Raw genomic sequence first — 56,596 nt, forward strand, 5'->3', positions numbered from 1 at the left:
GCTGGAGGCCGGCGGCGAACGGGTCGGACGCATCCGCGAGCGGCTGCAGGCGCTGACCGAGGGCGGCGACATCACCGTGTCGCGGCTGTCGGTGGCGTCCGGCCTGATGAGCGATCTGACGGGGCTGTGAGACGTCTTCCATATCGCGCGGGATTGCCGGGAAGAACTGCGCAATAGAGCGAACGGCGCGCTGCTTTGGGGAGCGCCGGAGCATGATGCCGAACCTAACGATCGGCTTTTGGACAAGATCGTGCTCAACAACAAGGTGGAGCGTCATTCCGATTCGATCGGCATTGAGCAAGCTCCAGCGGAGGGGACATGGCTGAGATGGCAGTGCAGCGGGCGTCGGGACGCGGCATCTGGGGATGGATGCTGTTCGACTGGGCGGCACAGCCGTTTTTCACGGTCGTCACTACCTTCATCTTCGGTCCTTATTTCGTCTCGCGCATGGCCAGCAATCCCGAGACCGGGCAAGCGGCCTGGGGCTACGGCATTGCCGCCGCCGGCCTCGTCATCGCCGTTTTGTCGCCGGTCCTCGGTTCGATCGCCGACCAGACAGGACCGCGAAAGCCGTGGATAGCCTTCTTCGCCGCGGTCAAGATCACCTGCCTCACCCTGCTGTGGTTCGCCGCGCCCGGCTCTGATCTTTTTCTGGTCGTGGCGTTGTTCTCGCTGGCGTCGGTCGCGGCGGAATTCTCGACCGTGTTCAATGATTCGATGATGCCCCGCCTGGTGCCGAAGAGCGACATCGGCAGGATCTCGAACATGGCCTGGGGGCTCGGCTATCTCGGCGGCATGATCGCACTGATCTTCGTCGTTACCGTTATGGCCGGCTCGCCCGAAACCGGCAAGACCGTTGTTGGGCTGGACCCGATCTTCGGCCTCGATCCTAGGCTCGGCGAGGACGCGCGCGCCACCGGACCGTTGTCGGCGGCCTGGTATTTCCTGTTCATCCTGCCGATGTTCTTCTTCACGCCGGATGCAATCAAAGGCATTCCAATCGGGCCAGCGGTGCGCGAGGGACTGTCGGAACTGAAGTCGACGCTGGCCGAGGTGCGCAAGCGCAGCGGCATTTTTCGCTTTCTCGTCGCCCGCATGATCTATCAGGACGGCGTCAACGCGCTGCTGGCGTTGGGCGGAACGTTTGCGGCGGCAATGTTCCATTGGTCGATTACCGAGATCGGCCTGTTCGGCATCATCCTCAACGTCGTCGCCATAGTCGGATGCCTGGTCGCCGCACGCCTCGACACGGCGCTGGGTTCCAAGTCCATAGTGATGATTTCGCTGGTCATGCTGAGCATCGCCACGCTGGGCATCGTCTCGACCGGCCCGGGCTATACGCTGTTCGGCGCCTGGGTGATGCCCGGACTGGACGGCGGCGGATTGTTCGGCACGGCGGCGGAAAAAGCCTACATTTTCTACGGCCTGCTGATCGGGCTTGCTTTCGGGCCGGTGCAGGCTTCGTCGCGCTCCTACATGGCGCGCAGCGTCTCCGCGGCCGAATCGGGCCGCTATTTCGGCATCTATGCGCTGGCCGGCCGAGCGACCAGTTTTGCCGCACCTTTCATGGTGGCCACGATCACCCTGGCCAGCGGCTCGGCGCGGCTCGGCATGGCGGCGATCGTGCTGTTCCTCGGCGCGGGCATGGCGATCCTGATCGGCACGCCCTATCCGGCGGATCGGCCGGCGGAGTGATCTGCTCGTCCCTTCTCCCACAGAGGGAAGGGAGGGAGTTCAATGCCTGAAATGCCTCACGCCGGTAAACACCATGGCGATGCCGTGAGCATCGGCGGCGGCGATGACATTGTCGTCGCGCATCGAGCCGCCGGGCTGAATGACGGCGGTGGCGCCGGCTTCGATTGCCGACAAAAGCCCATCCGCGAACGGGAAAAAGGCATCCGAGGCGACGACCGAGCCCTTGGTCAAAGGCTCCGTCAGACCGGCAGCCTCGGCCGCGTCGAGCGCCTTGCGCGCGGCGATGCGCGAGGAATCGACCCGGCTCATCTGGCCGGCGCCGATGCCGACTGTAGCGCTATCCCTGGCATAGACTATGGCGTTCGACTTGACGTGCTTTGCCACGCGAAAGGCGAATTTCAGATCGGCCAATTCGGCCGGCGTCGGAGCGCGGCTGGTCACCACTTTCAGGTCGAGGTCATCGACCACCGCATTGTCGCGGCCCTGGACCAGCAAGCCGCCGGCAACCGATTTCAAGCCAAGGCCCGCCGCGCGCGGGTCGGGCAGGCCGCCGGTAACCAGCAGGCGTAGATTCTTCTTGGCGGCAATGATGCGGACTGCTTCCTCGGACGCCTCCGGTGCGATGATCACTTCGGTAAAGGTCTTGACGATCTCTTCGGCGGTTCCGGCGTCGAGGATGCGGTTCATGGCGACGATGCCGCCGAAGGCAGAGACCGGATCGCAGGCCAGCGCCTTGGCATAGGCCGCGTGCAGCGAAGCGGCTTCGGCGACGCCGCACGGGTTGGCGTGCTTGATGATGGCAATTGCGGCGGAGCGGGTCGGATCGAATTCGCCGACCAGCTCGAAGGCGGCGTCGGTGTCGTTGATGTTGTTGTAGGAAAGCTGCTTGCCCTGAAGCTGGCGCGCCGTAGCGACGCCCGGCCGCCTGTCGCCATTGACATAGAAGCCGGCGCCCTGATGCGGGTTTTCGCCATAGCGCATCACCGATTGCAGCTTGCCGCCGAAGGCGCGCCATGTCGGATGCTCGATCTCGAGCGCCTCGGCGAACCACCCCGAGATCGCCGCATCGTAGGTGGCAGTACGGGCAAAGGCCTTGGCCGCCAGCTTCTTGCGGAAATCCAGCGACAGCGAGCCGAAATTCATCTCCAGCGCGTTGAGCACCGAGGCATAGTCGTCAGGGTCGGTGACGGTACCGACATAGGCGTGGTTCTTGGCCGAGGCACGGATCATCGCCGGGCCGCCAATATCGATGTTCTCGACGATCGCCGCGTAGTCGGCGCCGGAGCGGCGCACCTCTTCGAATGGATAGAGATTGGAGACGACGAGGTCTATAGGCTCGATGCCGTGGTCGCGCATCGCAGCGACGTGCTCGGGATCGTCGCGCACGCCGAGCAGTGCGCCATGCACCGACGGGTGCAGCGTCTTGACGCGGCCGTCCATGATCTCGGGAAAGCCGGTGAGCTCGGATACGTCGCGCACGGCCATGCCGGCCTCGGCGATCGCCTTTGCGGTGCCGCCGGTCGAAACCAGCTCGACGCCGGCCGAAGCCAGCGCCTTGGCGAAGTCGATCAGGCCGGTCTTGTCGAAGACGGAGAGCAGCGCGCGACGGATCGGAACAAGGTCGGGCGCGGGAATGTTCTTGGCGGCGACGGCCATGGGCTGGCGGCCTTTCCAGTTCTGGTTGGAGAGCGTCCGCGGGCCGTAGCACATGAGGCCCGGAAATCAAGCAGCAAGGCTTGATCAGTGTTTGCCGTTGCCACTGGCTTCAGCTTTTTCCGGATGACCACCGAGAGTAGTCCGCGTCAATTGCCAGTGGACCTCGGAAATCTCCGAGGCTTTGAACGCAAGCACGATCTGCCGGCTGCGGCGCGGGCCGCCGAGCCCGGCGAAATAGATCGATTCCTCGACCTCGGGTACCACTTCGGTGGAGGTAAACACCCAGGTGTCGGCATGGTCGGCGGCCAGCACCAGACGGTCATGCTCATCCTGGAGCAGGTTTATGTCGGGATGGACATGGAAACGCACCGTGACGAAATCACGGCCATTGTTGCGGATAGAGGCGCCGCCCGGCCGCAGGAAGCGGTCCCTGCCGGCAAGCACATTGCCTTCGGTCGATAATTTCAGCTCGCGCTCATGCAGGAAGCCGAAGCGCGCGACATAGCCGTCATGGCGGGCGATGAAGCCCTGGCTGCCCTTCTGGTCGGTGCGCTTGCAAGGCACATGCTGCGGCCCGCCGATCAAAGGCGTGCCGAGCAGGTCGTTGACGCGCAGGGAGTGGTTGAAGCGCGCCGACGACGTGTCGTTGATGGTGGCGGTCGAGTGGGCGGCGGTGGCGCGGGCAAGCGGCCGGAACTCGGCGGCGCCATAGGTGTCTATGCCGGCGTTGACGATATAGTGCTGGCGGCCCGACGACAATTCGAAGGCGAGGCACCCGGCGTGAGCGGCATTGGACACGTCGACGGGCGGCGGCGGCCCGGTATCGGCGATCACGGTGACACCCCCCATCGACAGGCGCTCATAACCCGAATGTGGCGCGTGCAGCAATGGTGCGCCGGCGGTGTCGTCGTGATGCAGGATGCTGGCGATACGGTCGTGGATGGTGGCGCCCATGCCGTTGAAGCGGGCAAGGCTGCCATCCTGATGGCGAAAGAAGCGCAGCGCCGGCAGCATCCGGTCGATGGCGCCGATCAGGGCGGACGGCGGTGTCTCGGCCTGATTGGCGTATGTCTGGCGCAACGGCAGAAGGTCGGCGAGGATTTCAAGCACGGCCATCGGATTGCGCGAGATATGGCCGCCGTCAGGCAGGATCTGGCGGTCGATCTCGTCGCCGAGACTGCGGGTGGCACCGCGCAGCGCCGAGGCCGGCGCCGGCAGCGACAAAGCGGCAAAGGCCAGCGCAGTGCGCGCGCGCAGCCTGTCCTTGCCGTCCGGCATCTCGCGCGCCATGGCGCGCAGATAGCGGATCTGGACGGCAAGCGATTTCAGGAAGGCGCGGTAGAACGGAAATTCGGCGCCCTGCAACACGATCGAGGAATGCTGCAGCCAGGCAATGACGCGCTTGGCCGTCGTGCCGGGCTCCCAGGCGACCCCGGAAATATGGCTGCCATGGATTGCAATCCAGTCGGAAACCAACGCCCGCGCGTTGGCGGCGGCGAGTTCGGTACCCGCGGCACGCATGTGGCGCAGCCAGCGAAAGCCATGCAGCGTCTTTTGCCAGCCGGGATTGGGCACGTCGATCTGGAAGGGCGATTTGCCGCCGGTCTCGACCAGATGCCCCGAAAGCGGATAGCGGCCGTAATAGATCTCGAGCGCGATCTGAGGATCGGCGAGGCGCAGGTCCGGCGGGGCGATCAGGACGCGCTCCGGCGTGCGGCCTGAGTAGCGCCAGCGATAGAGTGGCCCGGCACGCAAGCGCCGGCGCGCCTTGCGCCAGAACTCCCTCGCGACAAGCGTCCACAGACGCGTCGTGTTACCGGCAGCGATTGCCAAAATCTCTCCTGATCGTCCTCACCCAGGCACAAGTTTATATGATTCAAGAACTTGTGCGAAGGCGAATTCCGCGGCAGCGTGGCCGTTCAGCCTGTTTTCCGTGCCTCCTCGCTCCAAGAAGCCCGACGGCGCCTCGAGATCGGTCCTTAGCCGGCTCTGCGCATGCGGGCGGCGAAGAAGCCGTCCAGCCCGGAACGGGCAGGGGAGCCAAGCTCCAGGTCGGCAGGCGTGGTGCGCAACGTGCCTCGCGGTGTCAGGAACGGGTCGATGCCGGCGATCTCACCCGGCCGAAGCGGGTCGTCGACGATTTCCGCATTGCCGGCGAGAAAGCCGCGATAAAGCTCTTCGCCTTCGAGCGGATCGAGCGAGCAGTTGGAGAAGACGATGCGACCGCCAGGCTTGACCAGGGTGACGGCCCGGACAAGCAGCCGGCGTTGCAGGTCGGCCAGTTTTTCGACGTCGGGCGCCGTCTTCGTCCAGGGGACGTCGGGATGCCGGCGCACCGTGCCGGTCGAAGAGCAAGGTGCGTCGAGGAGGACGGCGTCGAAGCGGTCCTTCGGCTCGTATTTGAGCAGATCGGCCTGCACCATCTCCGCGGCCAGGCCGAGCCGTTCGAGGTTCTGCGTCAGCCGTGCCAGCCGCGTTTTGGACATGTCGAGGGCGGTGACGTGGGCGCCGGCGAGGATCAACTGGGCGGTCTTGCCGCCCGGCGCGGCACAGAGGTCGGCGATTCGCAAACCATTGATGTCGCCGAACAGCCGGGCCGGCAGGCTGGCCGCCGCGTCCTGAACCCACCAGGCGCCTTCCCCAAAGCCGGGCAGTTCGGTCACGGAAGCGCTGAGCTTTTCCACCCGCACCGTGTCGGTCGGCAAGACGAAGCCACCGAGCCGTTCGGCCCACAGCGCCGGGTCCGACTTGACGGTGAAATCGACCGGCGCCTCGTGGCGATGGGCGAGCAGTATGTGCCTGGTCTTGTCGAGGCCGTAGACCGTTTTCAAACGGTCGGAAAACCATTTTGGCGCCTCGTCGGTGGCCGCAACCGCCGCCGCGAGCTCATCCTGCTTGGCCCGCGCCAACGTACGCAGTACGCCGTTGACGAGGCCGGAAAAGCGCGCCGTGCGCGGATCGGACTTGGCATGCGTCACGGCGAGGTCGACGGCGGCGCTGTCGGGAACATCGAGGAACAGGATCTGCGCCGCCGCCACATGCAAGATGTGCGAAAGCGCCGTGGCGTTGGGCGGCAGCGGCTTTTCCAGGCGGCGGGCCAACAGGCCTGATATGGTCATGCGGTAGCGCAGCGCGGTGACCAGAATGGCGCGCACCAGGGCGCGGTCGCGCAGGTCGAGCGCCTTGTATTGCGGATGCCCGTTTTCATGGTCGGTCAGCCCGTCGAGCGGCGTTCTCGCGTCGATGACGGCGGCAAGCAGCCGCGCGGCTGCCTTGCGCGCGGCGAGACCGCGAGCTTCTGAAGCCTCACTGTGAGTTGGCCTCATTGTGCCGGCGATCGGTTGACTAGTTTAAATATGGCGCTGACAAAATCTTCTTTGCTTCCTAGGGGTGAGGTCACCTGAATGTAGTCTTTCTCAACCCTGTCAACATAGTCCGCGACTTGCTTTGGAGATGCACCATCCCCGACAAGCCGGACGATGTGGTGGAGATAGGTGTCATATTCGTTTTCAGGAAGCGGACGAAATTCCAGTTCACTTGATGTTTCCATGTTCGCCATCGGTATGCCGATAGGGTTCCAGTGCCTTGCACAAAGATCGCGTATTTCCGCCAGCGAGATCCCGCCTTTTTTGTCTGTCGCGCTCGTCACGACCACGGACCTTTAGGCCCGGTCGGATTGCGTCCCCAGGGATTGGGTTTCGGCCTGGCCGGCTCGGCCGGCCTTTCGGGCCGGGCGGCCCTTTCCCACGGACCCGACGGCTGCTGCCCGATCCCGTCCGGCGCCGGGCTTGGCCTCGCGGCCGCTTCGGGTGCGCCGGCCATCTGTTGCGCCATCCGCTGCAGGGCGGCGATGCGGTTTTCGGTGCTCGGGTGGGTGGAGAACAAATTGTCCATGCGCTCGCCGGAAAGAGGATTGATGATGAAGAGATGGGCGGTTGCCGGATTGCGCTCGGCATCCGGGTTGCGGATGCGTTCGGCGCCACGGGCGATCTTGTCAAGCGCCGAGGCGAGCCACAGCGGGTGTCCACAGATTTCGGCACCGCGCCGGTCGGCCTCGTATTCGCGAGTGCGGCTCACCGCCATCTGCACGATCATGGCGGCCAAAGGCGCGACGATCATCGCCACCAGCACGCCGACGATGCCGAAGGAATTGTTGTTGTCGCGGTTACCGCCGAAGAAGAAGGCGAAATTGCCGAGCATCGAAATTGCGCCGGCGAAGGTGGCGACGATCGTCATGGTCAGCGTATCGCGGTGCTGCACATGGGCGAGCTCGTGCGCCATCACCGCCGCGACTTCTTCATGCGATAGCCGCTCGAGCAGGCCAGTGCTGGCGGCGACAGCGGCATTTTGCGGATTGCGGCCGGTGGCGAAGGCATTCGGCTGCGGATTGTCGATGAGATAGGTCCTCGGCATCGGCAGACCGGCGCGTCGGGCGAGGCCCTGCACGATGGCGTAATATTCAGGCGCGTTGCTTTCGTCGACCTCGATCGCTCGGTGCATCGCCAGCACCATCTTGTCGGCGTTCCAATAGCTGAACAGATTGGTGCCGGCAGCGATCAGCAAGGCGATCATCATGCCGCCGGATCCGCCGACCAGATAACCGACGCCCATGAACAGGGCCGTCATTGCGGCCAAAAGCATGGCGGTGCGAAGGGTGTTCATTGTCTGCTCCGTTCTGCCCAACAAAGGGGTCGATCCCTTGTGGACCCATCGCTATATGATGGGAAACAGCGGTTCTCGTTTCAATCGGGGGCCTTTTCAATCTACCGGAAGATCGCATGATCGACGAATCCAACCAAACACAGGCTCACCACGCGCCGCAAAAGGCGCTGACGCCGGCAGCCCGGCGCGCTTTGGCGGAGGCCGAGGCCCGGCGGCAAAGATATCGCGAGACGGAGGCCACGCTGCCGCGCGAGATCGGCGGGCGCGGCGGCAAGGAGCCTGGCCGCTACGGCGACTGGGAGGTCAAGGGCCTGACCAGCGACTTTTAGCCCAAGCAGGGGCGCCAAACTATACAGGCTGCGCCGTCCGCTCCGCTTCGATGGCAATCCAGCCGCTGGCATCGACGGCGATGCCGATCGCGTCATAGCCGGCGATAGCGGCATGCGGCGTCTGCAAAGAATGCCGGTGCGTGGCGCTGATCACCACGATTGCGGCGCCCGCGGCTTCGGCTGCCGCTATGCCGGCCGGCGCGTCCTCGAAGACGAGGCAGTCGCGCACATCGACGCCGAGCCGTTCGGCCGCCAGCCGGAAGCAGTCGGGCGCCGGCTTGCCGCGGGCCACGTCCTCCGCCGCAACGATCACGGCGGGAGCCGGAATGCCGGCGGCCTGCAGGCGCAGCAAGGCAAGTTCGCGTGGCGCGGAGGTGGCGATCGCCCAACTCCCAGGCGGCAGCGATGCGAGGAACGCCGTGGCGCCGGCGATCGGGCGAATGCCCTCGACGTCGGCTGCCTCGGCCTGCAAAAGCGCATCGGCTTCGCGGGCAGGATCGACGCCTGGCAGCGCCAGCCGGCCGATGGTCTCGATCGCCCGCACGCCGTGGATGGTCGGCAGGAATGCGGCGACGTCAAGACCTTGCCGATGCGCCCAAGCTGCCCAGACCCTTTCCGCCGCGGCAATCGAGTTGAGAATCGTGCCGTCCATATCGAACAGGAAGGCCGCAAATTTTCTGCCTGCAAACATCGGTTTTCCCGGGTCATCCTGGAGGGATTATTTCGAAAGACGCGTGTCGATCGACCGTAACGTTGCCGCGTCCGTATGGGAAGCCGCGAGGCGTCGTTTTCGACGTTCGCAAGGAACCGCCGCGCACTCTCCCGCGTTGACCAGCACTATCTTCCATGACGATCGTAGGGGGACGGCGATGCTGATCAGGCTCGGCTATGAAATTGGCATTGAATGCGCTGCAGCCACGCCGATTGTTTCGCTGCTCGAGATCCACAGGGATCGCCAGGTCGACATCAAGCGGCAGACGCGCGTGCTGACCTCGCCGTCGGTCCCGACCAGGGTCTACCACGATCTTTTCGGCAATAGCTGCCGCCGCTTCACGGCGCCGGCCGGAAGCTTTCGCATCCTCTATGACGCGGTGGTCGAGGACAGCGGTGAGGCGGACGAAGTCAACACGCTGGCCAGGGAAGTTCCGGTCGCCGAATTGCCGGACGAGGTGCTCGGCTATCTGCTCGGCAGCCGTTACTGCGAGACCGACCATCTCGGCGACCTGGCCTGGCAACTGTTCGGCCAGCTTCCGCCGGGCTGGGCGCGGGTGCAGGCGATCGTCGACTATGTCCACAACCGCCTGTCCTTCGGCTACGGTTATGCGCGCTCGACCCGCACGGCGGCGCAGGCGCATGAGGAACGCGTCGGCGTCTGCCGCGACTTTGCCCATCTGGCGATCACGCTCTGCCGCTGCATGAATATCCCGGCCCGCTACGTGAACGGCTATCTCGGCGATATCGGCGTGCCCGCCGATCCGGCGCCGATGGACTTCTCGGCCTGGATGGAAGTGTTCCTCGACAGCAAGTGGTACACGTTCGATCCTCGCCACAACGTGCCGAGAATCGGCCGTGTCGTCATTGCGCGTGGCCGCGACGCCACCGACGTGCCGCTGTTGCACAGTTTCGGCCCGCACCGGCTCAGCCTGTTCAAGGTCTGGACCTACGAGCAGGAAGGCAACCTGTTCAAGCCGCCCTATCGCGGCCTCGACAGGACCGTCACCGCACGGGTGCTGGCCTAATCCTCCCGGAGACGTTCACAGCCCATGTTTCCACGTCCCGCCATCGCGGTCGTGCTGATCCGGTTCGAGACATCTCGTCTGTACCGGATCGGGACGCCATCCGGCCGTTCCGAATTGCCAGCCGGATCGTGGTAAGCGCTTTGTGAACAAAGCTGCGCCGACGCGGCTTTCGTTTACCCGCTGTTTACCTTGTCGCCGCTCGAAACCGTTTGGAAACAATGGCCTGAGCGGGGGCCGCTCGCTTTCCCGCGCCCGGCGGCGCGATCCGGCCGGATTCCTGCAATGCGCGTTCGGACAGCTGCAGGCTGTGGCGAATGGAGGCGGAAGGAATGCGGCGTTTCGGGGGTCCTGTTCAGGCGATCGGCGGCTTTACCGAGGATCGCAGCGGAAATTTCGCGGTGCTGTTTGGTATAATCGGCTCAGTGCTGGCGCTGAGCGTCGGCTTTGCCGTCAATGTCTCCCAACTCTACAATGTGAAATCGAGCCTGCAAGGCGTCGTCGATGCTGCGGTCACCTCGACGGCCCGCGACCTGACGACCAGCGTCATCAGCGAGGCTGACGCCAGCAAATCGGTGCAGGCCTTTCTCGATGCCAACAGCACGGCGGGTATCCTGCAGGACAATCAGATCGTTCTCGACAAACTGACTGTCGACCGAATCGCCAAGACCGTTCAGGCGGACGTTCATGTCAATGTCAGCTATTATTTCCCGCTTTTCAGCACGGGTAGCATGCAGCGCGTTCCCGCATCGACGACGGCTCTCTATTCGGACAAGCAGATCGAAGTCGCGATGATGCTCGATGTTACCGGCTCGATGGCAGGCCAGAAAATCATCGATCTGCGGACGGCTGCGGCGAATGCTGTCGACAGCTTCCTGGGCGGTCAGGACCCGTCCAAACCGCGCGTGCGGGTTGCCATCGTGCCTTATGCCAATTCGGTGAATGCCGGTACACTTGCCGCCGGCAGCGTCTATGTGGAAACCACCGCCAGCCAACGCAAACAGGCGCCGGCCAATGACGCCGTGCAGTATGTCTCGGGCTTCATCCGTCCCGATAATTGCGCCACCGAACGCAAGGGGACCTACCAGTATTCGGACGCAGGCCCCGACGCCAGCATGGTCAACCGCGACTACCTGCTGTCGTCCTTCGCCTGGCAAACCGGCACCGCCGCCTGCCCGGCCGCCACGCTGATGCCGCTGACGGCCGATGCGACGGCGCTCAAGACGGTCATCAAGAATTTCGTCGCCTCCGGCGGCACTGCCGGCCATATCGGCGTGCAGTGGACCTGGTACGTGCTCTCGGAGAGCTGGGGGAGCATAATGAGGACTTCGCAGCGGCCGGCCAAGATGGATCCAAAAAAGGTCGCCAAAATCGCGATCCTGATGACCGACGGCGAATTCAACCTGTCCTACTTCGATGCGAGCACGGTGAGCGACGTTTACAATGACGCCGGCAAGGAGCCGACCCGCACGGCAGCCAAGAAACTTTGCGCTGCCATGCGCGACAGGGGCATCGAGATCTTCACTATTGGATTTGACCTAAACGAAACAAATGCCAAGGCGACGCTCCAGGATTGCGCGAGCCCGGACACCACCAAGATCAAGCACTTCTACCAAGCTGCCAATGGAACCGAACTCAACCAGGCTTTCCAGGACATAGCGCGCAACGTCGAGATGTTGAGCGTAACCAAATAAGGGACAACAGCCCAAAAAGGAAAAGGCCGCCGCTTCTTGCGAAGTCGGCGGCCTTCCGTGTTTCCGTCCATGGCGCGGCTCCTGGCTGCGACGGTTGGTCGCCAGCCGCGCATCTCGCGCCTTAACGGGAAGACTGCTTCCCGAAAGTGCGATCCGCTGAGGCCACGTTCTGGAAAACGAAATCACTCGACATCGGATCACCTCCTTTCGATTTGTTGAACACTTGCTCATGATGGGGTGTCATCCGGCAAATGGCAAGGCGCGGCACTCGAAAATCCTGAACAAGCGTGCTTGTGCACTCGGGCGGCTTGCGGCCGGCCGATCCGGCAGGCAAGATCGAGCCGCGATTGTTCCGGGCCGCTTTTTGCCGGGTAAGGGAGGATGGGGATGGAGGCAGCCGAAAGAGCGGCCCGGATTGTTCGGACGGTCATCGAAACGCTGAAACCGGGTTTCGCGGTGAGGCTGTGGACAGGCGAGCGGATCGGCCCGGCTACCGGCCCGGTGCTCACTATCAACGACCAGGACATCGTCTGGCAGATCGTACGTCGGCCCTCGTTATCGACGCTGATCGAGATGTGGATTGCCAAGGCGGTCGACGTCGAAGACGGATCGCTGTTCGATTTCTACGCCTTGCCCACGCACGGCAAGCTCAGGACGAAGCTCAAGACGTTGCCGAAGCTGGCGATCCTGCGCGACCTGCCGGCGGTGCTGTTTTCGCGAAAACAGATGACGGCGCGAACCGATCTTTCCGGCCGCAATCCTTACGTCAGCGGGTCGAGCAAGGAGGCGATCCAGCATCACTACGACATTTCCAACGCATTCTACCGGCTCTTCCTCGACGAGCGCATGGTCTATAGCTGCGGCTATTTCAAGGATTTCGCCAACGATATCGATCAGGCCCAAAGAGACAAGCTCGACCATATCTGCCGCAAGCTTCGGCTGAAGCCCGGCGAAAAACTGCTCGACATCGGCTGCGGCTGGGGAGCGATGCTCATCCATGCGGTGAAGAATTATGGCGTCGTCGGCCACGGCGTTTCGCTGTCGGAGGCACAGACCGAGCTCGCCCGCGAACGCATCCGCGCCGCGGGGCTGGAGGACCGCATCACCATCGAGATCAAGTCCTATGCCGAGCTGTCCGGCTCCTTCGACAAGATCTCGTCGATCGGCATGTTCGAGCATCTGGGACTTGCCAACCATGCGGCCTATTTCTCGAGGATCCATCGCCTGCTCAAGCCCGGCGGCATCTATCTGCACCACGCCATCACCCGGCGCGACAAGGGCAACATGAAGAAGACGCTGCGCAAGGGGCCGGAATTCAAGGCGCTGATCAAATACATTTTTCCGGGCGGCGAACTCGATACGATCGGCATGACGCTCGGCAATCTCGAGGCGCACGGCTTCCTCGTCTACGACGTCGAAAACTTGCGCGAGCACTATGCGCGCACCTGCAGGCTATGGGCAGAGCGTCTCCACGCACGCTTTGACGAAGCCATCGCTGAGGTCGGCGAAGCCAAGGCGCGGCTCTGGCTGCTTTATCTCACCGGCTGCTCGATTACTTTCGAACGTGCATCGGCGCAGGTTTTCCAGACCGTCGCCACAAGGCGCGCGCGTGGGCCGAGCGGCCTGCCGCCGACGCGGGCGGATTTGTACCGATAGCTACAGGAGGCGCATCGTGGCGCCGATCTCGACGCGCGCCGGTCGATCGACGGTGCAGTAGACGCCGAGATTATGGGCGTTGTGGCGGACCAGGCTGCGCAGGATTGCCGGGTCGTGGTCGAACCCGTCCTGGCCAATGATGGTGAAGCCGCAGCGGCGGCACGGCTCGGAGATGGTCAGGAGCAGGTCGCCGATTGCCAGCTTGCGCCCGATCCATTCCGTCTCGGGGAACGACCCCTCGACCTCCGGCATATCGACGACGATGTTGGGGCGGAAGCGGCGCGCGTCGGCGGTGCCCTCTGGATGCAGCACTTTCAAACGCGCCAGTGAGGCGGTGGTCAGCAGGTGAATAGGGGCTTTGACGTAGCGTTCCGTCAGCAGAGGGCCGGCGTAATCCGGAGCCGCATTTTCCTGGCGGAACGGCCGGATGGAAGCCGCAAAGCCGAGATACGCGGAAACCGCGCGATCACTTTGCGCGCCAGGTGCCGAAAGCCAGCGTCCGTCGGGGATGGCGACCTCCAGCCTGCCGGCCTGCGACAGCCGGGTGCGGATGCGGGGCACCTTGTGCCATTTCGCTTCGCGGTCGGGCCGTGCGATTTCATCGGTCGAGGTATCGACAAGACCAAACAGGCGGTCGCCTTCGACGGTATACCTGTCGACGGAGATCGCCTCCTGAAACTCGCCGGCGAGCGAGCTCGCGGGATAGCGCCAAAGCTCGGTGACGGCGCCCAATGCGGGTTGCATCAGCCCTTCTTGTTTTGCCGGTTGGCGATCAGGTCGTCGACGACTGCCGGATCGGCGAGCGTCGAGGTGTCGCCGAGCGCGGCAAAATCATCCTCGGCGATCTTGCGCAGGATGCGCCGCATGATCTTGCCGGAACGGGTCTTCGGCAGGCCGGGCGCGAACTGGATCTTGTCGGGCGAAGCGATGGCGCCGATCTCCTTGCGGACATGGACGACGAGCTCCTGGCGCAAGTCCTCGCTTGGCGTCTCGCCGGCCATCAGCGTGACATAGCAGTAGATGCCTTGGCCCTTGATATCGTGCGGGTAGCCGACGACGGCGGCCTCCGAGACCTTCTCATGCGAAACCAGCGCCGATTCGACCTCGGCGGTGCCCATGCGGTGGCCGGAGACGTTGATGACGTCGTCGACCCGGCCGGTGATCCAGTAGTAGCCGTCAGCATCGCGGCGGCAGCCGTCGCCGGTGAAGTACCTGCCCTTGTAGGTCGAGAAATAGGTCTGCACGAAGCGGTCGTGATCGCCATGGACGGTGCGCATCTGGCCCGGCCATGAGTCGGCAATGCAAAGATTGCCGCTGGCTTCGCCTTCCAGTACCTTGCCGTCGGCGTCGACCAGCTGCGGCTTGACGCCAAAGAAGGGCCGCGTCGCTGAACCCGCCTTGAGGTGGGTGGCGCCCGGAAGCGGCGTAATCATGATGCCGCCGGTCTCGGTCTGCCACCAGGTGTCGACGATCGGCACCTTGCCGTTGCCGACGACGTTGAAATACCACTCCCAGGCTTCCGGATTGATCGGCTCGCCGACGGTGCCCAGCACGCGCAGCGACTTGCGCGACGTTTTGGTGACATGGGCATCGCCGGCGCCCATCAGCGCACGCAACGCCGTCGGCGCCGTGTAGAAGATGTTGACCTTGTGCTTGTCGATCACGTCCCAGAAACGCGACTGCGACGGGTAGTTCGGCACGCCTTCGAACATCAGCGTGGTGGCGCCGTTGGCGAGCGGCCCGTAGACGATATAGCTGTGACCGGTGACCCAGCCGACATCTGCGGTGCACCAGTAGATGTCGCCGTCATGATAGTCGAATACATATTGGTGGGTCATCGAGACATAGACGAGATAGCCGGCGGTGGTGTGCAGCACGCCCTTCGGCTTGCCGGTCGAGCCGGATGTGTAGAGGATGAACAGCGGGTCCTCGGCGTTCATCTTCTCGGGCTTGCATTCGGCCTTAACCGTGGCGACCTCGTCATGGTACCAGACGTCGCGCCCGGCGGCCCAGCCGGTCTTGCCGCCGGTGCGGCGCACGACCAAGACCTTCTCGACTTTCGTTCCGGCCTTGGCGGCGATCTCGATCGCCTTGTCGGTGTTGTCCTTCAGCGGGATAGTCTTGCCGCCGCGCAGGCCTTCGTCGGCGGTGATGACGAAGGTCGACTTGCAGTCGTCGATGCGTCCGGCCAGCGCGTCCGGCGAAAAGCCGCCGAAGACGACCGAATGAATGGCGCCGATGCGCGTGCAGGCGAGCATCGCATAAGCGGCCTCCGGGATCATCGGCATGTAGATGGTGACGCGGTCGCCCTTCTTGACCCCGTGCTTCTTCATCACATTGGCGAGGCGGCAAACATGTGTGTGAAGTTCGTTATAGGTGATCTTCCTGTCGTCGTAGGGATTGTCGCCTTCCCAGATGATGGCGGTCTGTTCGCCGCGCTTCTTCAGATGCCGGTCGATGCAGTTCCAGGAAACGTTTGTCTGGCCATCCTCGAACCATTTGATCGAAACCTTGCCGTCGAAGGACGTGTTCTTGACCTTGCTGTAGGGCTTGAACCAGTCGATGCGCTTGCCGTGCTTGCCCCAGAACTTGTCCGGGTTCTTGACGCTGTCGGCGTACCATTTCAGGTAGGTGTCATTGTCAATCAGCGCGTTCTTCTTCCACGCCGGCTGGACGCGATGGACATGAACATCGGACATTTCTTCGCCTTCCTCCCCAAAACCAAACCGCCGGCTTGACCGCCGGCAGGATCGCAGCGATGCGGCCGCGAATTCGCGCGCATTATTAACAGTTCGGCGGTGACGGCAACATTAGACGTTGGATTCGCGCGGCGGGATGCCGCAGGTGCCTTGCCGGGTGGTGTCAGCACTCTCGTGAGGCGGCTGCTAAGCGCATGTTTTTGCGGGAGGAATCTGGTTTGATCGCAGAAATATCAATAGACGAATAAGCAAATGGGGTGCACAATTTCAGGCTGGGAGGAAGGAGAATCAACCAGGGGACCGCAATGCGCGACCATTCAGAAATGGACCTGATGCTCAAGGGCTATGGCTTGACCACGGCCAAGATTCTTTATCACTTTCCCGATCATCCGCATCTGCTGCAGAGCTTCATCTGGCAGGATTACGACATCGCCCCGAAATTTCCGGTGCTGATCCGCTTCATCGAATTCTGGAAGGCCGAGCTCGAAGGCCCGCTGCATTCGGTGAGCTACACGCACCAGAAGCTGATCGCGCCGAACGAATGGCGCAAGGTCGACGGCGAGTTCGTGCTGCATTAGCCGGGGGCGGCAGCCTGGGAGCCGCCGCCAGCTTATGGAGCGTCAGACTGCGGGCGCGTTCAGCCGGGCAAATCCCTCCTGCCGGCGATAGGGAAAATACGGGTAGGGTGCGGTGACTTCACTTGCCGTGTCGAGCTTCTTCATCTGCTCGGCTGTCAAGGACCAGCCGACGGCGCCGAGATTCTGGCGCAACTGCTCCTCGTTGCGCGCGCCAATGATGACGGAGGCGACGGTCGGCCGCTGCAGCAGCCAATTGATGGCGATCTGCGCTATGGTCTTGCCGGTTTCCTCTGCGACAACATCAAGCGCGTCGACGACCCGATAGAGATGGTCATCCTCGACGGGCGGTCCGAAGCTTGCCGTGTCGTGCAGCCGGCTTTTCTCAGGCAGCTTCTGGCCACGGCGGATCTTGCCGGTCAGGCGGCCCCAGCCGAGTGGGCTCCACACCAGCGCACCGACACCCTGGCCGAGGCCGAGCGGCATCAACTCCCATTCATAATCGCGTCCGACCAGCGAGTAGTATACCTGATGGGCGACGTATCGAGGATAGCCATATCTATCCGCCAGGCCGAGTGACTTCATCACTTGCCAGCCGGAAAAATTGGAGACGCCGACATAACGCAGCTTGCCGGCGCGCACAAGACCGTCCAGCGTCGACAGCACCTCCTCGATCGGTGTTGCGGCATCAAAGGCGTGCAGTTGCAGCAGGTCGATGTAATCGGTGCCAAGACGCTTCAGCGCGTCTTCGACGGCCTTGATCAGGCGTGAACGTGACGAGCCGGCATCGTTGGGACCGTCGCCCATCGGCAGCGAGGTCTTGGTCGAGATCAGCACGGCGTCGCGGCGGCCCTTGATGGCAGCGCCGAGCACTTGTTCGGAAGCGCCAATCGAATAGACATCGGCGGTGTCGAACAGGTTGACGCCGGCCTCTAGGCAGATGTCGACCAGCCGCCGTGCTTCCGTCGCATCGCTGTTGCCCCAGGCGCCGAACAGCGGGCCTGAACCGCCGAAGGTTCCAGCGCCGAACGAGAGTGCCGGGACCTTCAGGCCCGATGCGCCAAGATTTCGATAATCCATGGGTTTGCTCCGTGTGGAAGGATGGCTGTTTCAAAGATTGGTTGAGGTTTGCCGTTCTATGACGGCGCGATTTCCGGTGTGGCGAGGGCAGGGTCTCGGTCGAGGCGCAGAGCAAACGCCGCCACGGCAAGCGCTGAAAGCGGCAACAGGGCCGCGACCCAGGTGACGGCGCCGAGGCCGGGACCGTGCGCGATGACCACGCCGCCGAGCCAGGCGCCGGCCGCGTTGCCGAGGTTGAAGGCGGCGATGTTGAAGGACGAGGCGAGGCTCTGGCCGGCGCCTTGTGCCTTTTCCAGCACCCACATCTGCAGTGGCGCCACGGTGGCGAAGGCGGCGGCGCCGAGCAGGCCGACATAGATAACGGCCATGACCTGGCTGTGCAGGGCGAAGGTCATGGTGCCGAGCACCAGCGCCAGGACGACGAGACTGCCGAGAACGGAAGGTAGCAGCCGGCGGTCGGCGAACTTGCCGCCGGCGATGTTGCCGGCGATAAGGCCGCCGCCGAAGACCAGCAGGATAGGCGACACCGCTGCTTCCTCAAAACCGGTGATCTCGGTCAGCAACGGGGCGATGTAGGTGAAGACGGCAAAGACGCCGGCATAGCCAAGCACGGTGGTGGCAAAGCCAAGCAGGACGGGCGTGCGGCCGAGCACCGCGAGATCGGCGCGCAAATTGCTCTTCTCAGGTTCTGTTCGGCTGCGCGGCACCACCAGGAGAATGATGGCGAAGGCGGCGATGCCGACCAGGGTCACCGCCCAGAACGTCGCGCGCCAGCCGAAGGCCTGGCCGAGCCAAGTGCCGAAAGGCACGCCGAGGATGTTGGCGATGGTCAGGCCGGTGAACATCAGGGCGATCGCCGAAGCTTTCTTGTTGGGCGCCACCAGCCCGGTCGCCACGACCGAGCCGACGCCGAAGAAGGTGCCGTGGGCGAAGGCGGTCAGCACGCGCGCACCCATCAGCGTCCAGTAGTCTGGGGCAAGCGCACAGGCGAGGTTGCCCAGCGTGAAGATCGCCATCAGCGACAGAAGCACGGTCTTGCGCGGCCAACGGCCGGTTGCGATCGTCAGCAGCGGCGCGCCGATGACGACGCCGAGCGCATAGCCGGAAATAAGCTGGCCGGCAGCCGAGATCGAGACGTCGAGATCGGTGCTGACGTCGAGCAGGAGGCCCATGATGACGAATTCGGTGACGCCGATGCCGAACGCACCGGCGGCAAGAGCGTAAAGAGCAAAGGGCATGGCGGTTCCACTTCGATGACGACCAGTTTTGACGACGGGCGCCGTGTTCCTCCCACGCCCCAATTCGGAAGATCGTGTCGCGATGTGCTGTGAACCAGCCTTGCATCGGGCACATCGTCTGTGAAATAGATTCACCAATGGCCAGACCCGACATCAACCGCTCCGGCGAGATCGAAGTGTTCGTCCGCGTGGTCGAGGCGGGCAGCTTTTCGGCCGCTGCCCGTGCATTGCGGATGACCCCGTCGGCGGTGAGCAAGCTGATTGCGCGGCTGGAGGCTCGGCTCGGCGCGCGGCTGGTCAGCCGTTCGACGCGCAAGCTGCAACTGACGCCGGAGGGGGCGGCCTTCTTCGACAGCGGGGTGCGTATCCTGGCCGATATGGCAGCGGCCGAGCGCGAGGCGGCGGCGGGTGCCGCGCCGCGTGGCCGGCTGCGGATCAACAGCTACGTGCCTTTCGGGCAGCATCGGCTGATCCCGATTTTGCCGCGTTTTCTAGAGCGCTACCCCGAAATCTCGGTCGATCTGGTGTTGACCGACGATGTCATCGACCTGATGGAGGAGCGCGCTGACGTCGCCATCCGGGCCGGGCCGCTCGGCGAATCACGGCTGGTGGCGCGCAAGCTCGGGCACAGCCGGGTGGTCGTCGTTGCGGCGCCGTCGTATCTCGAAGCGCGTGGCACGCCCATGACGCCCGCCGATCTCGATCGTCACAACCGCATGGGCTTCCGTTTCGTACGCCACCTCGAGGGCTGGCCTTTTATCGATGCGGCCGGCAAGCCGATCACCCTGTCGATCGCCGGAAATACGCTGGTCAGCGACGGCGAGGCGATGCGGCTGATGGCGCTCTCGGGGGCGGGCATCGCCCGGCTGGCAAGCTGGCATGTGGAGGCCGACATTGCCGCCGGCCGACTCCTGCCGCTGCTGGAAGAGTTCAACCCCGGCGACGAGGAACTCACCCACGCCGTCTATGTCGGCCAAGGCAAGCATCTGCCGGCGCGGGTGCGGGCCTTTTTGGACTTTTTGGTCGAGACTGTCCGGCTGAACTGAGCTCAAAACGATCGGGAGCCTGCCGGCTCCCGAAGCAACGAAGGCAAGGAGGTAAGATTGAGTTACTTTTTCGGCACAAAGGGCGCCGGGCGCCGGCCGACCGCCTGACGCTCCAGCATCCAGCCCGGGTATTCGGCGGGCAGGGCACTGACTTCGTCGAGGCGAACAAGATCATCGGCATCGAGCTGCAACTCGGTGGCTGCAAGGTTCTGTTCCAGCTGCTCCATGCGGCTGGCGCCGATGATGACGCTCATCACGAATGGCTTGGCCAGGACATAGCCGAGCGCCACCGTAGCGACGCTGACGCCGTGCTTGGCGGCGATCTCGCGCATAACGGCGACTGCTGCCCAGGCACGGTCCTCATTGACCGGCGGGAAATTGAAGCTGGCGCGGCGGCCCTCGCCATTGCCGGGGGCGCCCGGTCCGTATTTGCCGGAGAGCAAGCCGCCAGCCATCGGCGACCAGACCATCAGCCCGAGCTTCTCCTCGCTGAGCAGCGGCACGATCTCGCGCTCGAGATCGCGGCCGGCGATCGAATAATACGACTGCACGGTCTCGAAGCGGGCAAAGCCTTTGCGCTCGGCAATACCCAGCGCCTTGGCGATGCGCCAGGCCTGCCAGTTCGAGACGCCGACATAGCGGACCTTGCCGGCGGCAACCAGGTCGTCGAGCGCCCGCAGCGTTTCGTCGATCGGCGTCACCGTGTCGGTGCCGTGCAGCTGGTAGAGATCGATATGATCCAGCTGCAGCCGTTGGAGGCTGCCTTCGACCGAATCCATGATGTGGCCGCGCGAGGAACCACGCTGGTTCGGGCCTCCGCCCATGGCGCCATGAACCTTGGTGGCGATGATCACGTCCTGCCGGTTGACGCCAAGGTTCCTGAGCGACTGGCCGAGAAGCCGTTCCGAGGCACCAAAGGAATAGACATCCGCCGTGTCGAAGAAATTGACGCCGGCGGCGAGCGAGCGGGCAACGATCTCGTCAACGCCCTTCTGGTCGAGGCTGGCGATCAGGCCCCATTGGGCGTTCTCGCCGGCCGCGCCGAACGTCATCGTGCCGAGGCAAAGTTCGGAGACGAACATCCCCGTATTTCCAAGTTGATTGTAGCGCATGGTGGCTCCAGACGGGTTGAGAATAACTCGACCCATATAGGAACGAAACGTTCCGTTTCTATACACTGGCTTAGTCGATGTCAGCCTGTGGCCTAAGGCCGGCTGCGCCTCATCTGGCGCCGAAAATCGCCGATCCAACCCTGACACTGGTCGCGCCGAAGGCGATCGCGGTTTCGTAGTCGCCGGACATGCCCATGGAGAACTTGTCGACGCCGGCCTCAAGCCCAAGCTTTTCCAGCAGCGCGAAATGCGGACCGGGGTTCTCGCCGGCCGGCGGAATGCACATCAGCCCTTCGATGGCGAGGCCGTGAACCGAGCGGCAGCGGGCCACGAAGGCGACAGCCTCGCGCGGCTCGATGCCGGCCTTTTGCGGCTCGGAGCCGGTGTTGACCTGGACATACAGCCTTGGTGACCGGCCTTGCCTGGCGATCTCCTTGGCGAGTTCGGCGGCGATCTTTTCACGGTCGACGGTTTCGATGACGTCGAACAGCGCGACAGCTTCCTTCGCCTTGTTCGATTGCAGAGGACCGATCAGATGCAGCTCGATGTCGGGGAAGTCATGTTTCAGCACCGGCCATTTGGCTTGTGCTTCCTGGACCCGGTTTTCGCCGAAGACGCGCTGGCCGGCCTCGATGACGGGGCGGATATCGGCGGCGTCGAAGGTTTTCGAGGCCGCGACCAGCGCCACCGCTCCGGCGTCGCGTCCTGCCTCGCGCTCGGCGGCAGCGATCCTTGCCTTGACCGTGAAAAGCTGTTCGACGGCGCTCGCCATGCCTATATCCTGCCTGTGTTTGGCTTTTCGCCGGATCGCCGCAGTTGACGGGTCCGGCAATCCATGGTGAACACCGCGACGACATTTCCTGAGCCGCCCGGGCATTGTCCGGCGGCTCGCGCATGCTTTTAAGTGAAAAACACCCGATGGCAACCGAACGATACAATCCGCGCGCGTCAGAGCCCAAATGGCAGAAGGCCTGGGACGCCAAGAAGCTGTTCGAAGCCGACAATGACGACCCGCGCCCGAAATATTACGTGCTGGAGATGTTCCCCTATCCGTCGGGGCGCATCCATATCGGCCATACGCGGAACTATACGATGGGCGACGTGGTGGCGCGCTACAAGCGGGCCAAGGGGTTCAACGTGCTGCACCCGATGGGCTGGGACGCCTTTGGCATGCCAGCCGAAAACGCGGCGATGCAGAACAAGGTCCATCCCAAGGACTGGACCTATCAGAACATCGCCGCCATGCGCGAGCAACTCAAGGTCATGGGCCTGTCGCTCGATTGGGCGCGCGAGTTCGCCACCTGCGATGTCGATTACTATCACCGCCAGCAGATGCTGTTCCTCGATTTCGTCGAGAAGGGGCTGGTGACGCGCAAATCCTCCAAGGTCAACTGGGATCCGGAGGACATGACGGTGCTTGCCAACGAGCAGGTCATCGACGGACGCGGCTGGCGCTCGGGCGCGCTGGTGGAACAGCGCGAGCTGACGCAGTGGTTCTTCAAGATCACCGACTACGCGCAGGACCTGCTGGATTCGCTCGATCAACTCGACGACTGGCCGGAAAAAGTGAAGCTGATGCAGGCGAACTGGATCGGCCGTTCGGAAGGGCTGCTGATCCGCTGGCCGCTGGCCAAGACAGTCGCCGGCGAGCATGAGCTCGAAATCTATACGACAAGGCCCGACACCATCTTCGGCGCCTCCTTCATGGCGATTGCCGCCGACCATCCGCTGGCCAAAAAGGCCGCCGAAGACAATCCGGCGCTGGCAAAGTTCATCGACGAGGTCCGCCATATGGGCACCTCGGTGGCGGCCCTGGAGACGGCCGAGAAGAAGGGCTTCGATACCGGCATTCGCGTCGTCCATCCGTTCGACGAGAAGTGGACGCTGCCCGTCTACGTCGCCAATTTCGTGCTGATGGACTACGGCACCGGCGCCATCTTCGGCTGCCCGTCCGGTGACCAGCGCGACCTCGACTTCGCCAACAGATACGGCCTGCCGGTCATTCCGGTGGTGATGCCGGAAGGCGAGAATCAAGGAAGCTTCCAGGTCATCGATGAGGCCTATGTCGGCGACGGCGTGATGATCAATTCGCGCTTCCTCGACGGCATGAAGCCGGATCAGGCGTTCGACGAGGTGGCGAAGCTGCTGGAACAAAAGACCATCGGCAACCGGCCGATGGCCGAGCGCAAGGTGAACTTCCGCCTGCGCGACTGGGGCATTTCGCGCCAGCGCTATTGGGGCTGCCCGATCCCGATGATCCATTGCGAGGATTGCGGCGTGGTGCCGGTGCCGAAAGCCGACCTGCCGGTCAGGCTGCCGGATGATATCGAGTTCGACCGGCCGGGCAATCCGCTCGATCGCCATCCGACATGGCGGCACGTCAAATGCCCGCGTTGCGGCAAGGACGCGCGGCGCGAAACCGACACGATGGACACGTTCGTCGATTCTTCGTGGTATTTCGCGCGCTTCACGGCGCCCTGGGCAAACGATCCGACCGATCCCAAGGCCGCGACTGAATGGCTGCCGGTCGACCAGTATATTGGCGGCATCGAGCATGCGATCCTGCATTTGCTCTATTCGCGCTTTTTCACCCGCGCCATGCGCGAGACCGGCCATGTCGATCTGGCCGAGCCGTTCAGGGGCCTGTTCACGCAAGGCATGGTGGTGCACGAGACCTATCGGGTTGGCGGCGCCTCGAACGGCCGCTGGCTTGCGCCCAGCGAGGTCAGGCTGGAAGACGCCGACGGCAAGCGCCGCGCCTTCGAAATCGCCACCGGCGAAGAGGCGGTGATCGGTCCGCTCGAAAAAATGTCGAAGTCGAAGAAGAATACGGTGAGCCCGGAAGAGATCACCGACGGCTACGGCGCCGATACGGCGCGCTGGTTCATGCTGTCGGACTCGCCGCCCGAGCGCGATGTCGAATGGACCGACGAGGGTGCGGCCGGCGCGCATCGCTTCATCCAGCGCATCTGGCGCCTGGTGTCGACGGCTGCCGAATCGCTCGCCGGAGTCCGGCCAGAGGCGGCGAAGGACGGCGAGGCCGGGACAGTGTCCAAGGCCGCGCACAAGATCTTGAAATCGGTCGGCGAGGACATCGAAAAGCTCGCCTTCAACCGCGCCATCGCCCGCATCTATGAGCTCGCCAATGCCTTGACCGTACCGCTCAACGAGGCGGCAGAGGGCAAAGCCGGTCCGGCGCTGCAAGCGGCCTGCCGTGAGGCCGTCGAGATCCTGGTGCACCTGATCGCGCCGGTCATGCCGCATCTGGCAGAGGAGTGCTGGCAGACGCTCGGCGGCACCGACCTTGTCGCCGAACGGCCCTGGCCGGACTACGATCCCTCGCTTGTCGTCGACGCCGAGATCGTGCTGCCGGTGCAGGTCAACGGCAAGAAACGCGGCGATTTGACAATTGCCCGCGACGCGGATCAAGGTGCGGTCGAAAAGGCGGTTCTGGCTCTCGACTTCGTTCAGAAAGCGCTCGAAGGTAAGGCGCCGCGCAAGGTGATCATCGTGCCGCAGAGGATCGTCAATGTCGTTGCCTAAGCCGCGAAAGACAGAGCTGACGGTGCGCCGCATCGTGCTTTGCGGGCTGCTCGCCTCGGTGGCGCTGGTTTCCGCCTGCACGGTGCGGCCGCTCTATTCGAGCGCGCCGCTGGTCGCCGGCTCGCAGGTCGGCGCTGCTGCCGAGCTGGCATCGATCTCCGTCAAGCCGGTCAAGACCCGCTACGCCCAGCAGGTCCGCAACAATTTGATCTTCGCACTTGGCCAGGGCGCCGGCGAGCCAGCTTCGCCGGTCTATTCGCTTGATCTGGGCGTCTCCGAACTCGTCGAATCGGCGGCAATCGAGCAGGTCACGACCGACGAGGACGAGCCGACCGCCGGCACCGTGACGCTGACCGCCAACTATGTGCTCAGCGATGCCAAGACGGGCACGGTCATAGCGAGGGGCGAGCGCTCGATTCCGTCGTCATACGACAGGCCCCGCCAGGAATTCGCGTCATACCGAGCCCAGATCGACGCCGAGAACCGTGCGGCGCGCGAACTGGCGGATGTGCTGCGGCTGTCGATCGCCCAGGATCTGATCAAGCACGGCAAGCCGGCGGCAAGCTAGGTGTTTCCAGAGTGCGCAATCTGCGAAAAAGGCCGATTGCTCGGCCTTTTTTGTTCGCAGGATAGTCGCTTCAGCCGATCTTCTGCCCGGTCTTTGCCCAGTCGGCGAGGAACAGCTCCAGGCCCTTGTCGGTCAGCGGGTGCTTGACCAGTGCCTTGAGCGTTGCCGGCGGCGCGGTGATGACGTCGGCGCCGATCAGCGCCGCCTGCTTGACATGGTTCACGGTGCGCACCGAAGCGGTCAGGATTTCAGTCTGGAAGTCATAATTGTCATAGATGGTGCGAATATCGGCAATCAGCTCCATGCCGTCCCAGCCGCTGTCGTCGATGCGGCCGACGAAGGGCGAGATAAAGGAGGCGCCGGCCTTGGCGGCGAGCAGCGCCTGGGTGGCCGAGAAGCACAGCGTGACGTTGACCATGCGGCCGTCCGACCGGATGTCCTTGCAGGCTCTCAGGCCGTCGAGCGTCAGCGGCACCTTGATGCAGACATTGTCGGCGATCCTGGCCAGGATCTTGGCCTCCGCCATCATGTCCTTGTATTCGGTGGCGACGACTTCGGCCGAGACCGGGCCCTTGACGATCTCGCAGATCTCTCTTGTGACGTCGGCGATCTTGCCGCCGGATTTCAGGATCAGCGACGGATTGGTGGTTACGCCGTCGAGTAGCCCCAGATCGTTCAGCTCGCGGATTTCCTTGACATCGGCGGTGTCGACAAAAAATTTCATGGCGGTCTCCTGAAGATTTTTCATGTGCACGTCATGCACATTTGGGGTCGGACTTTGATCTAGACCAAAGTCGGGGCAAGGTCACGCCTCATGATCGAAGATTCGCCCTTTGTCGCGGCCGCACCGGTGCTGGTGCCGATGCCCGCCGAGCGCCCCTACACCTATGCCGTGCCGGCTGGCATGCGCGTGGTGCCGGGCTCGATAGTGCGCGTTCCGCTTGGGCCCCGCCAGGTCGCCGGCATCGTCTGGGACGGCGTCGTCGAAAAGGTCGACGCGAAGAAATTGCGGCCGATCGAGCAGGTTTTCGACTGCCCGCCGATCGACCGCGCGATGCGGCGTTTTGTCGATTGGGTGGCGCAGTACACGCTGTCGCCGCCCGGCATGGTGGCGCGCATGCTGCTCAGGGCGCCAGAGGCGTTCGATCCGGAGCCGTGGATCGAAGGGCTGCAGCGCACCTTCGCCAGACCCGACCGGATGACGGAGGCGAGAACGCGCGTGCTGGAGACAGCCCAAGGCGGACTGGCCTGGACGCGGTCCGGCCTGGCGCATGCGGCAGGCGTGTCGTCGACGGTGGTGGACGGGCTGCGGGCGCAGGGCGTATTCGAGACGGTGATGATCCCGCCGCGGCCGGTAGTCGCAGCACCCGACCCGGGCTACGCCCAGCCTTCACTGATGCCGGACCAGAGCGATGCCGCCGAGACGCTGCGCGCCAATGTCGCGACCGGCACATTCGGTGTCACCCTGCTCGACGGTGTAACCGGATCCGGCAAGACGGAGGTCTATTTCGAGGCGGTCGCGGCGGCGCTCGATCGTGGCAAGCAGGTGCTGATCCTGCTGCCGGAAATTGCGCTGACCCACGCTTTTCTCGAACGCTTCCAGGAGCGGTTCGGCGCCAAGCCGGCGGAGTGGCACTCGGACCTGCCGCCAAGAATGCGCGAAAAGGTCTGGCGACAGGTGGCGGAAGGCGGCGTGCGGGTCGTTGCCGGCGCGCGCTCGGCGCTGTTCCTGCCGTTCAGGGAGCTTGGACTGATCGTCGTCGACGAAGAGCACGATCCCGCCTACAAGCAGGAGGATCGCGTCTTCTACAACGCGCGCGACATGGCCGTGGTGCGCGGCCATATCGGCGGCTTTCCAGTCGTGCTCGCTTCGGCGACACCGTCGGTCGAAAGCCGGGTCAATGCCAGCCAGGGCCGCTACAGCAGGGCGGTGCTTTCGGCGCGCTTTGCCGAGGCGGCACTTCCCGATCTCCAGACGGTCGACATGCGCCGCGCGCCGCCGGCACGCGGCGGCTTCCTGTCGCCGGTGCTGCTCGGCCATATGCGGCAGACGCTGGAGAGAAAGGAACAGTCGCTGCTGTTCCTCAACAGGCGCGGCTATGCGCCGCTGACGCTCTGCCGGGTCTGCGGCCACCGCTTTGGCTGTCCGGTCTGCTCGGCCTGGCTGGTCGAGCATCGCTTTCGCGGCCAGCTCGTCTGCCACCACTGCGGGCACAATGAACGCCGGCCCGAAGCCTGCCCGGAATGCGGCACGCTCGACCATCTGGTCGCCTGCGGGCCGGGCGTCGAGCGCATCGCCGAGGAGGTCGTCGCGCATTTCCCCGATGCCCGCACCATCGTCTTGTCGTCCGACCTGATGGGCGGCGTGCGACGGCTGCGGCTCGAGCTTGAAGCCATCGCCAATGGCGAGGCCGACATCGTCATCGGCACGCAACTCGTCGCCAAGGGCCATAATTTCCCCAACATGACGCTGGTCGGTGTGGTCGATGCCGATCTCGGCCTTGCCAATGGCGACCCGCGCGCCGCCGAGCGCACCTTCCAACTGCTCAGCCAGGTGACCGGCCGCGCCGGCCGCACCGGCAAGAAAAGCCTCGGCCTGCTGCAGACCTTCCAACCCGACCACCCGGTGATGCGCGCGATCGTCTCCGGCGATGCCGAGGCCTTCTACGAGCGCGAGATCGCCGAGCGTGAGCGGGCGGGGCTGCCGCCCTTCGGCAGGCTCGCCGGCGTCATCGTCAGCGCGGCGACACGGGCCGAAGCCGAAGGGCACGCCCGTGGCCTGCGTCGCGCCGCGCCGCAAGCCACCGGCCTGTTCGTGCTCGGTCCGGCCGAGGCGCCGCTGTCATTGATCGGCGGCCGCCATCGCTTTCGCCTGCTGATCCAGGGCGAGCGGCGCGCCGACATGCAAGGGTTCATTCGTACCATGCTGGCCGAGGGACCGAAGGTAAGGGGCTCGGTGCGAGTCCAGGTCGACATCGACCCGCAGAGCTTCTTGTAAGCTGTCGAATTACCCTTTCGAGACGCCTTCGGTGAATGGATTCAGGTAAGGTACGTCGAGAATCGCAAAATGCCGGGTGTTGGCCGTCAAAACTGACAGGCCGTGCAAACGGGCAGTAGCTGCGATCAGAACGTCCGCCACACCCGGATTGGCGCCTCTGGCGATCGTGGCGTCTTCGAGTTTTCCAGCTTCTCGCGCGATAGCTAAGTCGATGGGAAGGATGCGCTGGTTGAACTCCAGAAGCAACCTTTCGAACCACTCATTGATGCGCTCTGCCTTCATATGTCCGCCCGCCCGCTTCAGTTTCGCAAGATAACTATCGACGAGAGCTGCCAAGAGCCGCGTTCTCGTTGTTCGGCAAGCCAGTTCTGCACGTGTGACGGAAGCAGAGGCCGACCAGGTGCAAATGCCGAGAGAAAAGACTTATCAAGCAGACAGCCGGTCAAAACTCCACTTACCGCGACGGCGATTCGTTTCGCTCAAGCTCGATGCCGCCTGGATACCGAAGCAGGAAATCCACGAAGTCTTTTTGGCTGTTCTGCGGATAAAGTTTCCGTCCCTCACCGATTGACACCACCATGACTGCGGGCTTGCCGTGCTTGGTGATAACCGTGGGCTCACCGTTCTCAGCAGCCTCCACGAGCGCGGAAAGGCTGGCCTTTGCCTCTCGTAGTTGCATCGTCTTCATGCGCGGAACCCCTTGTGGTCTCATGTAGCCACAAATAGGAATTGTGCAGAAAAAAACAGCCGGTCGTGTAACATCCTGTTAGCCCGGTCGAGACAACGGCGCGCGCGTTGGGCTGACGCGCCCTGCATATTGCCGACGGCCATCTGGCGCATGTCAGTTGCTTCGCTAGAATGTCCGAAATTTCGACTATGCATTTACGAGGGGACAAGATGGAATTTGCGTTTCCATGGCCGATGAGCCAGGGCGAGTGGCTGGCATGGTCGAGCGCGGTCGCGACCTTATTGCTCGGCCTATTGCTATTCCTGGCGCCACAGCTGGCATTCCGCATCCTGCGGCTGCAGGTCAGACCGGAGAAGGCAGCGGCGATCGCTGAGGGGCGCGGCCGGATGTCGGGCTTCTATCTCGGCGTCAGCCTGTGCTGCATCCTCCTGGCGCAGCCGCTGCTCTACATGGCGCTCGGCTTCTCCTGGCTGTTCACCGCCTTCGGCCGGCTGCTGTCGATGATGTCGGACGGCGCCAATACGCCGTTCAACTGGGCTTCCATCGTCGTCGAGCTGGTGCTGGCGGCGCTGCCGCTTGCCTTCGCCTTCGGCTTTTTGCCCTGAATCAGGGATCAATCCGGGGTTGGTTGCTGAACTCCGCCAGCGGATGCGACAATAGTGCCTGAAAACCATGCCGGACGACGCATTGCGGTCTGAAAATGCCTGTGCTAGACGGCAATCGACTTTCGACCGGGGATAGCGGAAGCCGCGCCTCCGTGCTTGGAAAAATGCAGTAAGGTCAAAGATTTAGCCAGAGTTTTTGCTCGCGCCAACAATCTGCGGCCTGTCAGACAAGAGAAAAGACGGTCCGTGGCCCAATCGTCATCGCCAATCTCAGGTGTCGCAGAACGCTATGCGGGTTCGCTGTTCGAACTCGCGCTGCAGACCAATTCGGTCGCGAGCGTCGAGGCCGACCTCAACAGGTTCGAAGCCATGCTCGAAGGCAGCGCTGACCTTTCGCGGCTGATCAGGAGCCCGGTCTTCTCCAGCGAGGACCAGGCCAAGGCGATCGCCGCGATCGCCGACAAAGCAGGGATTGCCGGCCTCACCGGCAATTTCCTGCGCGTCGTTGCCCAGAATCGCCGGCTGTTTGCCGTGCCCGGCATGATCAAGGCGTTCCGCCAGATCGCCGCCGAACACCGTGGCGAGACCGCTGCCGAGGTCACCTCGGCGCATGCGCTGACGCCTGCCCAGGAAACCGAGCTGAAAGCGGCGCTGAAAAGCGTCGCCGGCAAGGACGTGGCGATCACGGTCACCGTCGATCCGTCGCTGCTCGGCGGACTGGTGGTTAAGATCGGGTCGCGCCAGATCGATACGTCGCTCAAAACCAAACTCAATTCGCTCAAGCTTGCACTGAAAGAGGTCGGCTGATGGACATCCGCGCCGCGGAAATTTCCGCAATTCTGAAAGACCAGATCAAGAATTTCGGCAAGGAGGCCGAGGTCTCCGAAGTCGGCCAGGTGCTGTCTGTCGGTGACGGTATCGCCCGCGTCTACGGTCTCGACAATGTCCAGGCCGGCGAGATGGTCGAGTTCCCCGGCGGCATCCGCGGCATGGCGCTCAACCTCGAAGCCGACAATGTCGGCGTCGTCATCTTCGGCGCTGACCGCGACATCAAGGAAGGCGACACCGTCAAGCGCACCGGCGCCATCGTCGATACGCCCGTCGGCATGGGCTTGCTCGGCCGCGTCGTCGACGCGCTCGGCAACCCGATCGACGGCAAAGGCCCGATCCAGGCCACCGAGCGCAAGCGCGTCGACGTCAAGGCGCCCGGCATCATCCCGCGCAAATCGGTGAACGAGCCGATGTCGACCGGCCTCAAGGCCATCGACGCACTGATCCCGGTCGGCCGCGGCCAGCGCGAACTGGTCATCGGCGACCGCCAGACCGGCAAGACCGCGATCATCCTCGACACCATGCTCAACCAGAAATCGGTGCACGACAACGGCCCTGAGAAGGAAAAGCTGTACTGCGTCTATGTCGCCGTCGGCCAGAAGCGCTCGACGGTGGCGCAGTTCGTCAAGGTCCTGGAAGAGCGCGGCGCGCTCGACTATTCGATCATCATCGCCGCGACCGCCTCCGATCCGGCGCCGATGCAGTTCCTGGCGCCGTTCACCGCCTGCACCATGGGCGAATATTTCCGCGACAACGGCATGCATGCGCTGATCAGCTACGACGATCTGTCGAAGCAAGCCGTCGCCTATCGCCAGATGTCGCTGCTGCTGCGCCGTCCGCCGGGCCGCGAGGCCTATCCGGGCGACGTCTTCTACCTGCACTCGCGCCTCCTTGAGCGCGCCGCCAAGCTCAATGACGAAAATGGCGGCGGTTCGCTGACGGCGCTGCCGATCATCGAGACGCAGGCCAACGACGTTTCGGCCTACATCCCGACCAACGTCATCTCGATCACCGACGGCCAGATCTTCCTGGAAACCAATCTGTTCTTCCAGGGCGTCCGTCCGGCGGTCAATGTCGGCCTGTCGGTGTCGCGCGTCGGCTCCTCGGCGCAGATCAAGGCGATGAAGCAGGTTGCCGGATCGATCAAGGGCGAGCTTGCGCAGTACCGCGAGATGGCTGCTTTCGCGCAGTTCGGCTCCGACCTCGATGCCGCCACGCAACGCCTGCTCAACCGCGGCTCGCGCCTGACCGAGCTGTTGAAGCAGCCGCAATTCTCGCCGCTCAAAGTCGAGGAGCAGGTCGCGGTGATCTTCGCCGGCGTCAACGGCTATCTCGACAAGCTGGCGATCAACCAGGTCGGCAAGTTCGAGCATGGCCTGTTGTCGCATATGCGCTCGGCCGGCAAGGACGTGCTCGACGGCATCCGCAAGGAGAAGGCGCTGTCCGACGATCTGCGCGCCAGGCTGAAGGCAGAAATCGACGCCTTCGCCAAGACCTTTGCTTGAGCAGGACGGACGGGATCAGGTTTGAAGCATGCCTTCGTTAAAAGACCTTCGTAACCGTATCGCCTCGGTCAAGGCGACGCAGAAGATCACCAAGGCGATGCAGATGGTCGCCGCGGCGAAGCTGCGTCGCGCGCAGGAAGCGGCGGAAGCGGCGCGTCCCTATTCGGAGCGCATGGGCGCGGTGCTGGCCAACATCACCCAGGCGATCGGCGGCGGCGGCGATGCCCCGGCGCTAATGACCGGCACCGGCAAGGACGACGTGCATCTGCTTGTCGTCTGCACGGCCGAACGTGGTCTGTGCGGCGGCTTCAATTCGCAGATCGCCCGTTTTGCCCGCGACCACATCCGCAAGCTTCTGGCCGACGGCAAGCAGGTCAAGATCATCTGCGTCGGTAAGAAGGGGTTCGACATATTGCGCCGCGACTACGGGGCATTGATCATCGAGCGTGTCGATCTGCGCGAGGTCAAGACGCTGGGCTTCGTCAATGCCGATGCCATCGCCAAAAAGGTGATCCACCTGTTCAACGAAGGCGGCTTCGACATCTGCACGCTGTTCTATTCGCAGTTCAAGTCGGTGATCAGCCAGATCCCGACCGCGCAGCAAATTATCCCGGCGGGCGCGCCTTCGGCTGCCGCGGAAGTGAAGGATGGCGGCAGCGCTGTCTACGAATACGAGCCGGAGCCGGGCGAAATCCTCTCCGATCTCATCCCGCGCAACATTTCCGTGCAGGTTTTTCGCGCGCTGCTCGAGAATGCTGCCGGCGAGATGGGCGCCAAGATGAGCGCCATGGACAATGCGACGCGCAACGCCGGCGACATGATCAACAAATTGTCGATCACCTACAACCGCCAGCGGCAGGCGCAGATCACCAAGGAATTGATCGAAATCATTTCGGGCGCCGAGGCGCTCTAGGCACGCTCGCAAGGAGGTCATCGACCTCAAGCGTGTGAGAAACAAAGAGACGAAAAGGGTAAAGACGATGGCGAAAGCAGCGACCCCGAAGACGGCAGCCCCTAAGGCCGCGGCACCAGCAAAGGCTGCGGCGGCAAGCAAGGCCGCTCCGGCCAAGAAGGCGGCAGCAACCAAGGCCGCCGCTGTGAATACGCCGGCCGCCACCATCAAGAAAACCGGCTTGGCCGGCAAGGTTCGGCAGGTCATCGGCGCCGTTGTCGACGTCCAGTTCGGCGAACATCTGCCGGCGATCCTGAACGCGCTTGAGACGATCAACGTCGGCAATCGCCTGGTGCTCGAGGTTGCCCAGCATCTGGGCGAGAACACCGTGCGCTGCATCGCCATGGACTCGACCGAAGGGCTGGTCCGCGGCCAGGACGTCTATGACACCGGTGCACCGATTACCGTGCCGGTCGGCCCGGGCATGCTCGGCCGCATCATTAACGTCATCGGCGAGCCGGTCGACGAGGCAGGCCCAGTCGACGGCATCGAGATGCGCTCGATCCACCAGCCGGCGCCGACCTATGTCGAGCAGTCGACGGAAGCGCAGATCCTGGTCACCGGCATCAAGGTGCTCGACCTGCTGGCCCCCTATGCCCGCGGCGGCAAGATCGGCCTGTTCGGCGGCGCCGGCGTCGGCAAGACGGTGCTGATCCAGGAACTGATCAACAACGTCGCCAAGGCGCATGGCGGCTTCTCGGTGTTCGCCGGCGTCGGCGAGCGCACCCGCGAAGGCAACGACCTCTATCACGAGTTCATCGAGTCCGGCGTCAACAAGAAGGGCGGCGGCGAAGGATCCAAGGCGGCGCTCGTCTATGGCCAGATGAACGAGCCGCCGGGCGCCCGCGCCCGCGTCGGCCTGACCGGCTTGACGGTTGCCGAATATTTCCGCGACCAGGGCCAGGACGTGCTGTTCTTCGTCGACAACATCTTCCGCTTCACGCAGGCGGGTTCGGAAGTGTCGGCGCTGCTCGGCCGCATTCCTTCGGCCGTGGGCTACCAGCCGACGCTGGCCACCGACATGGGCGCGCTGCAGGAGCGTATTACCACGACGACCAAGGGCTCGATCACCTCGGTGCAGGCGATCTATGTGCCGGCCGACGACCTGACCGACCCGGCACCGGCGACATCGTTCGCCCACCTCGATGCGACGACCGTGCTCAACCGCGCGATTTCGGAAAAGGGCATCTATCCCGCCGTCGATCCGCTCGATTCGACTTCGCGCATGCTCGACCCGATGGTTGTCGGCGAAGAGCACTACCAGGTCGCCCGCCAGGTGCAGTCGATCCTCCAGCGCTACAAGTCGCTGCAGGACATCATCGCCATCCTGGGCATGGACGAGCTGTCGGAAGAGGACAAGCAGACGGTTGCCCGCGCCCGCAAGATCGAGCGCTTCCTGTCGCAGCCCTTCTTCGTCGCCGAAGTGTTCACCGGCGCACCGGGCAAGCTGGTCGACCTCGCCGACACCATCAAGGGCTTCAAGGGCCTTTGCAACGGCGACTACGACCATTTGCCGGAGGCTGCCTTCTACATGGTCGGCGGCATCGAGGAAGCGGTCGAGAAGGCACAGCGCCTGGCGGCCGAAGCGGCTTAATTTAGGGAATAGGGAGTAGTCGGTAGTGGTTAGGGAATAGCAGCTGCGTGATGTGGGCCGGTTAGGGCCAGTTGCTACTGCCTAGTTTCCTATTCCCTACTCGCTAAATTGATCATGCCTGAAGCTTTCAAATTCGAACTGGTCTCGCCGGAGCGCCTCTTGGTTTCCGAGCAAGTCGAATCCGTCGTCATCCCGGGCGCCGAAGGCGAGATGACTGTCATGGCGCATCACGCCCCGGTCATGACCACAATCAAGCCGGGCGTCGTTACGCTGAAGACCGCGCAAGGCAAGGAAGAGCGCTATGTGGTGTTCGGCGGCTTTGCCGACATCGTTCCGGCCGGCTGCACGCTGCTGGCGGAATCGGCTGTGGCCGTCGGCGACATCGACCGCGCCGACCTTGCCCGCCGCATCCAAGAGGCAAAAGAAGACGCCGCCGACGCCAAGGACGATCAGACCCGCAGCAAGGCCGAGCAGTTCCTTAGCCAACTCACCACGCTCGAAGGCGCCATCCTGCCGGCTTGAGGTTCGCTCAAATGACTGACTGAAAAAGCGGGCTTGCCCCGCTTTTTTGTTTGGTGGACAGTCTGGCTGCCTGGGCATTGAGGGGTGGCCGTGACGGAAGAAACAGCGCAACGAGAAACAGCTTCGCGATCCCTGTGGTCGACGGCCTTGGTGTCAGCCTTCGGCGGTCCGTTCGGCGGCTTTCTGTGGATCGGCAGCGGCAAACTGGCCGTCGTCAGCCTGGTGGTGATCAGCGTCGTCGTTTTCGCGCTCATTTACATTGGCTTTCCGGTATTGCCTGGCGTCGATCTTGGTTGGTGGGCCAATTTTTCAGGGATCGGTTTGATGGCCCTGTGGGCAGCGATCGTTGTTCCCTTCGCGCACCGGTTCAAGCCGGACAGATGGTACGCGCACGGGCTTTCGGTGCTGGTGCTCGTCTTTCTGACCACGTATCCGGCCGCATTTGCGATGCGCGCGTTCCTATTCCAGCCGTTCTCCATGCCGTCCAGCAGCATGGTTCCAACGCTGGCGGACGGGGATCATTTCTTCGTTTCCAAATTCGCCTACGGCTACAGCCGCTATAGCGTCCCGTTTGGACTGCTGCCTGTTGACGGCCGGATATTCGGCGCCGAGCCAAGGCGAGGAGATATTATGGTGTTCAGGCTGCCATCTGAACCGGACATAGACTACGTCAAGAGAGTCATCGGCTTGCCCGGCGATAGGATTCAGATGGTCGGCGGGGTGCTCCACATCGATGGCGTGCCAGTGAAGCTAGAGGATGTCGGTGACTATTCCTCCGGCGAAGTACAGTCGGCCAAGCTCCAGCGGGAGACACTGCCGGAGGGCATTTCTTATTCGGTAATCGACTTAGGCAACTCGATCGGCGACGACACACGCGAGTTTGTGGTGCCTACGGCAGAGTATTTCACATTGGGGGACAATCGCGACAACTCCAACGATAGCCGCTTCCTGGTGGGTTTTGTCCCCTATGAAAATCTGGTCGGCAAGGCCGTGCGGCTGTTCTGGAATTCCAAGGGCGTCGACTATTCTTCCCGACAAATATTGGATCCTTCAGGCAAATAGCTCAAACTGTCAGCGACTCCACTGCGCGCATGACGCCGCGCAGTTCGGCGAGGCCCTTCAGGCGGCCGATGCAGGAATAGCCGGGGTTCACCTTCTTGCCGATGTCGTCGACGATGGCGTGGCCATGGTCGGGACGCATCGGAATCTGCCAGTCCGCCCTGCCTGCCGCCTTGCGCCGCCGCTCTTCGCCAATCAGCGCCGACACGACCGCCACCATGTCGGTGTCGCCGTCGAGGTGCTCGGCTTCGTGGAAGGAGCCGTCTGGCTCCTTGGTGACGTTGCGCAGATGGGCGAAATGGATTTTTTCGGCGAAGGCCTTGGCCATCGTCGGCAGATCGTTCTGCGCGCCCGCGCCGTAGGAGCCGGTGCACAGCGTCAATCCGTTGGCCGGCGAAGCTACGGCGTCGAGCAGCGCGCGGGCATCATTGGCATTGGAAACGATACGCGGCAGGCCGAACAGCGAAAAAGGTGGATCGTCGGGGTGGATCGCCATCCTGACCCCGGCCTCTTCGGCCACCGGCACGATCTCGCGCAGGAAGGCAAACAGGTTTTCGCGCAGGCCTTCGGTGGAGACGTCCTTGTAGAGGTCGAGGGCGCGGCGGAAGCTTGTCCGATCGAAGATGAATTCGCGCGCCGGCACCCAGCCGATCAGGTTGCGCTCCAGCCTTGCCTTGTCGCTGTCGCTCATCCCTTGCAGTCTCACACGCGCGGCCTCGACGCGGGCCGGCGGGTGATCGGCCTCCGCCCCTTCTCGCTCAAGGATGAAGACGTCATAGGCGCAGAGCTCGACGACATCGAAGCGCAGCGCCGTGCCGCCATGCGGCATGGGATAATCGAGATCTGTGCGCGTCCAGTCGGTGATCGCCATGAAATTATAGCAGACGGTATTGATCCCGGCGGCGGCGACGGAGCGGACCGACGCCTTGTAATTGTCGATCAGGGTGCGCCAGTTGCCGCTGCGGGTCTTGATGTCCTCATGGACGACAATGCTTTCGACCACATCCCAGGTCAGGCCCGCTGCCTCGATGTCGGCCTTGCGCCTGACGATCTCGTCCGCCGGCCAGGCGCGGCCGTCATTGAGGTGATGCAGCGCACTGACGATGCCGACGGCGCCGGCTTGACGGACATGAGCAAGCGTCACCGGATCGTCTGGCCCGAACCAGCGCCAGGTTTGTCTCATGGCTTCTCACTCCGTACGCCAAGCGCCGCGAAGGCAGCGGCAGGTCCGCCCCGCCGCAGGCGCTCGAGATGGGCTGCTGTCAGATCGATCAGTGTCATGCGGTGGGAATGGTCTTTGGCGAAGCCGGCGAGATCGAATATCGCTGTCACCGTTTCATCAGCCGGCCGGCTGCCGAGCGCCGTGAGCGGAGTGTCGATCGGGTCGGTAAAATGGGCTTCCGGCAAGGTTTTGCCGCGCGCCTCGCAAGCGGCGATCCAGGCCGCCACCACCAGCATGAGATGCGCGGGCGGGTCACCGGCGCTCAGTCGATCGAGGGCCGAGGCGACTATGCGCTGCGGCAGCTTCTGGCTGCCGTCATTGGCGATCTGCGCCGTGCGATGGGCGAGCGCGGTGTTCGAATAGCGCTCGGCGAGCTGGGCCGTGTAGCCGGCCGTATCGAGCCCGGCGTCCTGCGGAAGTGTCGGGATGGCCTCGGCCCATAGTCCGTCGACGAATTGCCGGATCGCCGGATCGGCAAAGGCGCGGTCGACCGTGTCGTAGCCGCTGAGCAGGCCGAGATAGGCGATTGCCGAATGCGAACCGTTGAGCAGCCGCAGCTTCATGTCCTCGAAGGGCCCGACGTCGCCGACCATGGTGACGCCGAACTTTTCCCAGACCGGCCTGCCTGCCGGGAAATCATCCTCGACCACCCACTGGCAGAACGGCTCGGTCATCACCGGCCAGGCATCCTCGATGCCGAGCTCGACGGCGATACGCGCCCGGTCGGCATCGGTGGTCGCCGGCACGATGCGGTCGACCATGCTTGACGGGAAGGCGACGCCGTCGGCTATGTGCCCGGCAAGGCCGGGATCGCGCAGTGCTGCGAATTCGACCAGCAGGCGGTGCAGCGTGGCGCCATTGGCCGGAAGGTTGTCGCAGCAGAGCACGGTGAAAGGCTTGATGCCGGCGAAACGGCGGCGCAACAGCGCTTCGGTGAGAAAACCATGCGCCGTCCGTGGCATTTGCGGGTTAGCCAAATCATGGACGATGTCCGGATGGGTGCTGTCCAGACCGCCGCCGGCTGCTCTCAGATAAGCCTTTTCGGTGATCGTGAGCGTAACGATGCGGGTGCGCTGATCCGTCAGAGCGGCGAGCACCGCAGCCGGATCTTCCGGCGCCACCAGCATCGACAGGATCGAACCGACGACGCGCAGCTCTTCGCCGATGCTGCTCCTGATCGCCAGCGTGTAGAGGCCATCCTGCGGCGCCAGGGCGTCGCGCGTGTCCGGACTGCGCAAGGACACGCCGACAATGCCCCAGTCCGCTTCTCCCGCCGCCAGGCAGTCGTCGACATAGGCCGCCTGATGGGCGCGATGGAACGCACCGACGCCGAGATGGACGATGCCCGGTGCGATGCCGCCGCGGGCGTAGCGCGGAACCGCGACCGAAGCCGGCAGTGCCGTCAGCGTGCTGTTGGAAAGGCGTCTGTTGGTCATTGCGCCACGTGTCTGATCGAGATTGTTGGGTCCTGCTGGCAGGCGGCGTAACACCCGATGCCGTCACGCACAATGGGCAATGGCCGACGAAAAGTCATCATACAACAACCCAGTTTTTGTATGTTGACATTATTTCTTTCCAACCCTACCGATGTCCGGGTTGGGAGGATCTACGTGGCCGCATTGACGGATCCGGATTTGCTGTTTGCCGCCGAGGCGCGCCCGCTTTCGCTGGCCCGCGATCTCTACGCCGCGGTCAAGGATCTGCCGATCGTCAGCCCGCACGGCCACACCGATCCGCGCTGGTATGCGCTCAACGAGCCGTTTCCCGATCCGGCGCAATTGCTGATCGTGCCGGACCACTACATTTTCCGCATGCTGTTCAGCCAGGGCGTTCTGCTTGAGGAGCTTGGCGTGCCGACGCTTGACGGCTCGCCGGTGGAGACCGACGGCAGAACGATCTGGCGGCGCTTCGCCGAGTATTATTACCTGTTTCGGGGTACGCCGACCCGGCTGTGGTTCGACCATGTGCTCGCCCATCTGTTCGGCATCGACGAGCCGCTGAATGCCAAGACAGCCGACCGCCACTACGACACGATCGCGACGCTGCTGCAGCGTGAAGACTATCGCCCTCGGGCGCTGTTCGAGCGCTTCAACATCGAGGTCATCGCGACGACGGAGGGCGCGCTGGACGATCTCCAATCGCATCGAACGATCCGCGACAGCGGCTGGCAGGGCCGCGTCGTCACCGCCTACCGGCCGGATGCAGTCGTCGATCCCGATTTCGAAGGCTTCTCGGCCAATCTCGACCGACTTGGCGGCATCACCGGCTGCGACACTGGCACTTGGGCCGGCTATCTCGATGCGCATCGCCAGCGGCGCGCCTTCTTCAAGAGTTTCGGTGCGACGTCCTCCGATCACGGCCATCCGACGGCCGACACCGCCAATCTTTCGGATGCCGCCGCCGCGGAGCTGTTCAACCGTATCCGCCGGGGCTCGGACGACGAGCGCGAGCGAAAATTGTTTCGCGCCCAGATGCTGACCGAGATGGCCAAGATGAGCCGCGACGACGGGCTGGTCCTGCAGATACATCCCGGCTCCTGGCGCAATCATTCGCCTTCTATCTTTCAGAAGTTCGGCAGGGACAAAGGCTTCGATATCCCGACCCGAACCGATTATGTGACGGCGCTGAAGCCGCTGCTCGACTGTGTCGGGCTGGAACGCGACCTCACCATCGTCCTCTTCACCCTCGACGAGACCAGCTATGCGCGCGAGCTGGCGCCGCTCGCCGGCGTCTACCCGGCATTGAAGCTCGGGCCGGCCTGGTGGTTCCACGACAGCCCCGAAGGCATGCTCAGGTTCCGTGAGATGACCACCGAAACCGCGGGTTTCTATAACACCGTCGGTTTCAACGACGACACCCGCGCCTTTCCATCCATACCGGCCCGCCATGATGTGGCGCGCCGGGTCGATTGCGCTTTTCTGGCGCGTCTCGTCACTGAGCATCGGCTCGGCGAAGATGAGGCGCACGAGCTGGCGCAGGAACTTGCCTATACGCTCGCGAAAAAGGCGTACCGGCTCTAACGGCGCTTGCCGCCATCGTTTAAAAAACGGGAGGAAACCAATGCTGCATTTTTCTAGACTGGCGGGAGCTACGCTAGTTGCCGCCGCACTGCTGGCCGGATCGGCAAGCGCCCAGACGGTCCTGCGCTCGTCCGACACCCACCCGGATGGCTACCCGACGGTCGAGGCGGTCAAATATTTCGGCGAGCTGGTGAAGGAGCGCACCGCCGGCCGCTATGTGGTCGAGATCTATCCTTCCGCGCAACTTGGCGAGGAAAAGGACACGATCGAGCAGGTGCGCACCGGCGTGATCGATCTCAACCGTGTTTCGATGGCGCCGTTCAACGGGCTCATCCCCGAGACCACCGTGCCCTCGCTGCCCTACATCTTCCGTTCGGAAGACCATATGCACAAGGTCATGGACGGGGCGATCGGCGACCAGATCGCGGCGGCGTTCGACCAGGTCGGGCTGGTGCTGCTCGCCTTCTACGACGGCGGTGCCCGCTCCTTCTACAATTCGAAGAAGCCGATCAACACCGTAGCCGATATGGCCGGCATGAAGTTTCGCGTCATCCAGTCCGACATCTTCGTCGACATGGTGGCGGCACTCGGCGCCAACGCGACACCGATGCCTTATGGCGAAGTGTATTCGGCGATCGAGACCGGGGTCATCGACGGCGCGGAGAATAATTTTCCGAGCTACGACACCGCCAAGCATGCGGAAGTCGCCAAGTATTATTCGCTCGACGAGCACACGATGGTGCCGGAAGCCTTCGTCATGGCGAAGTCGAGCTGGGACAAGCTGACGCCGGAAGACCAGGCGATCTTCAAGGCGGCCGCCAAGGAAAGCGTCGCCAAGCAGCGCGAGCTGTGGACCGCCAAGGTCAAGGAATCGCGCGCCAAGGTCGAGGCAGCAGGTTCGCAGATCACGACGCCGGACAAGCAGCCCTTCATCGACGCGATGGGGCCGGTCTACGAGAAGCACGTCAAGGACGACAAGCTGAAGGCCATGGTCGAAGCCATCAAGGCCGTGCAGTGATCAAGCGGCGGCGCGGACATTTCGCGCCGCCATCCTCTTGCGGAGAAAACCGGTGACTTCCAGCCCAAAACCAAGACCGCTTCTGTCCGGCGTCGCGCAAGTGATGTCGCGCGTCAGCACGGCGGCGCTGTCGATCGCCGGCATCGGGCTGGTGCTGATGACCGCCTTCGTCGCATGGCAGGTGTTCGGCCGCTATGTTCTGAACCGCTCGCCGAGCTGGACCGAGCCGGGCTCGGTGATGCTGATGAGCTGGTTCATTTTCCTCGGCGCCGCCGTCGGTGTGCGCGAGAACTATCATCTTGGTTTCGACGTCCTGCTCTACGTGCTGCCGAAAGGCGGCAAGCGTTGGCTGCGGATGATTTCGGACCTCGTCGCGCTCGCCTTCGGCATCGGCATGATCTGGTATGGCAGCCAGCTGGTCGCATTGACCTGGGGTTCTACCTTGCCGTCACTCGGCATATCGGGGGGCTGGGATTACGTCCCGCTTGTCGCGGGAGGGGCGCTCATCGTGCTCTTCACGCTGGAGCGCATCGCGCTTCGCCTCTCCGGTGCGCCGATCGACGATGCCCTCGATGAACTGCCGCCGGCCGAAGTTGCGGCCGAACTCGACACCGCGAACGTGAAGGTCTGACGCCATGGAACTGTGGATTCTGTTCGGCGTCTTCACCCTGCTGATGCTTATCGGCACGCCGATCGCTTTCTGCCTCGGCGTCGCAAGCCTTGCCACCGTCCTCTATATGGGTCTGCCGCCGCTCATCGTATTCCAGCGACTGAATTCCGGCATGAGCGTCTTTTCGCTGCTGGCCATTCCGTTTTTCATCTACGCCGGCGACTTGATGGTGCGCGGCGGCATCGCCAGCAAGATCGTTGCCTTCGCCGGCTCGCTCGTCGGTCATTTGCGCGGCGGCCTCGGGCAGGTCAACATCGCCACCGCCACACTGTTCGGCGGCATTTCCGGGTCGGCGGTTGCGGAGGCAGCGGCGGTAGGCGGCCTGATGATCCCGCAGATGAAGGCGCGTGGATATGGAGCGGACTACGCCGTCAACGTCACGTCGATGGCTGCGCTGATCGCGCTGCTTCTGCCGCCGTCGCACAACATGATCATCTACTCGATCTCGGCAGGCGGAAAGATCTCCATCGCCGATCTGTTCACGGCCGGCATCATCCCGGGCCTGCTGTTGGCCCTGTCACTGATGATCACCGCCTATTTCGTGGCGCGCTCCCGCGGCTATCCGACCGAGCCGTTTCCGGGCTTCACCGCCGTTGCGCATCTCTTCGCCGTCGCGGTGCCCGGCCTGCTGCTGATCGCGATCATCTTCGGCGGCGTACGATCGGGCGTGTTCACGGCTACCGAGAGTTCCTGTATCGCCGTCATCTATGCGTTGTTCGTAACCGTCTTCGTTTACCGGCAGATGACCTGGGAAGGTTTCGTTCATGCCACCTACGGCGCCGTGCGCACCACGGCCATGGTGCTGCTCATCATCGGCATGGCGGCGGCGTTCTCCTGGTTGATGGCCTTCCTGAAAGTGCCGGCAGCGCTCATCGCCTCCATGAACGCGATCTCGGACGATCCGCTGGTCGTGCTTCTCCTGCTCAACCTCCTGATGCTGTTCCTCGGCACCTTTATGGACATGGGGCCGACCATCATCATTTGCACGCCGATCTTCCTGCCCGTGGCGCAGGCCTACGGCGTCGATCCGGTGCATTTCGGCGTCATCATGATCCTCAATTTCGGCATCGGGCTGAACACGCCGCCGGTGGGCGCGGTGCAGTTCGTCGCGTGCGCAGTGGGCAAGATATCCGTCTGGGAATCGATGCGCTCGATCTGGCCGTTCTATGGCGCAGGCCTCGTGGTGCTGGGGCTCGTCACTTACATTCCGGCCATTTCGCTGTGGCTGCCGAGCGTCTTCAAATAGGAGGTGCGACATGGCCTCAGACACCGCAGCCGGCCTCCGCGTCGAACGAAGACCGAAACTTTCGGAAACCGTCGTTGCGGCGATCCGCAAGCAACTGCAGGCGGGCGAGATCCAGCCAGGGCAGAAGCTGCCGACCGAGGGCCAGTTGACCGAGACCTTCGGGGTCAGCCGCACTGTGATACGCGAAGCGCTGGCCAAACTTGCCGCGGACGGCCTGGTCGAGCCGCGCCAAGGCGCCGGGGTCTTCGTCACCGAGCATATCTCGACAGCATTCGGTGCTCTTGCGGCGGAGATGGGCAGCAAGGATTCGATCGCCCTCAACGTGCTCGAAGTCAGGTTGGCGATCGAGATCGAATCCGCCGGGCTCGCTGCCATCCGCCGCAACGCCGCGCAGGAAGCGGCGATCCAGGAAGCCTTCTTCGAATTCGAACGGCTGCTCCTCAACAGCGAGCCGACGGGACCGGCCGACCTTGCTTTCCACCGCGCAATCGCCAGCGCCACCAACAATCCGTTCTATGTCGAGATGCTCGACGTGCTCGGCCGGCGCGCCATTCCTTGCGACGTGACCTCGCCATGGTCGACCGAGATCGCCCAATCGGACGCCTACCAGCGCGGCCTGCAACGTGAGCATCTGGTGATCCTCAAGGCCATCTCGGCAGGCGATGCGGAGGCGGCCCGGGAGGCGATGCGCGCGCATCTGGGTGCCAGCCAGCAGCGCTATCGCGAGCGCCTGCACGCGCGCCAGGTTTTTTATGCCGACTCGGTCAAGGCCGCGGGAACTGAATAAGCAATTGAGGCAGCCCCATGGGACAGCAATGAATCACACTGACAATCATACGGATTTCACCTCCCGCTTCGCCATCGATCCTGTTTCTGCCGCTGCCATGGGAACGGACGAGCTGCGACACAATTTCCTGATCGAGGACTTGTTCCGGCCCGGCCGCATCGGCCTGACCTACACCCACTACGACCGCATGATCGTCGGCGGCGCCATGCCCGCCGGCGCGCCGCTGCCGCTGCAGGCGATCAAGCCGACCGGGACGAAGAATTTTCTCGACCGCCGTGAGATGATCATCGTCAACATCGCCGGTGCCGGCATCGTGAAAGCCGGCGGTCAACCCTACGAGCTGCAGGCGCGCGACATGCTCTATCTCGGCATGGGCACGGATGAGGTATCGTTCGCTGCGACCAATCCGGCAGCGCCGGCTAAATTCTACCTGCTCAGCGCGCCGGCGCATCAGGGCCATCCCAACCGGCTGATCCGCATCGGCGATGCCAAGCGGCTCGATCTCGGCAGCCAGGCGACCTCCAACGAGCGCTCGATCTTCCAGTTCATCCATGCCGATGGGGTAAAGACCTGTCAGCTTGTCGTCGGCATGACGCAGCTTGCCTCCGGTTCGGTCTGGAACACCATGCCATGCCATGTGCATGACCGGCGCATGGAAGCCTATCTCTATTTCGATCTGCCGGAGGCGGCGCGGGTGTTTCATTTCATGGGCGAGCCGGACGAAACGCGCCATCTCGTCATGCGAAACGAGGAGGCGGTGCTGTCGCCGGGATGGTCGATCCATTCGGGCGCCGGCACCTCGAACTACGCCTTCATCTGGGCGATGGCCGGCGACAATGTCGACTATACCGACGTTGACCTGGTAATGATGGAGGAGCTCAAGTGAGCGACCTCTCTGCGTTCAGTCTTGCCGGCAAGCACATCCTCGTTACCGGCGCCAATACCGGCATCGGCCAGGGCATCGCCGTGTCGATCGCGCGCGCCGGTGGTGCGGTGGTCGGCGTTGGCCGGTCGGCGATGGACGAGACGGCGGAGAAGATTGCGGCGGCCGGCGGCCGCTTCGAGGCAGTCCGCTGCGACCTTGGCGACGATGCCGCTGCCCAGGCGATGCTTGACCGCGTCTGGGACGATACGGGGCCGCTCGACGGCGTGGTCAACAATGCCGGCATCATCCGGCGTGCCGATGCGGTCGACTTGACCAAAGCCGACTGGGACGACGTCATCGGCGTCAATCTCAAGACGGTGTTCTTCCTCAGCCAGCGCTTTGCCAGGCGCGTCCTTGCCGAGCCGGGGCGGCGTGGCAAGATCGTCAACATCGCCTCGGTACTGAGCTTTCAGGGCGGCATTCGTGTCGCCTCCTACACCGCCTCCAAACACGGCGTGCTCGGCATCACCCGGCTGCTGGCATGCGAATGGGCGGCAAAAGGCATCAATGTCAACGGCATTGCGCCGGGCTATATCGAGACCAACAACACCGAGGCGCTGCGCGCCGATCCCGACCGCAGCGCGTCGATCCTGGCGCGCATTCCGGCCGGGCGCTGGGGCGCGCCGGAAGACATCGGCGACGCAGCCGTCTTCCTGCTGGCGCCGGCGTCGAACTATATGCATGGCGCGGTGATGCCGGTGGACGGCGGCTGGCTGGCGCGATGAACAACCAAAGATGAGAGTTTGGCGATGACCGGAACCAAAATCTTCTCGCATGCCGGTGAGGGCGCATGGACGCCGACGCCGGATGGCAACCGCAGACGCGTGCTCCTGCACACGGACGAGCTGATGATGGTCGAGTTCGGTTTCGACAAGGGTGGCGTCGGCGCGCTGCACTCGCACCCGCACGTCCAGGCGAGCTACGTCGCCGAAGGGCGCTTCGAGGTCACCATCGACGGCAGGACCGAGATCCTGGAAGCCGGAAGCAGCTTCATCGTTCCTTCCAACCTTGTCCATGGCGTCAAGGCGCTGCAGGCGGGACGACTGGTCGACAGCTTTACGCCGCACCGCGCCGATTTCCTCGACTGAGCTGCGGGCCCGAAGATCAGGCAGCCGGTTCTCAGAACGAAAAAACCCGCGCCTCCGGAGAGACGCGGGCGTGTTGCCTGGGCGCTTGTGGCGCCGCGGTACTCAAAACATCACCGCAGAACCTGAACCTGCCGAATGATGGTGAAGATAGGATTAACCGCTCCGAGGCGGTGCGATATTCACAGCCAAAGCGAATAGGGGCTGGAACGACGGTCTGATATCGGCCAATGAGAGAGAAGTTCGCCTCAGACGGTGCCGCGGACAGGACCAGAGGGGTCGATAAATGTTCGAATCTGCTGTCCAGGCAATCACCTGGCGATTCGCCGGCGAATTTCGGCAGGTCGTATCCCCGAAAGTTTCCTAATGCAGATAGCGGCGAGCGTCCCGGTGGAGGATTCCAAGCGGCGCGTCCTGAAGGATGTATTCGGCTTCGATGATTTTCGTCTCGGCCAGGCGGCCGTGATGGAGGCGCTTCTGGCCGGGCATCATGTGCTGGCTGTCATGCCGACCGGCGCCGGCAAGTCGCTCTGCTACCAGGTCCCGGCGCTGGTGCTGGGCGGGCTCACCATTGTCGTTTCGCCGCTGGTGGCCCTGATGCAGGATCAGGTCGCCGCATTGCGGCTTGCCGGCGTGGCGGCCGATACGATCAATTCCTCGCTCGACCGCGATGCCAATGTCGCTGCATGGCGCCGTGTCGCGGCAGGCCAGACGCGCCTGCTCTATCTTGCACCGGAGCGGTTGATGACCGTGCGAATGCTCGAGGCGTTGACCAAGCTCGATGTCCGGCTGATCGCCATCGACGAGGCACATTGCATCTCGCAATGGGGACCGGCGTTCCGGCGCGAATACGAAGAATTGTCGAGACTACGTGATATCTTCCCGAAAGTGCCGATCATTGCGCTGACGGCGACGGCGGATGAGACGACGCGCACCGACATTGCCGCGCAACTGTTCGACGGGCGCGTCGATACGGTGGTGCTCGGCTTCGACCGACCGAACATCAAGCTAGGCATTGAGCCCAAGCAGGACAGCAAGCGCCAATTGCTAAACTTCGTGCAGCGCCATGCAGGCCGCAGCGGGATCGTCTATTGCCTGTCGCGCAAAAAGACCGAAGAGATGGCGGCGTTCCTCGAGCGGAATAGCGTACGCGCGCTCGCCTATCATGCCGGAATGAGCAAGGACGCGCGTGAAGCGAATCAAAACGCTTTCATGACCTTGTCCGGTGTGGTGATGGTGGCGACCATCGCCTTTGGCATGGGGATCGACAAGCCGGACGTCGCCTATGTCTTCCACACCGACCTGCCGGGCAGCTTGGAGGCCTATTATCAGGAAATCGGGCGGGCGGGCCGCGACGGGCGGGCGGCCGAGGCACATATGCTCTTCGGTCTCGGCGATATCCGCATGCGCCGGCTTTTCATCGAAGACGAGGACGCGCCGGCTGAGCACAAAAGGCGCGCGCATGGCCGACTCGATACGCTGATCGGTTATTGCGAGACGACGCAGTGCCGCCGTCAGATCCTGCTTGGCTATTTCGGCGAGAGTGCTTCGCCTTGCGGCAATTGCGACAACTGCCTCGACCAGGGGCCGCATGCGGATGGCGAGGCGGAGGCACGGATCATCCTGGCGGCGATCGCACAGACCGGCGAGCGCTTTGGCGCCGCCCATGTCGTCGATGTTCTGCTCGGCCATGAAACCGAGAAGGTCCTGGACAGGAACCACCACAGGCTTGCCAGCTTCGGCACCGGTGTCGCGCACAAGAAAAATGTGTGGCTGTCGCTGGTCCGCCAGCTCGTCGCGGGAGGGTTTCTGACATTGGACTCAACGGGCCACGGCGGCCTCGCCATTGCCGAGAAGGGCCGTGCGCTGGCTCGGGGCGAGGCCTCGTTCCGGTATCGCGTGGACGCGCGCCAGTCATCGCGAGGCAAGATACGGACCGCACAGGATACCGCAGCAGGTACGGAAGGTCTGGATTCGGCGCTGCTGGCCGCGCTCAAGGCTGTACGGCTGCGTCTTGCCCGGGAACGCCAGGTGCCGGCCTTCGTGATCTTTTCGGATCGTACACTGATCGATATGGCCGAACGCTGCCCGCGTGATCTGGACGCCTTCGCCGCGGTCAACGGCGTCGGCGCCGCCAAGCTCAAGGATTTCGGCGAGATATTCCTCGGCGCGATCGCTGCGCATCAATCTGGTGTGGCGGGCTGAAGACCCACTTCAGTGACGTAATCAGCACCTGCTTCGCCTCGCCGCCGCAATCGCAGCCTCCTGCTGCCGCAAGCGCTCGATCTTCGCACTCTGGCGGGCAGCCACGGTCGAGGCGACACGCTGCCCTCCCAACAGCCAGCCCGGAAGGTTGGTGTGGACGACTTTGCCACGAGCGATGGCTGTCGCCGACATTTCGTCGGCGACAGCGCCCATCGCCACGTTGAGCTCGACGCAACTCATCTTGTCGTATTTCGCAGCATCAAAGGATGCAGGCAAAGGCGATGCGCAACTTCCGACAAACATCAGGCTGCACATCAGAGGCGCGGCCGTGGAGATCGCCTTCATTCCCTTATCAAGCACGTTGATGCCGGACAGCCGGATTTTCGTAGGGCTCTCGATCTCAGGCCGCGAAGCACTCCCGAGGTTCGGCGTAACTGAAGCATGTGACCTCTACAATGTTCTGTGCTGACCGTCCTGTTTGTCCTCGAAGAATTCCGAGAGTGCCGCTGCCGTTTTGTCGGGGTGCTCTTCCGGGAAAAAGTGCCCGCCTTTGACAGCGCGTCCTTCCACTCTGTCGGCCCATTTCCTCCAGATAGCCAGCGGCCCGCCTTCTCTCGTGTACCAGTTCTCCAGGCCGCCTTCGCCACTCCATAGCGCCAGTAGCGGACACTCGATGCGACGACCGTTTACCTGGTCCAGCGCGTCATGTTCACGATCGATCGTCGCAGCGGCGCGATACTCTTCGCAGATGGCGTGAATATGCGCGGGATCGCGAAGCGCATCAACATAGGCGTCCCTGACCTCTTTGGAGACCACTTTCGCCGACGATCCCCACTGCGTTATTGCATCGTCGACGACGGCATCGGGAGCCGCGCCTATCAGACGCTCCGGCAGGGGCTCCGGCTGGGCAAGAAGGCTCCAGGGCCAGAACCCGAGCGCCAGTCTGGCATCCGCCCGATCCCATGTTGCGGCGGTGGGGATGATGTCGAGGACGGCGATTTTGAGCACTTTGTCGGGATGGTCGAGCGCCAGGCGATAGGCAACCCGCCCGCCACGGTCATGCCCGGCAACCATGAACCGCTCAAACCCCAGTTGCTTCATGGCCTGAACCATGTCGCCGGCCATGGCGCGCTTGGCGTATGGGCTATGATCGGCAGATGAAACCGGGCATCCGCTTTGCCCATAGCCTCGAACGTCGGCGGCGACCACCGTGAAGCGGGGCGCCAAGGCTGCGGCGATATCCCTCCACATCAGATGCGTTTCTGGAAAACCGTGAAGAAGCAGCAGCGGCGGACCGGTGCCGCCGACCCTTGCGAAAATGGTCGTATCGTCCAGTCGCAAGCTGGTGGCTCTGAAACCTGCAAACACCGTCAGCCTCCTCGGGCGCCGTCAGACAAACTCTCCAAGGGCGCTAACGGTCGCCTGAGGCGAAAACCCCGGCCGCAATGGCCAGGGTTCAAGCCGGCCTGTTGCTAGAATCGAAACCAGACCCACACGCGCCTGCGGAAGCACCGCCTGCGCCGATAGCCATTTCGCCAGTAAACGCGACAGACCCTTCTCCAAGCACGCCGGCGGCGCCGACGCGGCCGGTGCCACCGGCGATGATAGACTGGTTGCAACTCGGCTTGAGTATCGTCGTCGAAGGTCTCGACATCCGGCGCCTCGAGTTCATCGAGAATGCCGCTTCTGGCAGTTGGAACGCCGGCCACTGCGTTGATTGGCCGAACTGCGCTTGCAAGGGCCGCAGCCCCGGCAATGCCAAACATTCCTGTCAAAAATAGTCGCCGATCCATGGAAACCTCCCGATCTCAACCAGCGATAGAACAAGGCTAACGATGGGGAGATAGCGCAGTCGGTGCAAACGCCTAGTGCCGCCCGGCGATCGCAATGATCCGGTCGGCAGGAGGGCGTTGCCGCCTGCGAAGTGGGACGGCTACCTCGATCGACAAACACCTGGGCTTTCGCACGCAGACCATCAACGTCGTGGTCAGTGTGGCGACAACGCTCGCGGTCGTTGTTGCGCTGAACATGAGCATGAATTGGGTGCTCGGGGTGTTCGGCCTATGGGCGATCCTGTCCGGCCTGCTTCAACTCGGCACCGCTGTCCGCCGTTGGAAGAGCTCTGGCGCACAGTGGGCGATGATCCTGAGCGGAGGGCAATCAGCGCTGGCAGGCACCTTTTTCATCGTGCAGGCGCGGATGCCGATGCCGCCATCCATCAGCAACGTGGCCGGCTATGCCGCAGTAGGCGCCCTCTACTTTCTGGTTTCGGCGGTGTGGCTAAGTGTGAGCCAATTGCGGCGGAAGGCTGCATAGGCCGCGATCTTAAGCCATTACCGGCGCGATGAGAGATGCAGTTATCTATGGCTCGGGTCGTACCATTCCGAAGTGGCGGAGAGGGAGGGATTCGAACCCCCGATGGGCTTGCACCCATGCCGCATTTCGAGTGCGGTGCATTCGACCACTCTGCCACCTCTCCGCGGTCATGGTCCGCCGTTGCCGGCGCGGCGCACTAGATAACGGCTGGACAGGCAGGTTACAAGGGCCAATCTGCCCCGTCGCCGCAGCTTCTGTCCCTGCTTCCTTCGAGCCTCCGGCAGCCGCTGCTCGATATTTGCAAGGACTGGGCTCAACCCGTTTGCAGCTTGCCCGCGGCGCTTGCCTTGACTCAAACCGAACCTTCGGTTAGGGACAGCGCGCAATCGGCGTGGAGGGATCTTCCGCGCCGCTTGTTTTTTGAACCCGCAGACTGACAAAAAGACGGCCGAACCGCCTTAGGCGGTTCATCAAGGCCGACCGAACAGCGAAAGGCAAAAAATGTTCGCAGTCATCAAAACGGGCGGCAAGCAGTATCGCGTTGCCGCCAACGATCTCCTGAAGATCGAAAAACTCGAAGCCAATGTCGGCGATATCGTCGAGATCGGCCAGGTGCTCGCGCATGGCGAGGGCGAGAACGTCACGTTCGGTGCGCCATTCGTCGACGGCGCCTTGGTCACCGCCGAAGTCGTCGAACAGGGCAAGAACCGCACTGTCATCGCCTTCAAGAAGCGCCGCCGGCAGAATTCGCGCCGCAAGATCGGCCATCGCCAGCTTTTGACCACCGTCAGGATCGCCGAGATCCTGCTGGGTGGCGCCAAGCCGGCGAAGAAGGCCACGGCCAAGACTGAGGTAAAGGCTGCTCCCAAGAAGGAAGCCAACGCAGAGGCTGCGCCGAAGGAAACCGAGGCCAAGGCAACCGAAACCGCCGCTCCGCTGTTCAAGGCACCGAAGGGCGAACCGGACGATCTGACCGTGATCAAGGGCATCGGCCCGGTTGCAGCCGGCCAGCTCAACGAACAGGGCATCACGACCTTCGCACAGATCGCCAAACTGTCCGACAAGGATGTCGCCAAGATCGACGAGCACATGCCGTTCAGCGCCGACCAGATCAAGGACTGGCGCGAGCAGGCCAAGGAATTGGCGAAAAAGTAGAACGACCCGGCGCAATCGTCGCCGGATCGGACTTGAAACGGAACGCGAACGCGTTCATAAGATTGTTTAGGCGTCTCACGGCGCATCGGAGTAGTTAGATGGCACACAAGAAAGCTGGCGGATCGTCGCGCAATGGTCGCGACTCCCATTCCAAGCGGCTCGGCGTGAAGAAGTTCGGCGGCGAAGCCGTGATTCCGGGCAACATCATAATTCGTCAGCGTGGCACGACGTGGCATCCCGGCACCAATGTCGGCATTGGCACGGACCACACGCTGTTTGCGCTCGAAGCTGGCGCAGTCACCTTCAACAAAAAAGCCAATGGCCGAACCTACGTATCGGTGAACCCGATGGCGAAGGCAGCGGAGTAGCCGGTTCCGCACGAGAACACCGGCACCCATCTCGGGACCGGTGTCTGGCCAAGCCAGGAAAAGGATCAGGGGAGATGGGTTTCCATCTCCCTTTTTTCTTGCCTGGAGGACTGACATGGTTGCCGAAGCGGAAGACTCAGACGACGAAAGTTACACGATAGATTGCCCGGTGCTCGCGACCGAGCGGCTGGTCATGCGTGCCCCGCGTGAAAGCGACATCGAGCAATTGGTGGCGCTCGCCGACAACCGCCATGTCGCGGAAATGCTGGCTCGCATGCCGCATCCCTATGGCGAGGCGGAGGCACGCGCTTTCCTGGCTATGACGGCATCGCGCCGGGCTGGAATCGCCTATGCGTTGACGCTGGCCGGCACCGAGACCTTCGTCGGCTGTGCCGGACTCAACACAACGGATCGCGGGCTGGAGCTCGGCTACTGGATCGGCGAGCCGTACTGGAAACGCGGCTACGCGACGGAGGCAGCGCACGCACTGGTCGACCTTGCCTTCCAGAGAACCACGATCCAGGTGCTGCACGCCTCGACGCGGGTTATCAATCCGGCCTCGCGCCGCGTCATCCACAAATGCGGCTTCCAGTATGCCGGCCAGGGCATGCTGAATTCAATCGTTGCCGGTCAGGTGCCGGTCGAGCGCTATCGCCTCGATCGCAAGACCTGGACCAGTCTCAGGAACTGGGTGCATTTTTGAGGCATGTCGATATTCAGGTGATGCCGGCCTGCGAATGGCGGCTTCCTGCGCTTCCGGTGCTCACGTACTTTAAGTACGCTCCGCTCCGGTTCTCGGAAGCCACCACTCTCGGCACGGCCTGACCTGAATCTCGACACACCTCGGCGCAAAAGATTGCGGACCAACGTTGACATCACGCCATCTCGACCCAGACCGGCAAGTGGTCCGAACCGGCCGCTTGCCGGTCGACCCACAGGCGCCTCAGCGATTTGGCAAGCGAGGCGCTGGTGAAGATGTAGTCGATGCGCTTGTAGCGGCTGGCATCGCCTGGCCGCTTGGGGTCGACCCAGGTGACGAGATCGGCGCCGGCAGCGCCAAGACGCACGGCGGCATCGACGGCGAGGTCGGCGGTCACCGGCATGCCGAATTCATGGTCGGGTTGGCCGGCGAGTTCGACGTGCTCCGGCGATCCGGCGAGCATGTTGAAGTCGCCCATGACGACGAAGGCTTCAGGACAAGGCAGGTCCGGCAAGCCGATCTCGGCGACGCCGGAGAGCCCGCCGCCCTCGAGCGGGTAGTTTAATAGGCGTTCGCGCAGAAAGCGGATTTGGCTCAGGCGTTCAACCGGGCTGGGGTGGTCGAGATGGGTGGAATAGAAGCGGATCGGACCAAGCGGCGTTTCGATCAGCGCCTCCAGCGCGCCGCGCTGGAAGTTCATTGCTTCGAAACTGCGGCTGCGCGGCAAAAGGAGATTGCGCGACAGATGGATCGGCGTCCTCGACAGCACCATGTTGCCGAGCTGGAAGGTGGTCGTGATGGCGCGGCCGTTCTCCAAGCGCGAGCCAGCGTCGGCTTCGAAATTGCTGCCGTAAACGGCAAAATAGTCGGGCAGCGCCTCGCCGAGTTCAGCCACCATGTCGCGGCCGCCATTCTTCGGGTTGGCGCGGGAGACCTCCTGCAGCGCGATCACGTCGGCACCGCGCACGGCGTCGGCGATACGGCCGACATCGTACCGGCCGTCGAGACCGACGCCGTAGTGGATATTGTAAGTACCAGCTTCATTCCGACATCTCGCGCTTGGAAAGCCGAAGATCGATTTTCGGCAAGGGTCAACCAAAGGCTACGCGTCCAGAGATACGCGCGACGTTACAGCAGTAAAAACGGCCCTCGCCCTTCGACCCGCCTTGGTTTAGAGCAATCCCGCAAAGCCAATAACAGAAACCATACAATCCGATGAAATTTCTCGATCAAGCCAAGGTCTACATCCGCTCCGGCGACGGCGGCGCCGGTTCGGTGTCGTTCCGGCGCGAAAAGTTTATCGAGTTCGGCGGTCCGGACGGTGGCGACGGTGGCCGCGGCGGCGATGTCTGGGTGGAGGCGGTCGACGGACTAAACACGCTGATCGACTATCGCTATCAGCAGCATTTCAAAGCCAAGACCGGGACGCACGGTATGGGCCGCAACATGACCGGCGCCAAGGGGGCCGACGTAACGCTGAAAGTGCCGGCCGGAACACAGGTCTTTGCCGAGGACAATGAGACGCTGATCTGTGATCTGACGGTCGTCGGCCAGCGCTTTCTGTTGGCCAAGGGCGGCAATGGCGGTTTCGGCAACCAGCACTTCAAGACCTCGACCAACCAGGCGCCGCGCCGCGCCAATCCCGGACTGCCAGGCGAAGAGCTCAACATCTGGCTCAGGCTGAAGCTGATCGCCGATGCCGGCCTTGTCGGGCTGCCCAACGCCGGCAAGTCGACCTTCCTGGCGGCGGTCACCGCGGCCAAGCCGAAGATCGCCGACTATCCCTTCACCACCCTGCATCCGGGCCTTGGCGTGGCCCGCATCGACGGGCGCGAATTCGTCATCGCCGACATTCCCGGCCTGATCGAAGGCGCGCATGAAGGGGTCGGCATCGGCGACCGCTTCCTAGGCCATGTCGAACGCACGCGCGTCCTTCTGCATCTTGTCTCGGCACAGGAAGAAAATCCGGCCCAGGCCTACAAGACCGTGCGCGCCGAACTCGACGCCTACGGCAACGGGCTGACCGACAAGATCGAAATCGTCGCGCTTTCCCAGGTCGACATACTCGATGCCGACGCACGCAAGAAAAAGACCGCCTCGCTGAAACGTGCCGCCGGCCGCGCGCCGATGCTGCTTTCTGCTGTCACCGGCGAAGGCGTCGAGGCGGTGTTGCGCGCGCTGATGGCTGTGGTGGCGGAGGCCCGCGAAGCTGTCGCTGCGCCGGTCGAGACGCGCTGGAACACATAGCCATGGCCGCGCAATCGCTGAAAAATTATCGGCGCATTGCCGTGAAGATCGGCTCGGCGCTGCTTGTCGACCGCACGACGGGCCTGAAGCGCGACTGGCTGGCCTCGCTTGCCGACGACATCGCCGTGCTGGCCAATGGCGGCGCCGAAATTCTCGTCGTGTCTTCCGGGGCGATTGCGCTCGGCCGTACCATCCTCGGCCTCGGCAGGCGAGCGCTGAAGCTCGAGGAGAGCCAGGCCGCTGCTGCCGTCGGGCAGATCGCCTTGGCCGGCGCCTGGTCGGATGCGCTCGGCAAGAATGGCTTGAAATCGGGCCAGATCCTGCTGACGCTCGGCGACACCGAAGAGCGCCGCCGCTACCTCAATGCGCGGGCGACGATCTCGACGCTGCTCAAGATGACGGCAGTGCCGGTCATCAACGAGAACGACACGGTGGCGACATCGGAAATCCGCTATGGCGATAACGACCGGCTGGCGGCGCGCGTCGCCACTATGATGGGCGCCGACCTTTTGGTGCTGCTTTCCGACATTGACGGGCTCTACACGGCACCGCCTGCGAGTGACCCGCAAGCTCGGTTCATTCCCGTCGTCGACCGCATCACTCCCGACATCGAGGCAATGGCGGGTGCTGCCGCTTCGGAATTGTCGCGCGGCGGCATGCGCACCAAGCTCGACGCCGGCAAGATCGCCACCGCCGCCGGCACCGCCATGATCATCACATCGGGCACGCGGCTGTCGCCGCTGCTGGCAATCGAGCGCGGCGAGCGCGCCACCTTCTTCCGGCCGAGTGCCAATCCGGTCAAGGGCTACAAGACCTGGATCGCCGGGCAGCTCGAACCTGCAGGACGGCTGACCGTCGATGCCGGCGCCATCGGCGCGCTGCTCTCCGGCAAGTCGCTGCTGCCGGCCGGCGTCAAATTGGTCAGCGGCAATTTTGCGCGCGGCGATACGGTGGCCATCCTGTCGCCCGAGGGCCGCGAGATAGCGCGCGGGCTGGTTGCCTATGATGCCGCCGATGCCGTAAGGATCGCTGGCCTGAAGACGACCGAGATCGAAACCGTGCTCGGCTACGCGGCGCGTTCGGCGATGATCCACCGCGACGACCTTGTGGTGAGCCATGCCGGCGGCGAGCAAGTAGTCCGTGACCAGGTTGAATAGCGGAGGATGAGCCATGCTGACGCTGCATGAAAAATCCCGGGACGATACCGTGGCGCTGATGGCCGATATCGGCCGCCGCGCGCGTGCCGCGGCCCGACCGCTGGCTATCGCAGCGGCCGAGCGCAAGCACGCGGCGCTGGTCGGCATGGCTCAGGCGATCCTTCGATATGAGCAGGATATCCTCGACGCCAATGCCATCGACATCAGAAATGGCAAGGAGGCTGGCCTATCGGCAGCGTCGATGGATCGGCTGAAGCTCGATCCCGCCCGCATCCGCGCCATGGCAGACGGTATCAATGAAATCGCCGGGTTGCGCGATCCGGTCGGCAATGTCATTGCCGCCTGGGAGCGGCCGAACGGGTTGCATATCGAACGGGTGCGCACGCCGCTTGGCGTCGTCGGCGTCATCTATGAGAGCCGGCCGAACGTGAC

Annotated in this window: 52 protein-coding genes, 1 tRNA gene and 1 pseudogene (1 of these 54 cut by a window edge); 33 read left to right on the forward strand and 21 right to left on the reverse strand. The window is 63.4% G+C overall.

Features of this window, described 5'->3' with window-relative positions; all coding sequences use genetic code 11:
• The first annotated feature begins 318 nt into the window (after positions 1-318).
• Positions 319-1,695, forward strand: coding sequence for an MFS transporter (locus NMG46_RS27300; protein WP_254820428.1), 1,377 nt, complete (start codon positions 319-321; stop codon positions 1,693-1,695).
• A gap of 39 nt (positions 1,696-1,734) precedes the next feature.
• On the opposite strand, the gene purH is transcribed toward NMG46_RS27300, so the two are convergent.
• From purH to htpX, 5 genes are all read right to left on the reverse strand, one after another.
• Positions 1,735-3,351: a bifunctional phosphoribosylaminoimidazolecarboxamide formyltransferase/IMP cyclohydrolase gene (gene purH / locus NMG46_RS27305; protein ID WP_254820429.1), complete on the reverse strand. Its 1,617-nt coding sequence runs from the start codon at positions 3,349-3,351 to the stop codon at positions 1,735-1,737.
• 84 nt (positions 3,352-3,435) lie between these two features.
• Positions 3,436-5,184, reverse strand: coding sequence for a heparinase II/III family protein (locus NMG46_RS27310; RefSeq protein ID WP_254820430.1), 1,749 nt, complete (start codon positions 5,182-5,184; stop codon positions 3,436-3,438).
• A 146-nt stretch (positions 5,185-5,330) separates the two neighbouring features.
• Positions 5,331-6,677, reverse strand: coding sequence for an RsmB/NOP family class I SAM-dependent RNA methyltransferase (locus NMG46_RS27315; protein ID WP_254820431.1), 1,347 nt, complete (start codon positions 6,675-6,677; stop codon positions 5,331-5,333).
• Entirely contained in the window at positions 6,674-7,000 is a 327-nt protein-coding gene (locus NMG46_RS27320; protein ID WP_254820432.1) for a hypothetical protein, read from the reverse strand. The genes NMG46_RS27315 and NMG46_RS27320 overlap by 4 nt, the downstream gene beginning before the upstream one ends.
• Complete coding sequence (gene htpX, locus NMG46_RS27325; protein WP_254820433.1) at positions 6,997-8,013, reverse strand: zinc metalloprotease HtpX; 1,017 nt, start codon at positions 8,011-8,013, stop codon at positions 6,997-6,999. The genes NMG46_RS27320 and htpX overlap by 4 nt, the downstream gene beginning before the upstream one ends.
• 116 nt (positions 8,014-8,129) lie before the next feature.
• Between htpX and NMG46_RS27330 the strand changes: the two genes are divergently transcribed.
• Positions 8,130-8,342, forward strand: coding sequence for a DUF1674 domain-containing protein (locus tag NMG46_RS27330; protein ID WP_254820434.1), 213 nt, complete (start codon positions 8,130-8,132; stop codon positions 8,340-8,342).
• Positions 8,343-8,361: 19 nt separating this feature from the next.
• On the opposite strand, the gene NMG46_RS27335 is transcribed toward NMG46_RS27330, so the two are convergent.
• Positions 8,362-9,033 (reverse strand): HAD-IA family hydrolase, encoded by a 672-nt coding sequence (locus tag NMG46_RS27335; protein WP_254820435.1) that lies wholly within the window; start codon positions 9,031-9,033, stop codon positions 8,362-8,364.
• Positions 9,034-9,211: 178 nt separating this feature from the next.
• Here NMG46_RS27335 and NMG46_RS27340 point away from each other — a divergent pair, with 178 nt between their 5' ends.
• From NMG46_RS27340 to NMG46_RS27350, 3 genes are all read left to right on the forward strand, one after another.
• Entirely contained in the window at positions 9,212-10,081 is an 870-nt protein-coding gene (locus tag NMG46_RS27340; protein WP_254820436.1) for a transglutaminase family protein, read from the forward strand.
• Positions 10,082-10,410: 329 nt separating this feature from the next.
• Positions 10,411-11,772 (forward strand): pilus assembly protein, encoded by a 1,362-nt coding sequence (locus tag NMG46_RS27345; protein ID WP_254820437.1) that lies wholly within the window; start codon positions 10,411-10,413, stop codon positions 11,770-11,772.
• A gap of 387 nt (positions 11,773-12,159) precedes the next feature.
• Entirely contained in the window at positions 12,160-13,428 is a 1,269-nt protein-coding gene (locus tag NMG46_RS27350; protein ID WP_254820438.1) for a cyclopropane-fatty-acyl-phospholipid synthase family protein, read from the forward strand.
• Here the strand turns inward: NMG46_RS27350 and NMG46_RS27355 are convergent, their stop codons facing one another.
• Together NMG46_RS27355 and acs are read right to left on the reverse strand one after the other, a co-directional pair.
• Positions 13,429-14,172: an MOSC domain-containing protein gene (locus NMG46_RS27355; RefSeq protein WP_254820439.1), complete on the reverse strand. Its 744-nt coding sequence runs from the start codon at positions 14,170-14,172 to the stop codon at positions 13,429-13,431.
• Complete coding sequence (gene acs, locus NMG46_RS27360; protein ID WP_254820440.1) at positions 14,172-16,127, reverse strand: acetate--CoA ligase; 1,956 nt, start codon at positions 16,125-16,127, stop codon at positions 14,172-14,174. The genes NMG46_RS27355 and acs overlap by 1 nt, the downstream gene beginning before the upstream one ends.
• Positions 16,128-16,432: 305 nt before the next feature.
• Here acs and NMG46_RS27365 point away from each other — a divergent pair, with 305 nt between their 5' ends.
• Positions 16,433-16,705, forward strand: coding sequence for an usg protein (locus tag NMG46_RS27365; protein ID WP_254820441.1), 273 nt, complete (start codon positions 16,433-16,435; stop codon positions 16,703-16,705).
• Positions 16,706-16,747: 42 nt separating this feature from the next.
• Here the strand turns inward: NMG46_RS27365 and NMG46_RS27370 are convergent, their stop codons facing one another.
• Together NMG46_RS27370 and NMG46_RS27375 are read right to left on the reverse strand one after the other, a co-directional pair.
• Entirely contained in the window at positions 16,748-17,782 is a 1,035-nt protein-coding gene (locus NMG46_RS27370; RefSeq protein ID WP_254820442.1) for an aldo/keto reductase, read from the reverse strand.
• Between the two features lie 56 nt (positions 17,783-17,838).
• The gene (locus NMG46_RS27375) at positions 17,839-19,020 is read right to left on the reverse strand and encodes an MFS transporter (protein WP_254820443.1); all 1,182 of its coding nucleotides are present in this window, start codon (positions 19,018-19,020) and stop codon (positions 17,839-17,841) included.
• Between the two features lie 137 nt (positions 19,021-19,157).
• Here NMG46_RS27375 and NMG46_RS27380 point away from each other — a divergent pair, with 137 nt between their 5' ends.
• Complete coding sequence (locus NMG46_RS27380; protein ID WP_254820444.1) at positions 19,158-20,066, forward strand: LysR family transcriptional regulator; 909 nt, start codon at positions 19,158-19,160, stop codon at positions 20,064-20,066.
• A 62-nt stretch (positions 20,067-20,128) separates the two neighbouring features.
• On the opposite strand, the gene NMG46_RS27385 is transcribed toward NMG46_RS27380, so the two are convergent.
• Positions 20,129-21,178 carry an aldo/keto reductase gene (locus NMG46_RS27385; protein WP_254820445.1) on the reverse strand — a complete coding sequence of 350 codons (1,050 nt, stop codon included), beginning with the start codon at positions 21,176-21,178 and terminating at the stop codon, positions 20,129-20,131.
• A 109-nt stretch (positions 21,179-21,287) separates the two neighbouring features.
• Positions 21,288-21,950 carry a YggS family pyridoxal phosphate-dependent enzyme gene (locus NMG46_RS27390; RefSeq protein ID WP_254820446.1) on the reverse strand — a complete coding sequence of 221 codons (663 nt, stop codon included), beginning with the start codon at positions 21,948-21,950 and terminating at the stop codon, positions 21,288-21,290.
• A gap of 146 nt (positions 21,951-22,096) precedes the next feature.
• On the opposite strand from NMG46_RS27390, the gene leuS reads away from it, so the two are divergent.
• Positions 22,097-24,721, forward strand: a complete 2,625-nt coding sequence (gene leuS / locus NMG46_RS27395; protein ID WP_254820447.1) for a leucine--tRNA ligase — start codon at positions 22,097-22,099, stop codon at positions 24,719-24,721.
• The gene (gene lptE / locus NMG46_RS27400; RefSeq protein WP_254820448.1) at positions 24,708-25,289 is read left to right on the forward strand and encodes an LPS assembly lipoprotein LptE; all 582 of its coding nucleotides are present in this window, start codon (positions 24,708-24,710) and stop codon (positions 25,287-25,289) included. Before leuS ends, lptE begins: the two co-directional genes overlap by 14 nt.
• Before the next feature lie 70 nt (positions 25,290-25,359).
• Here the strand turns inward: lptE and fsa are convergent, their stop codons facing one another.
• Entirely contained in the window at positions 25,360-26,013 is a 654-nt protein-coding gene (fsa, locus tag NMG46_RS27405) for a fructose-6-phosphate aldolase (RefSeq protein WP_023678103.1), read from the reverse strand.
• A 90-nt stretch (positions 26,014-26,103) separates the two neighbouring features.
• Here fsa and NMG46_RS27410 point away from each other — a divergent pair, with 90 nt between their 5' ends.
• Positions 26,104-28,287, forward strand: coding sequence for a primosomal protein N' (locus NMG46_RS27410; protein ID WP_254820449.1), 2,184 nt, complete (start codon positions 26,104-26,106; stop codon positions 28,285-28,287).
• 9 nt (positions 28,288-28,296) lie between these two features.
• Here NMG46_RS27410 and NMG46_RS27415 read toward each other — a convergent pair whose 3' ends face one another.
• Positions 28,297-28,623 (reverse strand): PIN domain-containing protein, encoded by a 327-nt coding sequence (locus NMG46_RS27415; protein WP_254820450.1) that lies wholly within the window; start codon positions 28,621-28,623, stop codon positions 28,297-28,299.
• A 118-nt stretch (positions 28,624-28,741) separates the two neighbouring features.
• Positions 28,742-28,975 carry a type II toxin-antitoxin system Phd/YefM family antitoxin gene (locus NMG46_RS27420; protein WP_254820451.1) on the reverse strand — a complete coding sequence of 78 codons (234 nt, stop codon included), beginning with the start codon at positions 28,973-28,975 and terminating at the stop codon, positions 28,742-28,744.
• Between the two features lie 209 nt (positions 28,976-29,184).
• On the opposite strand from NMG46_RS27420, the gene NMG46_RS27425 reads away from it, so the two are divergent.
• The 7 genes from NMG46_RS27425 to lepB all read left to right on the forward strand — a co-directional run bounded on the left by NMG46_RS27425 (position 29,185) and on the right by lepB (position 36,046).
• Positions 29,185-29,580: a DUF4345 family protein gene (locus tag NMG46_RS27425; RefSeq protein WP_023719708.1), complete on the forward strand. Its 396-nt coding sequence runs from the start codon at positions 29,185-29,187 to the stop codon at positions 29,578-29,580.
• Positions 29,581-29,826: 246 nt separating this feature from the next.
• A complete protein-coding gene (locus NMG46_RS27430; RefSeq protein ID WP_254820452.1) occupies positions 29,827-30,387 on the forward strand; it encodes a F0F1 ATP synthase subunit delta in 561 nt (186 codons plus the stop codon).
• Entirely contained in the window at positions 30,387-31,916 is a 1,530-nt protein-coding gene (atpA, locus tag NMG46_RS27435; RefSeq protein ID WP_254820453.1) for a F0F1 ATP synthase subunit alpha, read from the forward strand. The genes NMG46_RS27430 and atpA overlap by 1 nt, the downstream gene beginning before the upstream one ends.
• A 28-nt stretch (positions 31,917-31,944) precedes the next feature.
• Entirely contained in the window at positions 31,945-32,829 is an 885-nt protein-coding gene (locus NMG46_RS27440; protein WP_254820454.1) for a F0F1 ATP synthase subunit gamma, read from the forward strand.
• 67 nt (positions 32,830-32,896) lie between these two features.
• Positions 32,897-34,462, forward strand: coding sequence for a F0F1 ATP synthase subunit beta (atpD, locus tag NMG46_RS27445; RefSeq protein ID WP_254820455.1), 1,566 nt, complete (start codon positions 32,897-32,899; stop codon positions 34,460-34,462).
• Positions 34,463-34,576: 114 nt separating this feature from the next.
• Positions 34,577-34,984 (forward strand): F0F1 ATP synthase subunit epsilon, encoded by a 408-nt coding sequence (locus tag NMG46_RS27450; protein ID WP_254820456.1) that lies wholly within the window; start codon positions 34,577-34,579, stop codon positions 34,982-34,984.
• 324 nt (positions 34,985-35,308) lie between these two features.
• Positions 35,309-36,046 carry a signal peptidase I gene (lepB, locus tag NMG46_RS29795; protein ID WP_368389325.1) on the forward strand — a complete coding sequence of 246 codons (738 nt, stop codon included), beginning with the start codon at positions 35,309-35,311 and terminating at the stop codon, positions 36,044-36,046.
• A 1-nt stretch (position 36,047) separates the two neighbouring features.
• Here the strand turns inward: lepB and uxuA are convergent, their stop codons facing one another.
• Positions 36,048-37,226 carry a mannonate dehydratase gene (uxuA, locus tag NMG46_RS27460; RefSeq protein ID WP_254820457.1) on the reverse strand — a complete coding sequence of 393 codons (1,179 nt, stop codon included), beginning with the start codon at positions 37,224-37,226 and terminating at the stop codon, positions 36,048-36,050.
• Positions 37,223-38,701, reverse strand: coding sequence for a mannitol dehydrogenase family protein (locus NMG46_RS27465; RefSeq protein ID WP_254820458.1), 1,479 nt, complete (start codon positions 38,699-38,701; stop codon positions 37,223-37,225). Before NMG46_RS27465 ends, uxuA begins: the two co-directional genes overlap by 4 nt.
• Before the next feature lie 174 nt (positions 38,702-38,875).
• On the opposite strand from NMG46_RS27465, the gene uxaC reads away from it, so the two are divergent.
• From uxaC to recQ, 9 genes are all read left to right on the forward strand, one after another.
• Positions 38,876-40,285, forward strand: a complete 1,410-nt coding sequence (uxaC, locus tag NMG46_RS27470; protein WP_254820459.1) for a glucuronate isomerase — start codon at positions 38,876-38,878, stop codon at positions 40,283-40,285.
• 40 nt (positions 40,286-40,325) lie between these two features.
• Positions 40,326-41,303 (forward strand): TRAP transporter substrate-binding protein, encoded by a 978-nt coding sequence (locus tag NMG46_RS27475; protein WP_254820460.1) that lies wholly within the window; start codon positions 40,326-40,328, stop codon positions 41,301-41,303.
• A 103-nt stretch (positions 41,304-41,406) separates the two neighbouring features.
• On the forward strand, positions 41,407-41,934 hold the full coding sequence (locus NMG46_RS27480; RefSeq protein WP_254820475.1) for a TRAP transporter small permease: 528 nt from the start codon (positions 41,407-41,409) through the stop codon (positions 41,932-41,934).
• A gap of 4 nt (positions 41,935-41,938) precedes the next feature.
• Complete coding sequence (locus NMG46_RS27485; protein ID WP_254820461.1) at positions 41,939-43,219, forward strand: TRAP transporter large permease; 1,281 nt, start codon at positions 41,939-41,941, stop codon at positions 43,217-43,219.
• 10 nt (positions 43,220-43,229) lie between these two features.
• Positions 43,230-44,006, forward strand: coding sequence for a FadR/GntR family transcriptional regulator (locus tag NMG46_RS27490; protein WP_254820462.1), 777 nt, complete (start codon positions 43,230-43,232; stop codon positions 44,004-44,006).
• 28 nt (positions 44,007-44,034) lie between these two features.
• A complete protein-coding gene (gene kduI / locus NMG46_RS27495) occupies positions 44,035-44,892 on the forward strand; it encodes a 5-dehydro-4-deoxy-D-glucuronate isomerase (RefSeq protein ID WP_254820463.1) in 858 nt (285 codons plus the stop codon).
• A complete protein-coding gene (gene kduD, locus NMG46_RS27500; RefSeq protein ID WP_254820464.1) occupies positions 44,889-45,656 on the forward strand; it encodes a 2-dehydro-3-deoxy-D-gluconate 5-dehydrogenase KduD in 768 nt (255 codons plus the stop codon). Before kduI ends, kduD begins: the two co-directional genes overlap by 4 nt.
• A gap of 24 nt (positions 45,657-45,680) precedes the next feature.
• A complete protein-coding gene (locus NMG46_RS27505) occupies positions 45,681-46,019 on the forward strand; it encodes a cupin domain-containing protein (RefSeq protein WP_254820465.1) in 339 nt (112 codons plus the stop codon).
• 363 nt (positions 46,020-46,382) lie between these two features.
• Positions 46,383-48,221: a DNA helicase RecQ gene (recQ, locus tag NMG46_RS27510; protein WP_254820466.1), complete on the forward strand. Its 1,839-nt coding sequence runs from the start codon at positions 46,383-46,385 to the stop codon at positions 48,219-48,221.
• 21 nt (positions 48,222-48,242) lie between these two features.
• Here the strand turns inward: recQ and NMG46_RS27515 are convergent, their stop codons facing one another.
• A complete protein-coding gene (locus NMG46_RS27515) occupies positions 48,243-48,497 on the reverse strand; it encodes a hypothetical protein (protein ID WP_254820467.1) in 255 nt (84 codons plus the stop codon).
• 174 nt (positions 48,498-48,671) lie between these two features.
• On the reverse strand, positions 48,672-49,589 hold the full coding sequence (locus tag NMG46_RS27520) for an alpha/beta fold hydrolase (protein WP_254820468.1): 918 nt from the start codon (positions 49,587-49,589) through the stop codon (positions 48,672-48,674).
• A gap of 594 nt (positions 49,590-50,183) precedes the next feature.
• Between NMG46_RS27520 and NMG46_RS27525 the strand changes: the two are divergent.
• Positions 50,184-50,537, forward strand: a pseudogene (locus NMG46_RS27525) (DUF308 domain-containing protein); the annotation flags it as partial.
• Between the two features lie 73 nt (positions 50,538-50,610).
• Here the strand turns inward: NMG46_RS27525 and NMG46_RS27530 are convergent.
• Positions 50,611-50,700: transfer RNA gene (locus tag NMG46_RS27530), tRNA-Ser, on the reverse strand.
• Between the two features lie 338 nt (positions 50,701-51,038).
• Between NMG46_RS27530 and NMG46_RS27535 the strand changes: the two genes are divergently transcribed.
• The 3 genes from NMG46_RS27535 to NMG46_RS27545 all read left to right on the forward strand — a co-directional run bounded on the left by NMG46_RS27535 (position 51,039) and on the right by NMG46_RS27545 (position 52,763).
• Positions 51,039-51,692 (forward strand): 50S ribosomal protein L21, encoded by a 654-nt coding sequence (locus NMG46_RS27535; RefSeq protein ID WP_254820469.1) that lies wholly within the window; start codon positions 51,039-51,041, stop codon positions 51,690-51,692.
• A 98-nt stretch (positions 51,693-51,790) separates the two neighbouring features.
• Positions 51,791-52,060 (forward strand): 50S ribosomal protein L27, encoded by a 270-nt coding sequence (gene rpmA / locus NMG46_RS27540; RefSeq protein ID WP_254820470.1) that lies wholly within the window; start codon positions 51,791-51,793, stop codon positions 52,058-52,060.
• Between the two features lie 115 nt (positions 52,061-52,175).
• Complete coding sequence (locus NMG46_RS27545; protein WP_254820471.1) at positions 52,176-52,763, forward strand: GNAT family N-acetyltransferase; 588 nt, start codon at positions 52,176-52,178, stop codon at positions 52,761-52,763.
• 172 nt (positions 52,764-52,935) lie between these two features.
• On the opposite strand, the gene NMG46_RS27550 is transcribed toward NMG46_RS27545, so the two are convergent.
• Positions 52,936-53,835 carry an endonuclease/exonuclease/phosphatase family protein gene (locus tag NMG46_RS27550; RefSeq protein WP_254820476.1) on the reverse strand — a complete coding sequence of 300 codons (900 nt, stop codon included), beginning with the start codon at positions 53,833-53,835 and terminating at the stop codon, positions 52,936-52,938.
• A 140-nt stretch (positions 53,836-53,975) separates the two neighbouring features.
• Between NMG46_RS27550 and obgE the strand changes: the two genes are divergently transcribed.
• The 3 genes in view from obgE to NMG46_RS27565 are tightly spaced (at most 13 nt apart) and all read left to right on the forward strand, a layout consistent with a single transcriptional unit that may run on beyond the window.
• On the forward strand, positions 53,976-55,007 hold the full coding sequence (gene obgE, locus NMG46_RS27555; RefSeq protein ID WP_254820472.1) for a GTPase ObgE: 1,032 nt from the start codon (positions 53,976-53,978) through the stop codon (positions 55,005-55,007).
• A gap of 2 nt (positions 55,008-55,009) precedes the next feature.
• Positions 55,010-56,164 carry a glutamate 5-kinase gene (proB, locus tag NMG46_RS27560; protein ID WP_254820473.1) on the forward strand — a complete coding sequence of 385 codons (1,155 nt, stop codon included), beginning with the start codon at positions 55,010-55,012 and terminating at the stop codon, positions 56,162-56,164.
• A gap of 13 nt (positions 56,165-56,177) precedes the next feature.
• On the forward strand, positions 56,178-56,596 hold the start of the coding sequence (locus NMG46_RS27565; RefSeq protein WP_254820474.1) for a glutamate-5-semialdehyde dehydrogenase. 868 nt of this gene lie beyond the right edge of the window; only the first 419 of its 1,287 coding nucleotides appear in the window; the start codon lies at positions 56,178-56,180; the stop codon falls past the right edge of the window.

The organism is Mesorhizobium sp. LMG 17147 (assembly GCF_024297145.1).
In the GTDB taxonomy this organism is placed as follows: domain Bacteria; phylum Pseudomonadota; class Alphaproteobacteria; order Rhizobiales; family Rhizobiaceae; genus Mesorhizobium.

Bases quoted from the DNA above. Each gene is read 5' to 3' on its own strand.
- NMG46_RS27475 (WP_254820460.1), top strand. From the start codon at position 40,326: ATGCTGCATTTTTCTAGACTGGCGGGAGCTACGCTAGTTGCCGCCGCA.
- NMG46_RS27485 (WP_254820461.1), top strand. From the start codon at position 41,939: ATGGAACTGTGGATTCTGTTCGGCGTCTTCACCCTGCTGATGCTTATC.
- NMG46_RS27410 (WP_254820449.1), top strand. From the start codon at position 26,104: ATGATCGAAGATTCGCCCTTTGTCGCGGCCGCACCGGTGCTGGTGCCG.
- NMG46_RS27450 (WP_254820456.1), top strand. From the start codon at position 34,577: ATGCCTGAAGCTTTCAAATTCGAACTGGTCTCGCCGGAGCGCCTCTTG.
- NMG46_RS27365 (WP_254820441.1), top strand. From the start codon at position 16,433: ATGCGCGACCATTCAGAAATGGACCTGATGCTCAAGGGCTATGGCTTG.
- atpD (WP_254820455.1), top strand. From the start codon at position 32,897: ATGGCGAAAGCAGCGACCCCGAAGACGGCAGCCCCTAAGGCCGCGGCA.
- NMG46_RS27465 (WP_254820458.1), bottom strand. From the start codon at position 38,701: ATGACCAACAGACGCCTTTCCAACAGCACGCTGACGGCACTGCCGGCT.
- NMG46_RS27315 (WP_254820431.1), bottom strand. From the start codon at position 6,677: ATGAGGCCAACTCACAGTGAGGCTTCAGAAGCTCGCGGTCTCGCCGCG.
- NMG46_RS27490 (WP_254820462.1), top strand. From the start codon at position 43,230: ATGGCCTCAGACACCGCAGCCGGCCTCCGCGTCGAACGAAGACCGAAA.
- htpX (WP_254820433.1), bottom strand. From the start codon at position 8,013: ATGAACACCCTTCGCACCGCCATGCTTTTGGCCGCAATGACGGCCCTG.
- leuS (WP_254820447.1), top strand. From the start codon at position 22,097: ATGGCAACCGAACGATACAATCCGCGCGCGTCAGAGCCCAAATGGCAG.
- atpA (WP_254820453.1), top strand. From the start codon at position 30,387: ATGGACATCCGCGCCGCGGAAATTTCCGCAATTCTGAAAGACCAGATC.
- fsa (WP_023678103.1), bottom strand. From the start codon at position 26,013: ATGAAATTTTTTGTCGACACCGCCGATGTCAAGGAAATCCGCGAGCTG.
- NMG46_RS27370 (WP_254820442.1), bottom strand. From the start codon at position 17,782: ATGGATTATCGAAATCTTGGCGCATCGGGCCTGAAGGTCCCGGCACTC.
- NMG46_RS27425 (WP_023719708.1), top strand. From the start codon at position 29,185: ATGGAATTTGCGTTTCCATGGCCGATGAGCCAGGGCGAGTGGCTGGCA.
- lepB (WP_368389325.1), top strand. From the start codon at position 35,309: ATGGCCCTGTGGGCAGCGATCGTTGTTCCCTTCGCGCACCGGTTCAAG.
- NMG46_RS27335 (WP_254820435.1), bottom strand. From the start codon at position 9,033: ATGTTTGCAGGCAGAAAATTTGCGGCCTTCCTGTTCGATATGGACGGC.
- NMG46_RS27330 (WP_254820434.1), top strand. From the start codon at position 8,130: ATGATCGACGAATCCAACCAAACACAGGCTCACCACGCGCCGCAAAAG.
- NMG46_RS27300 (WP_254820428.1), top strand. From the start codon at position 319: ATGGCTGAGATGGCAGTGCAGCGGGCGTCGGGACGCGGCATCTGGGGA.
- uxuA (WP_254820457.1), bottom strand. From the start codon at position 37,226: ATGAGACAAACCTGGCGCTGGTTCGGGCCAGACGATCCGGTGACGCTT.
- NMG46_RS27345 (WP_254820437.1), top strand. From the start codon at position 10,411: ATGCGGCGTTTCGGGGGTCCTGTTCAGGCGATCGGCGGCTTTACCGAG.
- purH (WP_254820429.1), bottom strand. From the start codon at position 3,351: ATGGCCGTCGCCGCCAAGAACATTCCCGCGCCCGACCTTGTTCCGATC.
- NMG46_RS27340 (WP_254820436.1), top strand. From the start codon at position 9,212: ATGCTGATCAGGCTCGGCTATGAAATTGGCATTGAATGCGCTGCAGCC.
- NMG46_RS27350 (WP_254820438.1), top strand. From the start codon at position 12,160: ATGGAGGCAGCCGAAAGAGCGGCCCGGATTGTTCGGACGGTCATCGAA.
- NMG46_RS27480 (WP_254820475.1), top strand. From the start codon at position 41,407: ATGTCGCGCGTCAGCACGGCGGCGCTGTCGATCGCCGGCATCGGGCTG.
- NMG46_RS27385 (WP_254820445.1), bottom strand. From the start codon at position 21,178: ATGCGCTACAATCAACTTGGAAATACGGGGATGTTCGTCTCCGAACTT.
- NMG46_RS27375 (WP_254820443.1), bottom strand. From the start codon at position 19,020: ATGCCCTTTGCTCTTTACGCTCTTGCCGCCGGTGCGTTCGGCATCGGC.
- NMG46_RS27390 (WP_254820446.1), bottom strand. From the start codon at position 21,950: ATGGCGAGCGCCGTCGAACAGCTTTTCACGGTCAAGGCAAGGATCGCT.
- acs (WP_254820440.1), bottom strand. From the start codon at position 16,127: ATGTCCGATGTTCATGTCCATCGCGTCCAGCCGGCGTGGAAGAAGAAC.
- NMG46_RS27535 (WP_254820469.1), top strand. From the start codon at position 51,039: ATGTTCGCAGTCATCAAAACGGGCGGCAAGCAGTATCGCGTTGCCGCC.
- proB (WP_254820473.1), top strand. From the start codon at position 55,010: ATGGCCGCGCAATCGCTGAAAAATTATCGGCGCATTGCCGTGAAGATC.
- obgE (WP_254820472.1), top strand. From the start codon at position 53,976: ATGAAATTTCTCGATCAAGCCAAGGTCTACATCCGCTCCGGCGACGGC.
- NMG46_RS27380 (WP_254820444.1), top strand. From the start codon at position 19,158: ATGGCCAGACCCGACATCAACCGCTCCGGCGAGATCGAAGTGTTCGTC.
- NMG46_RS27545 (WP_254820471.1), top strand. From the start codon at position 52,176: ATGGTTGCCGAAGCGGAAGACTCAGACGACGAAAGTTACACGATAGAT.
- lptE (WP_254820448.1), top strand. From the start codon at position 24,708: ATGTCGTTGCCTAAGCCGCGAAAGACAGAGCTGACGGTGCGCCGCATC.
- NMG46_RS27355 (WP_254820439.1), bottom strand. From the start codon at position 14,172: ATGCAACCCGCATTGGGCGCCGTCACCGAGCTTTGGCGCTATCCCGCG.
- NMG46_RS27440 (WP_254820454.1), top strand. From the start codon at position 31,945: ATGCCTTCGTTAAAAGACCTTCGTAACCGTATCGCCTCGGTCAAGGCG.
- recQ (WP_254820466.1), top strand. From the start codon at position 46,383: ATGCAGATAGCGGCGAGCGTCCCGGTGGAGGATTCCAAGCGGCGCGTC.
- NMG46_RS27505 (WP_254820465.1), top strand. From the start codon at position 45,681: ATGACCGGAACCAAAATCTTCTCGCATGCCGGTGAGGGCGCATGGACG.
- NMG46_RS27420 (WP_254820451.1), bottom strand. From the start codon at position 28,975: ATGAAGACGATGCAACTACGAGAGGCAAAGGCCAGCCTTTCCGCGCTC.
- kduI (WP_254820463.1), top strand. From the start codon at position 44,035: ATGAATCACACTGACAATCATACGGATTTCACCTCCCGCTTCGCCATC.
- rpmA (WP_254820470.1), top strand. From the start codon at position 51,791: ATGGCACACAAGAAAGCTGGCGGATCGTCGCGCAATGGTCGCGACTCC.